We start from the raw sequence: 57,671 nt of genomic DNA, 5'->3' as shown, positions 1-57,671 counted from the left end.
TTTTTAAATTAACCCCTAATTCATTAGCAATCACAAAGGCGAGTGTCGTTTTACCTAATCCTGGTGGACCGTATAGCAAAACATGGTCGAGAGCTTCATCCCGCTTTTTGGCAGCCTCTATATATACGGCTAATTCTTTCTTTACTCTATTTTGCCCTAAATATTCTTTTAAGGTCTGCGGTCGTAATGAAAATTCTGTCTGTTCCTCTTCTATTCCCTGGCTTTTACCAGACACAATTGAATTTTCTTTATCCTCCACCAGTTTCACTTCCTTTAAATACTTTAACTTATTATAGCAAGAATTACTTCTTTAGTAGAAAAGCTAAGCCCTTTTTAATATATTGATCAGCCGTTGTTTCATTTTCAGCAATCAATTTAGGCGTGATCTTATCTACTTCTTTTTTCGTATAACCTAAAGCAAGTAGGGCTAGCAAAGCATCATTTAATTCCGGTGAAATATCTTGATCAGCCGTTTGATCAATTCGTTGAACATAGTCACCTAATTTCCCCTTCAAGTCTAAAACTATCTGGGAAGCTGTCTTTTTACCAACACCTGGAAATCTAGTTAAATATTTGACTTCGCCCTGCTCAATTGCTGCTGCTAATGAATCACTATCTTCAGCAGCCATAATTGCTAAGGCGGACTTTGGTCCAATACCACTAACACTCAGTAACTTTAAAAATAGGCCTCTATCTTCTTCAGATTGAAAGCCATATAAAGTAACACCAGTATCACGCACAACTTGCTCAACAAAAACACGAGTTTTTTGGCCTTCATGATAAGCAAATGGTGTTGGACTATAAATTTTATAACCAATATTATTAACATCTACCACTAAATAATCCGGTTTGATTGCCACAACTATCCCTAATAAATATTCATACATTATTAATTATCCTTTTTAAACATCTTACGCAACTCAGATTTGTGCCAACAAATAATCACCACATTGCCTTGCGCATCATGGTATGGATCCTTTGTTTTTCCAAGCGTAGTTAAAATTGCATTACATTCTGTAACCGTTAGTTTTTGGCGTCCGGTAATTTGCCGCTGGGCTTGCTTACCAGCAATTCTTGTAATTAATTTAGTTGTATCATTTTGATCAACATTTAAATACTCATCTAAAATTAAACGGACTTGACCTTCAACGTCTTCTTTGAGCCAAGTAGGATAGGAGCGCAATATAAAAGTGTTTTGGCCAAATTCTTCCAAATATAAACCAATTTCTTTAATTTGCTTTAGCTTACTCTTAATTTGAATAAAATCCAAACTACTAAATTCTAAAACTAAAGGACTTAATAATCCTTGCTGATTAACATTTTGATCAGTTAATTCCTGTTTTATTTTGGTAAACAAAATTAATCTTCTAGCTGCAACTTGATCAATCAAATATAAGTTATCATTGTTTTCTGCAATAATATAGGCATCAGTTTGACCAACAAATTTCAATTCTGGTAAGTTGTTTAAGAGGACTTCATCACCAATCGAAATAACAGTAGCTACTTTATTTTTACTTGGAAAAGGACTAAGTTGCTTTTGCCTTGCAACATTTTTTAGCCATGTTGTTGTAATAACATAATAATCATCTTCTCGTGGTACATTTAAGTCAACATATTGAATTGCTTCATCGTGCCTTACTTCAAGCGGTTGACTTTCATTAACTTCATCAATTGTAGCTGACTCACGCTTAGTTTCGACTACATTTTTATTCAAATTGAATTTTAATTGATCAACTAATGTATCTGCTTTTTTACTAATTAAATTTCCACTACCATTAGCTTGAACATCGCTTAACATTAATTTCTGACTAATTGTCTTAGTAATTAAACGGCATAATTGGGTTTCTTTAGACAGTCTAACCTCTCTTTTAGTCGGATGGACGTTGACATCAACCAATAAAGGATCAACTTTAATTTTTATAATTGCAAAAGGATAATGCTTATCAGTTAAATTATTACCATAACCAGCTAGAACAGCTTTAACTATTTGGAAATTATTAATATACCGGCCGTTTAATAAAATGGAAATAAAGTTACGAGTTGATCGCGTTATTTCTGGTTTTGAAATTAAACCTGTAATTTCAAAATCCTGGTCAGCCTCGTCTAATGAAATCATTTTTTCAGCTATGTTGCGACCATAGATATTAGCTGCTGTCTGCTTTAAATTTCCGTTGCCAACCGTTTTAAGTAAAATGCGACCCTCATTTTTTAAAGTAAAAGCAATATAAGGATACCCCAGGGCTAAGCGATTAATAATGTCAACAATTTTCATAATTTCCGTACGTGGACTCCGTAAATATTTTAGTCTAGCTGGAGTATTATAAAATAAATCTTTAACTGTAATCCTTGTACCCACTGCTGCCCCGGCTTTTTCTTGCAACTGTTTTACCCCAGCCGAAAATTCGGCTCGTTGCCCAACTTGACCAGCACTATCCGTTAATATTTCGACATGGCTAACAGCTGCAATTGAGGCTAGAGCCTCACCTCGAAATCCCAAAGTGCCAACATTAAATAAATCACGCTCATTTTTAATTTTACTAGTTGCATGCCTAGTAAAGGCTAGATCAAGTTGATCGCTTGGAATACCACTCCCATTATCTTGAACAGTGATTTTTTTAAGTCCTGCATCAACAAAGTCAATTTGAATTTGCTTGCTGCCAGCATCAATTGCGTTTTCCACTAATTCCTTCACTACACTTGCTGGACGTTCAATCACTTCACCAGCCGCAATTTGGTTAGCTAAATTAACCGGTAGCTCACTAATTTGCACCATTGTTAATCGTTATCCTTTAAATCTTTTTGCCAATTTGCAACTAATTGCATCACTTGTAGTGGTGTTTGTTCAGCTAGATACAAGTGAGAAATTTCAGCTAAAATAGCTTGCTCCCTAGTTGTCAAATCATTAGTCTCAGTTTGAGTAGCTTTGTTTTCGCTACTAGTAGCACTAGGTGCAGGTGTATTAAATAAATCAAGTTGGGTTGTGGTGTTCAAACCACTACCTTGATTTTCTAAATGCTTTAATAATTTTCTTGCCTGCCGCAAAACTTTAGGCGGTAATCCTGCCAATTGCGCCACATGGATACCATAGCTTTGGTCTGCCGGCCCAGGTAAAATTTTATGCAAAAAAATCAATTGACCCTTTTCTTGGGTTGCTCCGACATGAATATTCTTTAACCGCGCTAATATTTGTTCCATTGCTGTTAACTCATGAAAATGTGTAGCAAATAAAACTTTTGCTCCTACTTCATCATGTAAGTATTTGACAATCGCTCCAGCTAGTGCCATCCCATCATAGGTTGCAGTACCGCGACCAATTTCATCAAATAAAACAAGGCTGCGTTTAGTTGCATGCTGTAGCGCATCATTTGCTTCAGTCATCTCAACCATAAAAGTACTTTGACCCGAAATTAAATCATCAGCGGCCCCAATACGGGTAAAGATTTGATCAAATATTGGTAATTCAGCACTTTGCGCTGGTACAAAAGAACCAACTTGCGCCATAACTGCAATTAGCGCTAACTGTCTCATGTAAGTACTTTTACCAGACATGTTCGGACCTGTTATTAGTAAAATATCAGTCTCTTGGTCCAAATTAACGTCATTAGGTATATAAGAATTATCCTTAAGAACCTTTTCAACCACAGGATGCCTTCCTGCGACTATTTTTACATCTTGCTTTTTTGAATGAAAAATTGGGCGACAATAGTTATTTTCTTCAGCAATTTGAGCAAAAGAACAAAACACATCAAGCGCAGCTAATTGACTGGCCAACTTTTGTAAGGCACTAATATACTTTTTAATTTCTTCGCGTAACTTAACAAATAAGTTATACTCCAGCTCAGTTGATTTTGTCTGCGCTTCTAAAATCAAATTTTCATGTTCCTTAAGTTCCGGTGTAATATAACGTTCAGCATTAGTTAACGTCTGCTTACGTGTATACCGATCAAGTGGTACTTTTTTCTTGTTGGAATTAGTCACTTGAATATAATAGCCAAAAACTTTATTATAACCAACTTTTAAATTTTCAATTCCTGTCTTTTGCCGTTCATTCTGCTCCATTTCCGCCAGCCACTGTTTACCATTATTCATTGCATCACGATAACGGTCAAGCTGACTATCAACACCCGATTTAATTAATCCCCCTTCTGTAGTTAAAACTGGCGGTTGCTCAACAAGAGTGGAACTTATTAATTTAGCAGTTCCCTTCAAAGGATCAATTTTTTGAGCAAATTTTTGTAAAGTTTCATTGGCAGATGCTTGCAAAGCAGTCAAAATTGCTGGTACTGCTTCTAAAGAAGTGGCAAGCTGCAATAATTCACGCGCATTAACATTACCAAAGGCGATTCGACCACTTAATCGTTCTAAATCGTATACGCCCTTTAAACTATCACTTATATTAGCTCGAGTAAAATAGCCATCAATTAGTGCTTGAACCATTGCTTGACGCTGAGCCAACTGATCAGTTGCAATGAGTGGTCTTGACAGCCACTGTTTAAGTAAACGCCCCCCCATTGCTGTGTGAGTTTTATCAAGAACCCAAAAGAGAGAACCCATCTTTTTACCAGTTTTAGCGGAAGCCGTTATTTCCAAATTTTCACGTACTGTATGTGACATTTGTAAATATTGACTAACTTCATAGCTTTGTGCTGCTTGTAAGTGGGCTAAACTACGCTTTTGTGTCTGCAACAAATAACCTACCAATTGTTTAACTGCTACTTTTTCTGCCAAATTAGTTAAATTTTGTTGGGCAAAAGAAATTTCTGCATGTTCTTCACTTAGAGTAACTGGTTTAGACACAGTAATGTTAGCCTGATGAAAGAATTCATTTGCTTTTTCACTTAAATGTGAATTACAAACTACTTCCTTAGTTCGAAGCGACAAAAGTTCGTTGGCAACTGCCGAAAAAGTTAATAAGTGGGTGGCAAAAATTTCTCCAGTAGACAAATCGCTGTAGGCAAGTCCAAAGCAATTATTATTTGAAACAACTGCAGTTAAATAATTAGATTCTTTTGCATCACTAGGATTATCATTCATTAACGTGCCAGGCGTTACTAACTGCGTAATCCCCCTTTTGACCATACCTTTAGCTTCCTTAGGATCCTCTAGTTGTTCACACAAAGCAACTTTATAACCCTTTTCTACTAGCGTATCTACATATGAATTCACAGCCACATGCGGTACACCGGCCATCGGAATTGGATTATCCGTTTTATTCGAACGATGAGTTAAAGTTAATTCTAAAATTTGAGCTCCTTTAATTGCATCATCTTCAAATAATTCATAAAAATCACCGACGCGATAAAAAAGAAAAGCATCGGGATATTGCTTCTTAATTTTATAATATTGCTCCATCATTGGAGTTGTATTTGCGTTAGCCATTTAATCCTCTTCTTTATAGTTAATTAATCTTTATTATACGCTAAAATAATAAGCCAAAAGAAAAAAAGACTGCAATTAGGCAATCTTTTATGATTTATGTTCCAAAATTCAAAGCTTGAATCATAACTAGGAAATCTGTCCCTCAATACTGTTAATATCATCCTGGCCATCCATATGAACAATTGCTTGAATAGCAGCTGTTATTCCCTTCACATCATCAAGTAAACTAAGACTCGGTGTTTCAGGGTGACTAATCACTTGTTCAGGTAAATACGGAATATGCATGAAACCTGCTTTAAGATTAGGAAATTCTTTATCAATCATATATTGAACTTGATACATAATATGATTACAGACAAAGGTTCCAGCAGTTGTCGAAACATAGCTTGGCAACCCTGCTTCACGAATCTCTTTAACCATTGCCTTAACAGGTAATTGAGTAAAATAGGCATTTTGACCGTCTTTATGGATGGCAGTGGCAATTGGTTGATAGCCTTTATTATCAGCAATTCGCCCATCATCAAAATTAATTGCTACTCGCTCAGGAGTTAGAGCAAAACGACCACCAGCTTGACCAATATTTAAGACATAATCAGGCTCTTCTTTGACAATTGCCTCACGTACTACTTGAGCACAATCGCCAAAAACAGTTGGAATTTCTAACTTAATGATTTTAGCACCAGCAATCTCATCATCTAAAAGCTTGACTGCTTCAATTGCTGGATTAATTTTATCTTCACCAAACGGATCAAAACCGGTAACTAATATTTTCATTGTTTTTCTCTTTTCTAAAAATTAAAAAGCTAAGAAATACATTAAAACGATGTGGACAACTAACATACTAATGGCAATGGGAAACTGCTGTTTAATTACTCCTAATGGATCTTGCATCTCCATTAGAGCTACTGGCAAAGTATTAAAATTGGCAGCCATTGGCGTCATTAATGTACCACAATAGCCAGCGGTCATACCTAATGATGCAACAACAACTGGTGAACCGCCTTGTGCCACAACAAAGGGAATTCCAATACCAGCGGTAATTACTGCAAATGCAGCAAAAGCATTCCCCATAATCGCTGTAAAAACGGCCATTGCTATACAATACAAGCATACACCTAATAAGTGATTACCAACAGGAAATAAACCCGAAATTGCCTTAGCAGTAATTTTACCTACACCTGAAGCAGTAAACACTACACCCAAAGTAGCAAGTAATTGTGGTAACACCCCAGCTGAACCTACCGAACGAACCATTCTTTGTGTATCTTCATAAACTGTTTTTGGACTTGATTTAGTCAAAACCATTGCTACAATTAGTGAAATGATAGCAGCAATACCAATGCCAACCTGTCCACCTAATTTGGTAAATTGCGCAATCACTAATGCTAAAATTGCCAATAAAATACTAGGTAAGAAAATCCAATTACCAATACGCTTAACTGTTTGATTAGCAATTTTTTCATCAAGTTCCTTAATTTTACCAACTCGAACTTGTTTAAGAAGAGACAGTAGCGCAATAATTAATAAAATTCCACCATTTATTTCATTGGGTATCCATTGACCAGCTGCAAATAAAATTGCCAATAAAAGCCAAAAAAGACCCGTCCCCCAACGTGCAGGATTAGTTTTATCACGCCAAGATTCAACTGTAGCTGCCAAAAAGAACAAACCAATTAAAATATAAAAAGCTAACAAAAGATTATTAATTAGTATATTCATTTATTTCCCCTTTTTTATTTTTTTGTCAAAAGCATGATTGTAAAGTAAACATAAAATATAACAAATCACAGCAATCGGAATAGTAATTAATACCACAGCTGACGTGCTAATTGGATATCCTAATGATTTCATAGTACTAGAAATTAACAATACACTAGATGAAGCAACAAATAAGTTTTGTGCAAAGAAATTACCAAAATTATCACTAGCAGCAGCTCTTGCTTTAATTTGATCAACTTCTAATTCTGTCATTTCTCCATTAACTTTGCCTGCAGCTTGTGCCATTGGATTGATCAACGGAGCGATAAATTGTACCTGCCCTTGGACAGAAATCCCAAATAAACAAGCAAGTTCACGAATAGCTGTATAAATATCAAAAATTCTTCCTGGTGTTAGATTTTTCATTTTTTGAATCAGATTAACTGCGGCTGTCTTAAGACCATGGCGTTCTGATATACCAATTGTTGGTAAGGTTAAGAAAAATAATGAGACCATGCGGTTATCAATGAAACCTTTCCCCAGAATTTTCAAAAAAGAAACAAAGTCAATTCCTGATACCAATGCAGTAACTAATGCTGCAATTACAACTACGGCAACCGTATCTAGTCCTAAAGCAAAACCTATAACGATCACTAGGATGCCAAGTAAACTCAAATATTCCATTACTTTTCCTTTCAAATCAAAAAAATAATTATATTAGTATAAAATACTAATATAATTATTTTTTGTCAAATTGGTTTCGGTCAACTCAGTTTATTCTAACAATAACCAAATAACTGTTTTATTAATATGGTTAAAACTCCTTCGGATTAATCAGCTGACCTTTAGCAATAGCCCCATAAAACTTTCCTTTAATTTTAAAGGCATCCCCATAATTACAAATACTTGTACCGATTTGTTTACCATAACGATTATAAATTTTTAGGGTTTTCGTTCGCTAATCATAATAAACGCCAGTCACATTTTTAGCAGTAACACAATAAGGCTTAAACAGCATAAAAATTGCAACTGCTAACTTTGGTCCTAATTGCAAAACGCAAACTAGAAGCTAAGCCAAAACCATTTATCCATTTTCCTTTATCATTATAAATGTATGTCAATTTCACTTCCTTGAACCTACACAATCTGTTTTGATTACATTGAATCGCTTTACCTAGACAGTTGTACGGTCGAATTAGAGCATAGGCTAACTGATGTCAAAGGTAAAAAAATAATTAGCTAATAACAAAAAGGAACTGTTCCGACCAACAGTTCCTTTTTAAATATCGGTTATAAAATTACATCATGCCTGGTGCACCAGCAGCAGCCGCATTTGGATCAACTTCTGGCTTATCTTCAGGTATTTCTGCTACAACTGCTTCAGTTGTTAATAATAAAGCAGCAATTGAAGCAGCATTTTGCAAAGCAGTACGAGTCACCTTAGTTGGGTCAATGATTCCAGATTCAACCATATTCTCCCAGTTGCCATCGGCTGCATTGTAGCCAATTTCTAGTTCTTGACTCTCAAGTTTATTCAAAATAACTGAGCCATCTTCACCGGCATTTTCAGCAATTTGACGAACTGGAGCAGTCAAGGCCCGCAAAACAATGTTAATTCCAGTTTGTTCATCAACACTGTCACCCTTCAAATCCTTAATAGCACTCTTTACATCTACTAAAGCAGTACCACCACCGGCAACATAGCCTTCATCTACAGCTGCCCGAGTTGAATTTAACGCATCTTCAATCCGGTAGCGACGCTCTTTTAATTCAGTTTCAGTAGCAGCACCAACATGAATAACAGCTACACCACCAGTTAATTTAGCTAAACGTTCTTGCAACTTTTGTTTATCAAAGTCAGAAGTAGTTTCAGCGATTTGTTTTCTAATAGAATCTTCACGATCCTTAATAGCATCTTCTGAACCAGCACCATCAACAATAGTGGTTGAGTCCTTAGTAATTGTGATACGCCGTGCTTGGCCTAATTGATCAAGTGTAGTATCTTTTAATTCAAGACCAAGGTCTTCAGTAATCACTGTACCACCTGTTAAAGCCGCAATATCTTGTAATTGTTCTTTACGACGATCACCAAAGCCTGGTGCCTTAACAGCAACGACATTGAAAGTACCACGAATCTTATTCAAGACCAAAGTTGGTAAAGCTTCACCTGAAACATCATCAGCGATAATTAATAAAGACTTACCTTGTTGTACAATTTCTTGTAATAGTGGCAAAACATCTTGAATATTCGAAATCTTTTTGTCAGTAATTAAAATGTATGGGTTGTCTAAATCAGCTTCCATCTTATCATTGTCAGTAACCATGTATTGTGACAAGTAACCACGGTCAAATTGCATTCCTTCGACCACAGAAAGCTCAGTTTCAATACCACGTGAATCTTCAATGGTAATAACTCCGTCATTGCCTACTTTTTCCATTGCATCAGCAATTAAATCACCAACTTCTTTTGAAGCGGATGAAACAGCAGCAACTTGAGCAATTTGCTCTTTAGAAGAAACTGTATGACTAATTTTATGTAATTCATCAACAACAGCTTTCGTAGCCTTTTCAATTCCGCGACGAACTCCAACTGGATTAGCACCAGCAGTAACATTCTTCATCCCTTCGCGAATAATAGCTTGCGTTAAAACAACAGCAGTTGTGGTTCCATCACCAGCAATATCATTAGTCTTTTGAGCAGCTTCAGCAACAAGCTTAGCACCCATATTTTCATAATGATCTTTTAATTCAATTGCTTTAGCAATGGTCACACCATCATTAGTAATATCAGGATTACCATAAGATTGTTCTAAAACAACGTTTCTTCCTTTAGGACCAATTGTTGCCTTAACTGTATCAGCTAATTTATCGACACCCTTTAATAAAGAACGTCTTGCATCTTCAGAAAATTTAATATCTTTTGCCATTTTTCTTACTCCTTAATTACTTAACAACTGCCAAAATATCTTTTTCATGAAGGACTAAGTATTTTTCACCTTCGTAATTAACGTCAGTGCCTGAGTACTTATCGTAGAGCACAATATCACCCTCTGCAACAGTCATTGGAATTTTACTACCATTTTCGGCATAGCTGCCTGCACCTACAGCAACAACTTCACCTTCAGTTGGCTTTTGTTTAGCATTAGAAGCAAGGACGATTCCGCCTACAGTTTTTTCTTCTTCTTCTTTAACTTTTACGATCACGCGATCACCTATTGGTTGTAACACGTTTGTCCCTCCTAAATTCAATTTAATATCTTTAATTTTAGTCATTAGCACTCAAATTAGCTAAGTGCTAACTTATAATTATGATAATAACCCCTTTTTGTTTAAAATGCAAGAAAAAATTAGCACTTTTTCAATTAAAGTGCTAATTTGTTTTAATCACTAGGTCTACCTAATATTTATGTGGGCTACTTCTTATCACTTTCTAAAAAATAAATTAATGTTTGCAATTCAGTAGCTAAATCCACATTTTGTATTCGTATTCCGCTCGGAGCTGAGAGTCTGATCGGCGTAAAGTTCATAATTCCTTTAATACCTGCTTCAACCATTTCATCTGCTGTTTTTTGAGCTGTATTAGACGGAACTGTTAAAATCGCAATTGTTATCTGTTGATCACTCAGCTGCTTTTTAAGCTCACTCATATCATATACAGGAACGCCGCTTAAAATTTTGCCTGTTATTTTTTGATCTATATCAAAAGCACAAGAAATTCGAATATTATTACTTCGCTTAAAATTATAATTAAGCAAAGCATGTCCCAAATTACCAACTCCTACCAAAGCCACATTGGTTAAAGTATCTTGATTCAATATTTTTTTAAAAAAAGTCAGTAAGCTTTTTACATCATATCCATACCCACGCTTACCTAATGCCCCAAAGTACGAAAAATCGCGCCTAATTGATGCACTATCAACTTGAACAGCTTCAGATAATTCAGTTGAGGAAACTTTCTCTTTGCCAGCTTCATTCAAGATGATTAAGTATCGATAATAAAGCGGCAGTCTTTTTGCTGTCGCCGTGGGAATTTTTATTTTTTCCATTTATTACAAAGCCTCCAACTTAATTATGCTAGCAAATTTCATTTGTGAATTACTCATCAATTATTTATTATTTTACCTATAAACTAGTGTTAGTTGCAAATATTTTTCACAATCTTTTAGATTTTAACACAACAAACACTACTTATCTAATTATCTTCAATGCCTCAAAAATCAACTATTAATTTATCTCGCTATATTTTGAAATAGACCATAGTCACTTTTAACTCGCTTCATATGCTAAAATAGTTTTTAGGTGAAAAATATGATAATTGCACAAGGACACGATTTAGAAAAACAATTTGGAGCTACTACACTATTTAAAAATGTCAATTTTTCAATCAATTCAAATGCAAGAATTGGCTTAGTAGGCTCAAATGGGGTAGGTAAAACTACTCTTTTAAAAATTATGACAGGTGAAGAAGAAGCTACACACGGTGAGTTTATTGTTAATAAAGCAATTGAAGTGGGCTACATCGCTCAAGAAAAAGCTTTAAATGAAAATAAAACCATTTGGAACGAATTACTCGGTGTTTTCTCTTCTTTAATCGAAATGAATACACAAATGCAAGTAATGCAACAAAAAATAGCTGAACATCCTCAAGATAGTCAACTTTTAAAAAAATATGATCAATTACAATTTGATTTTGAGCAAAAAGGTGGCTACAGCTATCAAGCTGATATTAAAAGTATTTTACATGGCTTTAATTTCCCAGAAGAAACTTGGTCTAAAACTATCAGCAACCTATCTGGTGGAGAAAAGACCCGCTTAGCCTTAGTCAAACTACTTTTACATAAGCCCCCCCTACTTCTACTTGATGAGCCAACTAACTATTTAGATTTAAATACGTTAGACTGGCTAGAAGCATTCCTTAAAGGTTACAATGGAGCAATTTTAGTAGTTTCACATGATCAGTACTTCTTAGACCATTTGGCCAACCAAATCTTTGAATTACAATTTGGCCAATTAACAGCCTTCAAAGGTAATTACTCCGATTACGTAAAACAGCGTCAATTAAGGGATCGTCAGCAAGAAGAGGCCTACGAAAAGCAGCAAGAAAAAATTAAAAAAGATGAAGAATTTATCCAAAAAAATCTTGTTCGCGCCACAACTACTAAAAGAGCCCAGAGTAGGCGTAAGCAACTCGAAAAAATCGAACGCATTACTCCACCAAAGCATAAAAACAAGGTCAAAATTAATTTCAAAAGTGATCGTCCCTCTGGTAAAGAGGTGTTAATCTTACATGATTTATCAATTGGTTACCCTAATAAGGTCATGGTGAATAATATTAATCTGCAAGTTAATAAAGGGGATCGCGTTGCTGTTATTGGACCTAATGGCATAGGTAAATCTACTTTACTAAAAACTATTATGAAGAAATTGCGACCTAAGATGGGTTCCATTAAATACGGAGCATCGCTTGATATTGGTTATTATGATCAGGAATTACAATTGCTGGATTCTAGTAAAACTGTGCTGGATACTATTTGGGATCGCCACCAAACTATGCCTGAACGTGATATCCGTGCTGTTTTGGCTAGTTTCTTGTTTACAGCAAAAGATATTGATAAAACGGTCGGACAACTTTCTGGTGGACAAAAAGCAAGATTAACGCTAACAGTTTTGTCCTTAGAACATAGTAATTTCTTATTGATGGATGAGCCAACTAATCATTTAGATTTGGAAGCCAAAGAAGTGCTTGAACAGGCTTTACAAAAGTTCGATGGTACCTTACTATTTGTCTCACACGACCGCTACTTTATTAATCAATTAGCCAATAAGATTGTTGAAGTTAATCCTCAACAAGCAACAGTCTATGAAGGAGATTACACTTATTATTTAGATAAAAAAAATAAGCAACTTAACACCACCAAAATTGTGCCTAAGCTAGACAATGAAGACGCACAAAAAGCCACTAAATTATCTTACCAGGAACAAAAAGTAAAAGACTCACAAAAGCGTAAGCTACAGCGACAGGTTGAAGAAATTGAAGTTGAAATTGATAATTTAGAAAGACAACAGAAAATAATTCAGAGCGAAATGGCTGATCCGCTAATTGCAACTGACTTTAGCAAACTTGGACCTTTACAAGAAGACTTATCAGCAATTCAAACTGAACTAACTAAAACGAATGAGAAATGGGAAAAGATCATGATTGAGCTTGAAAATTTTTAATGTTAATAATATAACTTAATTTAATATCAACTTTAATGCTAGAAAGGAGCGTCAATGGAGTATCAAGTAACTAAAAATATAAGTTTGGCAGCATTAAAATCTTTATATGAAAGTGTCGGTTGGACTTCATACACCGTAGACATGCCCTCTTTAAAAATTGCTCTTGAAAATTCCCTAGATGTTATTGCAGCCTTTGATAATCAACAATTAGTTGGCTTAATTCGAGTTGTCGGTGATGGTATTTCGATTATTTATATTCAAGATTTATTAATTCAACCTAAATATCAGCATAAAGGAATCGGTTCTCATCTAGTAACACTAGTCTTAAAAAAATACAAAAATGTAAGACAAAAATTATTATTAACCCTTGATGAACCTAACACTCGTTCCTTTTATCAAAAATGTGGTTTTATGTCCTGCGATCAAGGATCATTAGTAGCCTTTTATCGTGAATATTAAAAAAGTTGACTTCTTTAATAAAGAGGTCAACTTTTTTAATTCAAAATCTAATCAGCATATGGTAATTCAAGTGAAGGATCAGCATTCAGCGATAAATCAGCAAACTTTCCTTCGTTATATAAGTTATAGGCAGCTGCACCAATCATGGCTGCATTATCACCACACAATTTTAATTCTGGAAGAATAACTTTCAAGTCGAAGTTTGAGGGAAGTTGCTTAATTTCTATCTTCATCCGATCACGTAAACCTCGATTAGCTGCAACTCCACCGCCCATAATGAAAGTTTTGGGATGATATTGCTTAATTGCGCGTATTGTTTTTTTGGCTAAGACATCAACTACTGCTGCTTGAAAACTAGCCGCTAAATCATACTTATTCAAGCTCTGATGAAGCTGATCTGCATGGTGACAGGTATTGATAAAGGCACTTTTCAGACCAGAAAAAGAAAAGTCGTAATTGTCATCTTCCATCATAGCTCGCGGAAAGTTAAATGTATCTTGTCCCCGATGCGCCCACTCATCAATCGTCTTACCGGCGGGATAATTAACACCTAGCACTCGACCAATTTTATCATATGCCTCGCCTACAGCATCATCACGCGTATCACCAACAATTTCAAAATGGGTTGCGTCTTTCAACAAAACAATTTCAGTATGTCCACCAGAAACTTGTAAAGCAAGTGCAGGATAATCAATTTTAGCGGTTAATTGCGCGGCCATGATATGACCCATAATATGATCAACGCCAATCAAAGGGATACCAGTTGCCATTGAAGCTGCCTTGGCAGCACTGACGCCAATTAAAAGTGCACCAACTAGGCCTGGTCCATAAGTTACAGCAATCGCATCAATATTCTTCCAAGTAACCTTTGCCTCTTCTAAGGCCTTTGTGGTGATTTGACTAATCACTTCAATATGGTGTCGACTAGCAACTTCAGGAACAACACCACCAAAGCGTTGATGACTTTTAATTTGAGTAGCCACCACCATACTTTCTACTTCACAACCATTTTTAACTACTGCAGTTGAAGTTTCATCACAGGAACTTTCATAAGCTAAAATACGGACTTCTTTTTTTCTATCCAAATTTAAATCCTTCCCTTTGTTAATGCCTTAATTCCAAAATCATACCCAGACCATCTTGCTGAACATCTTGATAATAATTCGCGTGTACAAATCTAACTCGAAAGCCTAAACTTTCATAAAGCAGACGTGCCCTTTCATTGTCTGCCCTAACTTCTAAACTAATCAAGTAACATTGCTGCTTTTTAGCAAATTTAGATAAAAGTTGGATTAGATATGTGCCCAAACCATGATTTTGCCATGCTGGATCGACTGCTAAATTAGTAATATGCGCTTCCTTATCTTGTAGCCTTATTCCAGCTAAAGCAATTAACGCTGTTTCCTTGTAAACCAGCAAATAGAGCGAGTCATTTTTACACAATTCAGCTTGAAAAATTGTGCTATTCCATGGTAAGTAGCCTTGATAAACCCTGCTTTCCAGCAAAAGTATCTTAGAAAGGTCACTTAGTTGAGCTGGGACTATTTTTAAACAATGGTTGTTCATTTTAAAGGTAAACGCCTTAAAAGCAAGTCCGTGCTCTGAATAGAATGCTTGGCTAAACTTCTTCCACATATTTACTATCTGGGCCGAAATCTTGCCCCGTCTTTTTGTGCCAGTCTACTTCTGCTTGCGTTCGGCGCAGATAATTAGGTAATAATTTATCTGGCTCGACTGTTTTTTCAGAATTTGCTAATCGCCCAATAAGACCTGCATGAATTTGATTTTGTTGCATTGAGCCGTAACTGTATGGTACATCAATGTTTTTAATTAATTCTGCTTGTTTTTCAAAACCTGTACCAATAAAAATAACCTGCTTAAGTTTATGATTGATAAAATAATTTTTAATTTTCGTTAGTAATATATCAATATGATAATGACCATCAGCAATTACATTGGTCAACTGCTTATTTACATTCACATAAGCACCAGCAAAGAAATTGTCATTGCGCGCATCAAGACCAGCAACAATAAGAGTTTGGGTTGCATTACAACTTGCCGCTAATGCCTTTAGAGTTGAAACTCCAACCACTTCTTTTTGTAAAATACTGGCGAACATTTTTACTGTAGTTACGCCAATACGTAATCCCGTATATGATCCTGGTCCAAGCGCTACTGCGAAACGATCAATATCTTTAAGTTCCAAGTGATTAGACTCTAAAATATCTTTAATCAATGGATCAAGATGTTCACTATGATTGCGCTCATCAATTTCATTTTTTTCAACTACAATTGTATCATCTTGATTTAAGGCCACACTTAAATTATTAGTTGCGGTTGACACACTTAAAATTTTCATTTTTAACTACTTTACCTTTTTCAAATTATCGCTTAATCTTGATGCGTGAAATTGCCATTAAAACAAAGTAAACCACTATCATTTGAACCCAGGGAACTATTATTTCCATTGGTGCTCGCTGAACTAATGCTGCCTTATAGTCTACATTATAGAGAAAATGAAGCCATAAGGTATTCATACCTACGTTTACAATAATTGAAACTAATAATACTGCAACCATAATTCGCCATATTTTTACTGGCTTTTGATAAAAGAATAAACCATAAATAAATGGACCTACCATTGCACTTAGTGTAAAGCCAATAAAAAAGCCCCCTTGATTGCCAAATAATGCTGAAGAAACCAAATCAGCAATTCCACCTCCAGCAGCACCCCAAACTGGACCAAACATATAACCTAATAAGACACTACCGATAAAACCTAGTCCAATATGAGCTAAGCTAGTTCCAATAGTAAAGCGCTCAAGAATAATTTTCATTGCAACTATAATGCCCAACAAAATCAAATCGCGCAATTCAACCTCTAGCATTTTTTTTATTGGCATTCACAGCACTTTCTTTCCATATTTAATTTATTTTTTTATAAAAAAGCATAAATTATATTATAACTTGCGCCATAATATTTCACAAACTGATTTGTCATTTCGATCTTGATCACTAATTGCATGATATGACTTAATCTCTTTTTCATGATCAACAGTAGTTATACATGAATATGGTAGATCACCATAACGGACTTCTAAATTAAACTTAATGTCAATTACTTTCGCTACATGCTGCTTTAAAAATTCCCGATCAAACATATCAATAAACCAATTAAAATAGTGCCCATTGGTCATATGATGATTAGTATCTAAATCATCATAGCACACCCGATACTGCCGCTTTTTGTCATACTTTGCTTGAACTCTTAATCGGGGAAAACGTGGCAATTTTTTCAAAAAAGGAATACCAATTTCAGCCATCATTTCTTGATCAGTCGAAACTAATTTACGCTTTTTTAAATCAAACAAAACCCATTCACTTTCTACATTAATTAGTTCATTTCCTTTTTGATCACTGAAAAGATAATTTCGATATTCTAAAAAGCGGTTATAGCCTACTGGTTCAGTCGAGAGAATAATTTCTTCGTTTGGTTTGGGTAAGCGATTAATTTCGATATGATATTGCGTTACCACCCAGCCAAGTCCCTTTTTAGCTAAGGCATTAGTACTTGCAATTCCACTACTTAACTGATGTTCGGAAACACTCATCATTAAATCAATCATTGCCGGTAATTTTAAATTTTCATTTTCATCACATTCATAAAATTCTACTTGATGTTTTTCACTATATTTCATTTGATCTACCTATAATTTTTCTTGATGGTAACGCTCATATAATTCGTTTTTAGATACATTATTTATGGCTGCAACTTGCTTAATAGCTGACTTTTTGCTTTCACCCAGACTAACTTGTCTATCTACTAATTCAATTAATTCAGGCCATGTTAATGATTGGGGTTGGTCAGAATTTGGCGATATCAAAATTACAAATTCTCCTCGAGGAGTATTTTGCTTAAAATAATTGGTCACTTCTTCAAGTGTGCCACGTATAAATTCTTCATGAATTTTAGTTAATTCACGTGCAACGACAATTTTACGCTCAGGTGAAATAACTGTCTTCATATTAGCTAGTGTTTTAGATAAACGATGCGGTGCTTCATAAAAAATTGAAGTTGCATGTGCGTCATTCATTTGGTTAAAAAATGGCTGTTGCTCACCTAATTTTCGTGGCAAAAAGCCATAATATGTAAATGGCTGTGCATCAAAGCCAGATGCAATTAAAGCTGTTGTAAAAGCTGATGCACCAGGTAAAGGGATTACTGCAATATCATTTTCAATGCAATGCTGCACCAAAATATAGCCTGGATCAGAAATAACTGGCATACCGGCATCGCTAATCTCAGCAATTACTGCTCCTTCTTTCATCATCTTAACTAATTCTGGTGCCCGTTCTTGTGAATTATATTTATGAAAAGCTAACATACGATTGTGAACACCAATTTTTTCTAATAAGATTCCACTAGTTCTTGTATCTTCGGCTGCAATATAATCTGCATTTTGTAAAATATTTTTTGCTCTAATTGTGATGTCTTCTAAATTTCCAATAGGAGTCGGTACCAAATAAAGTTTACCTTCATCTTTGTCATAACTACTTTGCCGTTGCATCTAATCTATCCTTTACCGTGATTTCTTTTTCTCACCAAAATTGTCGAGAATATCTAAACAAAACATGCAATCTGAACTAGGATCGCGATGCGATCCATAATACATATTACAAATGTGGTAGCCTGAGTTATAAATTTGCCGTAACGATTCTAAACCACTTTGATTTTTGATTGAACCATTATTGGCTGCATTTAATTTATCCATCTTTTCACGAAGTAATTGATTTTCTACTTTTAGCTCAGTATTTTCTTTAAGTGTATCTAAAATACTGTTTTCTAAACTCTCAATTGTCTTAGTCATCCTGACCATTGATTCATGAAGTTGTTGTAACTTTGAATAAGAATCCACCATCTACACACCTACCGTTTCCATTGCAAAGCCAGATAATCAAGAAGATTACGAAAATTAACATTACTACAACGCATTTGCTCTATTTTAAGGAGGTCTTTTAACATTTTGCCGCCTGACTGCAAATTGCCACTATCAATATCTTTTTGGGCTAAATCTTTTAATAAAAACAATAAATAATCTTGTTTTGCTCTACTTTTAACTGTATCAGCAAGTTGATGGGCGCTAACTAAAGCTAGTGGATTTTGCTCCACCATTTCTTCGTAAAAATATTTGCCCAACTTTGCTAAATTTGTTGTATCGTCAAGTTCTTCAAGCTCATTTTGACTAAAGCCTTGTTCTATTAGTTTTTCGTTCCTATCAGTATTTTGTGAATTAGGTACAAAATTGATTATTTGCGTTCGCGATTTAATTGTTGGCAAGATTTGATTCACATTATTTGCGATTAAAATTGTAACTACTGGTGCAATCGGTTCTTCCAATAAATTGAGCAACGCATTAGCAGCGGGAAGAGATAATTTTTCAGCCTGATTAATAAAAAAGAACCTTATAGGGCTCTGAACTGGGCTCTTAGCTAGTTCTTCTTTTAAAAAACGAATTTGATCAATACTTAAACTTTGCTTATTTTCAGGTTCAATAAGTAAAACATCAGGGTGATTACCTGAAATGATTTGCTGGCAATTCTTGCAAGTTCCATCCGGCTTTTCCATCCCAGTGCAATTGGATAAGCAAGCAAGCCAATAGGCTGTATTTACTGCTTCTTGTTCATTGATATCTATAAACAGGTAACTATGGCCTAATTTCCCTTGTTCAAAAGTATGCCTTAAGAAAGCAACTTGTTTTTGAGCGGGATTAGTAATATCAACTAGCATTTAAAATTTCTTAAATTCTTCTACTGACAGCACAAAACACGTTGCACCGCCCACAGTAATTCTAACTGGTTGCCGGCTCACATCAAAACCAGTCATCATCATATTAGGGTTCATATACTCTTCGCGTGCTTTTGATTCATCCTTAATGATGCGCAAAACTTTTTTAACACGTTGCTCATCAACTCCAATCATAAACGTAGTATTTCCTTCGCTTAAAAAACCCCCGGTAGTTGATAATTTAGTAACTGGAATACTTTCCTTAACAAAAGCATGTTGTAACTTATTAGCGTCTTCTTTTTGAACAATTGCAATTATTAGTTTCATTATATTTAATCCTTTAATAATTCTTTTGGTAAACTATTTATAATAATTTTAGCACAAGCCTGTACCACTTGATTAAGTGGCTTTTGCGCATCAACTATTTTAATCCGTACAGGATTTTCTTGAATAAGTTTTAGGTAACCATGGTAAACTTTTTGATGAAAAACTAATTCTTCTTGATCTAAGCGATCCACTTTTATTGAACGATTTTTTACAATTCTAGCTAAACCAACTTTAGGTTCAATGTCTAAAAAAATTGTTAAATCTGGTTCAATTTTACTAGTAGCAAAATCATTAATTTCTTTAATAGCAGAAATTCCTAGATTACGGCCAACCCCCTGATATGCAAGTGAGCTGTCCACAAAACGATCCGAAAATACAATTTTTCCTGCTTTAAGAGCTGGAATGATAGTTTCTGCCATATGCTGACTACGAGCTGCTGCATATAGCAACGCTTCTGTTTTGGCACTTATTTTTTCATTGTCGGGATCTAAAATGATCTGCCGAATTTTTTCTGCAATTTGTGAACCGCCTGGTTCACGTGTTACTAGATATTGTGTTTTGATGAGTGGCGCAATTTTAGCGACCACATGTTCTAAAACTGTACTTTTTCCGGCCCCATCTGGCCCTTCAAAACTGATAAAATAACTTTTCATAAAACTCTCCATGAGTCTATTCTACAAGAGTTTGTTCTATATGAACACCCTAACGTACTTTTAATTTAAACAAAAATAAAAAAGTCCTATAATCAAGGACTTTTTATTCTGAAATCGCATTGGTAAAGCCACTAAATCTTGTGTTTCGGTGCCGTGCCTCGTCATACAAAAAAGCATATTTAGCAAGTAAAATTTTCCCTGCAACTATATTATTTTCTGACATATCAAGCGTTGTTGCATCTAAACTTTTTTCTACTGCAATTTCGGCTTGTAATTTTTCAATAGTAGTTATTAATCGCTGATCGCCTAATTCTTTAACTTTATTTTGTGACATTAAATTGATGTTCTCCCTTGTACTGCCCGCTTTAAAGTAATTGAATTTGCATACTCAATATCACTACCTACAGCAAGACCTGCAGCCAAACGTGTCACTTTAATTCCAGCCGGCTTAATTAACTTTCCAATATACATCGCTGTTGCTTCACCTTCTGGCGTTGAGTTTAGTGCTAAAATCACTTCTTTAACCTGGTCTTGTTTTTGTAAGCGAACAATAAGCGATTTAATGTTGATTTCTTCTGGACCAATCCCATCTATTGGCGATAAAACACCATGTAAAACATGATATAAACCGCTATATTCGCCCATTTCTTCAAAAGCCATTACATCTTTAGATTGTTCAACCACCATAATCGTTGACTGCTCACGCTCAGAATTGCTACAAATTACACATGGGTCGTGCTCTGTGATATTGCCGCAAATCGAACAACGATGCAATTTTGCTTTAACTTCATTTAGTGCAATACTAAAATCATGAACATCATCATCAGGCATATCAAGTGTATAAAAAGCTAAGCGAATTGCTGTTTTTTCACCAATTCCGGGCAACTTCATATAAGAATCAATTAAATGTGCAATTGGTGTTGGATATTGCAATTAAATCATACCCTTCGTGTACTTACCTAAACTAGCTTGTGTAGCCTCATCAATTTTTGTTAATCCCTTATTAACTGCATCAATCACTAAGTCTTGTAACATATCTGGATCATCTGGATCAATGGCATCTTTGTTAATTTTAATCCCCTTTAAGTGGCGATCACCACTAAAGGTGGCCACAACTAAATCATCAACCGAGCTACCAGTAAATTCTTGCTCAGTGAGATTTTGTTGTTCTTGAGTCATTTGCTCTTGTAACTTTTTAGCTTGTTTCATCATTTGTTGCATATTCATGCCACCAATTCCACCAAAACTAGGTCTTTTACTCATCTTTTTCTCCTTTATTAATCTTTTATATTTACTGCTTCACCAAATAAGTCTTTGGCTTTGGCAACAACTTCAATATCAGTTTTATCCTTAAGTTCACTTAATTCTTTACTACTATTTTTGGGACTATCAGTCTGCTTTTTTTTATTTGCCAGCTCTTGCCGATGGCTTTGTAAAAATTCACTGCGAACAGTAAACCAATCCTTATCTGGGACTAAAACAATTTCATAATTATGTTGCGTCGACTTGGCAATTTGATTAGTTATTATTTGTAATAAATCTTCATCTGAACTTGCTTTTTCAAACCAAAGGGTATACTTGCATTTCATTACAACTTGGTCTGGACTCGCTGCTACTGGCTCTAAGACCTCAAGAACAGCTCTTTGTGAAACACCTAGAACCGACTGTAAATCAGCCCAAACATCTTTAATTGTCTGCAAATCATGTTTGGTCGCATTTTCCAAAACATGATAAACACGTTGCCGATTCTGTTGGTTAGTGTGCCCACTCTTTTTCGCTCTTTTTACGCTTTTAATTTCTTTGACTGGCTTGCTCTTTTTCGTCACATTATTATTTTCACTATTAATATGGTAGACTCGGCTGCTATTAGTGCTAGTTGTAGTCTCACTTAAGGAAGATACTTTTTGCTTTAAAACGACCATTTGCTCTTTTAAAGCATGAATTTCTTCGCTTAATTTTTTTTCAGAATTAGTGCTATTCGCTTCACCTAAGCTAGTTTGACTAGTACTTTCAACTATGAATACTTCAAGTGGGATTTGTTGCTGATTAGTATATCTCAAATTAGTCAAAGCATTATTGGCAAAAACTATCAGATCAAAATAGCTATCTACTGTAAATTCTTTAATTTGCTCAATGAAAGTTTCACTACAAAAATTACTATGATTATCAGTCCCTGTTTTGAGCACTAACAAACAGTTAGTTGCCAAATCAATTAACTCATCTAAAATATTTTTTGAGCTGGCACCCTGTTGTAACTGCTTATGGGCAAGTTCTATTGCCTTAACGGCATCCTTATTTAAAATTGCTAATAAAATTTGTTCAATCGTTTCTCTAGCAGCAAAACCTGTAATTTCTAAGGCAGTAGCATATTTTACTGTATCTTGTTCATAACTTAATAATTGATCTAAGATACTTAATGCATCCCGCATACCACCATCAGCAACTTGAGCAATCACCTTTAAGGCACGATCTTCATATTTGATATTTTCTTGCTCAAGAATATACTTCATCCGTTGCTTAAGATCATGATTAGTAATCCGTTTAAAATTATAACGCTGCGTTCTAGAAATAATGGTAGCAGGAACTTTTTGTAATTCGGTTGTTGCCAAAATAAAAACTACATGCTCAGGTGGCTCTTCCAATGTCTTCAATAGTGCATTAAATGCCCCCATTGATAGCATGTGAACCTCATCAATAATATATACCTTATACTTACCCTGCGTAGGCGCATATTTTACTTTATCACGAATCTCACGAATTTCGTCAACCCCATTATTTGAGGCAGCATCAATTTCCATGATATCAGCCATAGCACCCTTATCAGCAGCAATACAATTAGCACATTCATTGCAGGGCTCGCCATCTTGGAGATTAGTACAATTTAAAGCTTTGGCAAAAATTTTTGCACACGAAGTTTTCCCTGTTCCCCGCGGTCCAGCAAAAAGAAAAGCATGCGAAATGGTACCACGCTTAATCGCGTTTTTTAAAGTATTTGTAATATCTGCTTGACCAACTACACTGTCAAAAGTTCGTGGTCGCCATTTGCGGTATAAAGCTTGATAAACCATTGAAAATCTTCCCTAGTAAAAAACTCTTAACTCTTCGAAAGAGTTAAGAGTTTGTAAATGTCTAATAAAAGGCACATGTCCAAGCAACCTTAGTGCTGCTACCTTCCGGTCCTGACACGCTTTGGAGGTTGAACATTGCCCATAAAGTATAATAACTTATTTTACTAAATTTTTCCACTAATTTGCGGAATCTTTTCCGATTTCCTAATCATTTTTTAAAGCTTTTTTGGCTAATTTTTGTTTCCGGCGGATTGCCCGAAAAAAATCCTTTAACATTTGACTAGCTTCTTCGCGGTATAAGCCGCGAATAACCCGAGGATGATGATTAAATTTACTAATGCTAAACAAGTCAACCACACTGCCTGCCGCACCAGCTTTAGGATCCAAGGCGCCAAAGTAAACGCTTTTTATTCTGGAATTGATAATTGCCCCAGCACACATTGGGCATGGTTCTAGTGTGACAAACAAGCTACAATCGATTAATCGCCAAGTGTTTAGCTTAGTACATCCCTGCCTAATTGCCATCATTTCAGCATGTTGCGTAGCATCTTGATCAAGTTCGCGCCGATTATACCCACTACCAATAACTTGACCAGCTGGATCCACTAAAATTGCACCAATCGGAACTTCACCTTTTTCTTGCGCTTTATTTGCCTGCTCAAAGGCTAATTGCATGTACTTTTTCTTTTCTTCACTTGAAAAAGACATTAATTATTCACCGCCTGCAAAATGTAGTAACCTTTGTCTCGGTCCAAGATGGTGCAATTACCAAAAGTAGCCTTTAAAAGCTTGCGTGCACTAGGTTCACCTTGCTTTTTTTGGATGACAACAAGAATTTTGCCATTTTTAACCAGGTGATTTTTAGCGCCCGATAAGATACTGGTAACAACACTTTTACCAGCACGAATTGGCGGATTAGTCACAATTAGCCCAAATTTTTTGTTATTAGCTATTTTCTCATAAACATTAGACTGATAAATTGCCACATTGCTTATTTGATTCATGGCGGCATTTCTCTTTGCTAGCGCCAAACCGCGCTCATTGACATCAATCATCTCCACAGTTTGCTCTGGCCAAAATTTCGCGGCAAAAAGGCCCAACGGACCATAACCTGCTCCGACATCTAAAATTCCTTTAGCGGGAAAAGAAACTTGGGCCATCTGCTTAATTAAAGCACCTGAACCATAGTCGACCCGCATTTTTGAAAAAACACCTGCATCCGTGGTGAATTTTAGGTCTATTCCAGCAACATGATAGTCAACCATGTGCTCATCATGCCCCGAAGTCGGATTAGCCGCATAATACATTTGATTTTTTTGCTCAGTCATCACTTACTCATCTCTAACTTTAATCTCGTTAAAATTATTCTATCGTTGATTAGGCTTTTTGAAAAGTGAAATCATAATTGAGACTATTACCATAAAATTAATCTGCTCTGCTTTTAATATAAATTACAGCAGTTACTTATCAATAAAAAATAAAAGCACGCATCTGCAAATTGCAAATACGTGCTCATTTTAACTTGTCCAGTTGGACTGTAACTATTTCAAAGTTACAGAAGCGCCAACTTCTTCAAGTTTAGCCTTAATGTCGTTAGCTTCATCTTCAGAAACGCCTTCCTTAACGTTCTTAGGTGCGCCATCAACAAGATCTTTTGAGTCCTTAAGGCCAAGTCCAGTAATATCACGGACAACCTTAATAACCTTAACCTTTTCTTGGCCTGCACTAGTCAATTCTACATCATAGCTTGACTTAGCTTCAGCTTCACCAGCAGCACCAGCTACAGCAACTGGAGCAGCAGCTGAAACGCCAAATTCATCTTCAATAGCCTTTACAAGGTCATTTAATTCAAGAATTGAAGCACTCTTTAAGTCTTCAATAATCTTTTCAGTATCTAAAGCCATACTTATGTATCCTCCGAAATTTTAATATTTAGAAAAAAATTATTTTATTTATTCTGCAGATTCATCCTTTGAATCAGCAACAGCTTTAACAGCATATGCGAAATTGCGCACAGGTGCTTGTAATACAGAAACAAGCATTGAAAGCAAGCCTTCGCGACCTGGGATAGCAGCAAGAGCCTGGATTTCTTCTTTAGAAGTTATCTTACCTTCAAGCATACCACCCTTAATGTCAATAACATCAAAGTCCTTCTCATACTTAGCAACAATTCGAGCAGGCTCAGTAATATTATCTGCATTATCAGTGTAAACAACAGCTGTTGGTCCAACAAAAGTGTCTTCAAGACCTTCAATGCCCGCCTTAGCAGCCGCACGTCTTAAGTAAGTATTCTTAATAACCTTCATCTTAACATCATTAGCACGAAGTTCTTGACGCATGTTAGTAACTTCTTCAACAGTTAAGCCAAGGTAATTAATCACCAAAACAGCTTTGGCAGCTTTAAGTTCTTCAGCAAATGCATTAACAAACTTTTCTTTTTCAGCAATAGCAGCTTTACTCAAACGAATTCACCTCCATCAAATTCATTAATAAATTCCATAAGGCCTAAAAACTCCATGCCAAGCAAGACATGGAGTTTTAAAAATCTTCATCATCTTCTGGCCTCGGCGGGAAATTAAGGCACTAGACCACCCGCGTCTTAGGTAGAATTTACTTTCAATAGTATAGCAGGCTTACATTGCAAAAGCAAGCTATCAATTATTTTTATTCTCAATTAGTTCAAATAATTCACCAGAAACCTTATAAATTACCCAATTGGCAATATTAACTATATGGTCACTAATTCTTTCAAGTAAACGAATAATCACAAAGTAACTAGCTGAAGCAACGGCAACGTTGGGATCTTGTTCAACCCCATCAATAATCATTTTTCGGGCTTTCTTATAATCATCATAAACTTCTTTATGACCTTCAACCATTTCACGCGCAGTCTTTTCATCTTCTTGCACATAAGCTGTTAGAACCTTGATTAGCATTGAACGCACCTGATGAGTCATCCGTGAAATAATTTCTTCGACTTCTGAGATACGCGGATTACCTTTAACCCGTACAGTCTCTACCGCTATACTGTTAGCATTCTCACCAATTCTTTCAAGGTCTGTAGTTGCTTTAAGAATACTAATTACTACCCGAAAATCAGTTGCAACTGGTTGCTGCAAGGCCATTAAGTCTAAAGCTTTTTTTTCAATTCTAATTGCTTCTTTGGCCACTTCTTTATCTTCTTCAATCATTTCTTGGGCCATCATTTTATCATGGGCCACAAATGATCGGGTTCCTTTGTCAATTAAATCATTAACTAGTACACCCATTTCCATAAATCTGGTATTTAATTTTTTTAGTTCATCTAAAAATATTTCATGCATAAAAACTTACTCCTATATATTAACCGAACCGACCATTTAGATAATTACTTGTAATTTCTTTTTTAGGTGCCAAAAACATTGCTTCAGTTGAACCAGATTCAATTAATTCACCATTCATTAGAAACGCCACTTGATCTGAAACGCGACTAGCTTGTTGCAAGTTATGAGTCACCATAATAAAAGTATATTTTTTCTTTAGTCCCATTAAAGTTTCTTCAATTTCTGCACTTGAAATTGGATCTAATGCGGAAGTCGGTTCATCAAGCAAAACCACTTCTGGTCTAACTGCCAAAGCACGAGCAATACAAATTCTTTGTTGCTGCCCACCAGAAAATTCTTGAGCATTTCGCTGTAAATTATCTTTAGTTTCTTCCCAAATTGCAGCTTGCTTTAAACTTTCTTCAACTCGCTGCTCAATTACAGTTTTATCTTTAACTCCAGCTACTCTCAGACCATAAGCTACGTTATCAAAAACTGAAAACGGAAAAGGGGTTGGCTGTTGAAAAACCATCCCAACTTTTTTTCGCAAAGAAACTAAATCAAGATGAGTATGATAAATATCCTTATCTTCTAACAAAATTTTGCCACTAATTTTAATATTATCGATATCATCATTCATGCGATTTAAGCAACGTAAGAAAGTCGACTTACCACATCCAGATGGACCAATTAATGCTGTTAATTTTTGGGCTGGAAATTTTAAAGTTATACCATGTAAGGCTTCATATTTTCCATAGCTCAATTTAACATTTTGCGCTTCCATGACATTTTTCATACGCTTGCTCCTTTAGCCAAAACTACCTTGGATATATTTTTCTGTGATTGAACCCTGCGGATTAGTAAAAATATTAGAGGTGGTGTCATATTCAAGTGCATGGCCTAAATGAAAGAAAGCAGTATATTCACTGATCCTTGATGCCTGCTGCATATTGTGTGTAACCATAACCATCGTATATTTTTCTCGCAACTGCTTTAACGTATCCTCTAGTTTAGCTGTTGAAACTGGATCTAATGCACTTGCTGGTTCATCCAAAAGCAAAATTTCAGGCTTTAGGGCAATCGCCCGAGCAATACATAACCGCTGCTGTTGTCCACCAGAAAGGGCTAATGCGCTTTGGTCTAATTTATCCTTAACCTCATCCCACAGAGCAGCTGCCCGCAAACTTTCTTCAACTAATTGTTCCAAAGTAGCTTTATCATGCTGCCCGTTTGCTTTTAAAGCATAGATAATATTATCTTTAATTGATTTGGGAAAAGGATTAGGTTTTTGAAAAACCATTCCAATTGTCTTACGTAATTCATAAACATTAATCTTCTTTTGGTTCACATCAAGATCATGAAAAATTATACTACCATCAACTCTAGCAACCTGATCATTCATGCGATTAAGTGAACGTAAAAATGTCGATTTACCTGATCCTGAAGCACCAATAAGTGCTGTGATTGTATTTTTTTTAAAGCCCAAACTAACATCAAACAGTTTTTGAATTGTACCGCCATAAAATACACTCAAATCTTGTGTATAAATAGCACACTCGTCTTCATCAAAAGTTTTAATATAGTTAGGTTGATTTTGCCAATTTTCCATAGAAGTTCCTTATTTTATCTTAGCCCCAGTTAATCGTTTATACAGATAATTACCTAGTGCCCGAGCACCAAAATTAAATATAATTACCACAATTACTAATAGAGCGGAAGTAGCTGCTGAAACAACATTTACATCTGGAATAATTCCTTCTGTATTAACTTTCCAAATATGAACAGCCAGTGTTTCAGCGGGACGCATTACATTTAAAAAACTAGTAGGGCTGAACATATTCCAGTTTGAGTAGTCAACTGTCGAGCCACTTTGACCTGCTGTATAAATTAAAGCTGCTGCTTCACCAAAAACACGTCCTGCACTTAAAATTACCCCAGTGATTATTCCGGGTAAAGCGGCAGGAATTACAATTCCTCGAATAGTTTTCCAATTTGATAGTCCCAAAGCCCAACCTGCTTCACGTTGGGTCTGCGGTACACCTTTAATTGCTTCTTCAATATTACTTGTTAAAATTGGTAAATTGAAAAAGGTTAAGGCAAGCGCACCAGAAATAATAGAAAAACCTAACCCAAATTGCACTACAAATACTAAATAACCAAATAAGCCAACAACTATCGATGGTAAAGAACTCAAAATTTCAATTGTAGTTCTAATTAATTGCGTTAGCCAATTATTGGCTGCGTACTCGGCAAGGTAAATCGCTGCCCCCAGTGCAATTGGTAGCGAAATAATTAAAGTTAATAGTAGCAAATAAAGTGAATTAAACAGTTGATCTCTAATTCCTCCCCCAGCTTCAAAAGAAGAAGAACTGGAGGTTAAAAACTGCCAAGATAAGTGTGATATCCCTGAAAATATAATATTACCAATAATACCAATTAATAACAAAATTACGATGGCAACTAAAAAATAAATTACCCCGGTAGCAATTTGATTATTTCTTTTTGAATTCATAATAACACTAGCCCTTCTTTCCAATTAAGTGTACTAAGAAATTGAAAAATAAAGACATCACTAATAACAACAAAGCTAGTGACCATAATGCATTATTAGGTAAAGTTCCCATTACGGTGTTACCCATTTGACTGGTTAATTGACTAGTTAAAGTAGCTGCTGGGCTAACCAAATTAAACGGCATCAATACAGCATTCCCAATTGCCATTTGTACAGCTAGTGCTTCGCCAAAAGCCCGAGCCATTCCAAATATAATTGCCGTCATTATTCTACTTCTTGCCGCCCGTAAGACAACATGATAAATAGTTTGCCATTTAGTTGCTCCTAAAGCTGCTGATGATTTACGTAGCTCTTTGGGCACCGCTTTAAAAGCATCAACGGTAAGTGAAGTAATCGTTGGCAAAACCATAACAAATAAAACTAAAGTTGCAGTTAAAATGCCAAAACCAGTACCACCAAAAATTGTTCTAATCAACGGTACTACCACCGTTAACCCTAAAAAGCCATAAACAACAGATGGAATACCAACTAACAGTTCAATCACAGATTGCAATAAATTTGCTCGCCTATGAGAAACATATTCTGTCATAAATAGTGCTACAGCCACTGAAAACGGGGTGGCAATTAAAGCTGCTAAAAGTGTTACTGCAAAAGAAGTAACAATCATCGCGGCTGCCCCGACATGATCTTTTCCTGCACTAGGATTCCAATCAGATGAAAATAAAAATTTGAATATATTAACTTTATCATTGAAAAAAGTAGCTAAGCCATGACTACCAACAAAGCCAATAATAGCAATAATTAAAATTACAATTAAAATAATTGCTAAAAAGGTCAACCCTTTTCCCCAGCGTTCTTGTCGAGTTTCTTTTGATGGCTTAGTCAGTCGTGCTACATCAATATTTCTGGGATCGATTCCCTTAAATTTAACATGTGGAACCTTTTGCGCCGAGATTGCTTTTTCAACAACCTTTTGCAAATCCTGTTCTTTTTTTACCATAGTTAATTCCTTATCTTTGAAACTTTATTTTGACTGTCACGAACAACTTTCATTTCATTTATACTTAAATAACCAATTTTTGGTACTACTTCTTTTTGTACCTTTGGGCTCAATACGTAATCAATGAAGGCCGCTGTTGCCTTATTAGGCTTGCCCTTAGTATACATATGTTCATATGACCATAATGACCACTTATTGGAAGGAATATTCTTATTATCAGGCACAACATGATTAATACTTATCTTTTGAATGTTTTGATCATTAGCGTAAGGAAAGGAAATATAAGAAATTGTTCCTGGGGTAGAATTAACAATTTTTTTAACACTGCCATTGGAGTCTTGTTCTTGTGAATTGACTGCATCTTTACCATTAAGTATTAGATCCTCAAAAGTTGACCTTGTCCCACTACCACGCGAGCGGTTAATTACAATGATTGGTAAATTTTTTCCGCCAACCTCATGCCAATTTTTTATTTTACCAGTAAAGATATCAGCTAATTGTTTTTTTGACAAATTCTTAATGCCCACAGCTTTATTAGCAATTGGAACTATCCCCACTATTGCTACAGGATAATCCTTTAATTTTTGGGCATCGATTCCCTTTTGTGTCTCAGCAAAAACATCTGAAGTACCCACTTCAACTGCTCCTGCTTGAACCTGGCTCAAGCCAGTACCTGAACCGCCACCTTGTACAACAATATTACTATTAAGGTGAGCCAGATGATAATCATTACCTGCTTGCTCGATGAGCGGTTGCAGGGCACTAGAACCAACTATAGTGATTTTTTGACCGTTTTTGCTGCAACCAACTAAAAAAAGCGGCACTAACAAACAGCAGGCCAGCAGTTGGACAAAATTACTTTTTCGCATTATAAATTCCTCAATTAAATATTTTAATTTCAATTTTAGTTTATCAAAACTTGAACAATCAACCAATCATAATCACTTAAAATTAAGTAAAAAAAGACAACTTGCTAAGCGGCAAAGTTGTCTTTATTATTTATTCAAATTAATCCAAATTTAGTGGATCCAATTTAATTCCAGGACCAAAAGTTGCAGCAACTGCTACACTCTTAACATATTGACCTTTGGCAGCTGATGGACGCGCACGCAAAATAACGTCACGCAAAGCATCAAAGTTTTCAATCAATTGTTCATCAGTAAATGAAACTTTACCAATTGCAGCATGAATCGAAGCTTGACGGTCAACACGATATTCTACTTGACCAGCCTTAACATTCTTAACTGCTTTTTCAACATCCATTGTTACAGTTCCGGTCTTAGGGTTAGGCATTAATCCTTTAGGTCCTAAAACTCTACCTAAGCGACCTACTTTGGCCATCATAGTTGGGGTAGCAACAACAACATCAAAATCTAAGTAACCGTTTTGTACTTTTTCTACCAAGTCATCAGAGCCAACTTCATCAGCTCCAGCTGCTTTAGCTTGCTCAGCTTGAGCACCTTCAGCAAAAACAATCACTTTTTGCGTTTTACCGGTACCATTAGGCAAAACAATTGAACCACGAATCTGTTGATCTGCTTGTTTAGGATCGACACTTAAATTGTATGAAACTTCAACTGAAGCATCAAAGCCTGCATATGAAGTTTCTTTAACTAGCTTCATTGCTTCAGCGACCGAATACAATTTCTTTGAATCTACTTTTTTAGCAGCTTCTAAATATTTTTTACCATGCTTTGGCATGTGATTTCCTCCTTAATATGTGGTCAAGCAAGCCTAAGGCTCTCCCACCTAAATTGTTATAAATAACAGGATTAGTCTTCGACTTCGATACCCATACTTCTAGCAGTACCTTCAATCATCCGCATAGCAGCTTCGATATCAGCAGCATTAAGGTCCTTCATCTTAGTTTCAGCGATTTCCTTAACTTGATCTTTAGTAACCTTACCAACCTTCTTGGTGTTAGGTTCGCCAGATGCCTTATCAATTTTAGCTGCTTGCTTCAAAAGTACTGGAGCAGGTGGAGTCTTAGTCACGAATTCAAATGAACGATCTTCGTAAACTGTGATGACTACAGGGATAATCATGCCTTTTTGATCAGCAGTTCTAGCATTGAAGTCTTTGGTAAAGCCAACAATGTTAATTCCAGCTTGACCTAAAGCAGGACCAACTGGAGGAGCAGGTGTTGCAGCACCAGCTGGTATTTGTAATTTGACAACGTTAATAACTTTTTTTGCCACGGTCAAAACCTCCTTGATTCCGTGTGCGGTTAAAATGGAAGAGTATCTACTCTTCCTCCCACAATAATAAAACTACGTTAATAGCGTAACATCGTTTAAGTTAATTTGCAATAATTGAGATAATTTTAACTGATTTTCTTTACCTGATCATAATCTAATTCAGTTGTAGTTGCCCGGCCAAACATATCAACCGAAACAAAAAGTTTGTACTTATCCGGTTGAATTTCTGTAATTTTACCTTCAACTCCATTAAAAGCTCCATCAATAATGGTAACTGTTTCACCAACTTCAAAATCAATTTGCGGACGCTTGGCTGGTTCACCCTGTTGCCGCAACAGACGATTTACTTCTTCATCAAGTAATGGTGATGGCTTAGATCCCCCACCATGAGAACCAACAAAACCAGTGACATTAGGGGTATTTCGTACAACAAACCAACTTTCATCTGTCATAACCATTTCCACTAATACATAGCCTGGAAAGATTTTTTCTTCAACTTCTTTTTTCTTATCATTAACTTTTTCAATTTTCTCTTGTTCAGGAACCATTACCCGAAAAATATAATCCTGCATCCCCATGCTTTGTGCCCGTGAAAGCAAGTCAGATTTAACTTTGTCTTCATATCCAGAATACGTATGCAGAACGTACCATTGTTTTTTAGTTGTTTCAACCATTATTAAAATTCTCCTTTTATTTTTGGCAAAGAAAAAAACCTCTGCACTAGAGGTTTCTTTAATTATATGCATTATAACACGATTAGCAAATCTATGCCATTACATCACTATTTGTGTCAAACTGCTAAACAATAAGTCTAACAAACCTAAATAAGTGGCAAACAAAATTGAAGTAACAATCACAGTTCCCGTATCGTGACGATTCTGCTTGGCAGATGGCCAAGTAACCAGTTTCATTTCTTCAACAACACTTTTAAAAAACTTAATCACTACTTCTTACCTCGTTTCTTTATGTAAAATCATTTTACTGCAATGCTTACAAAATTTATTCAATTCAAGTCGCTGAGTGCGATTTTTACTTGCCGTGATTGAGTAATTACGCGAGCCACAACGGCTACAAGCTAAAGCTGCTTTTTTCACTGCCATAATCTCACTTCCAAACTATTGTATTTTAGCAAACATTTTTTTCTTAAGCAATTAATTTAATACTTCTACGCCATTTAGCTATTTTAACCTAAAACAGAGTCTAAGTACTAATTATTAGCAAATTAATTAAAAATCTACTTTTTAAGATTTTCAGTTAAGAATAATTTTATTTTGTCATCACCAACATTTAAAAAATAAAGCATGTCTTCCTCGGCCTTGATAGCATCTCTGCCATCTTTTTCCAGCAAATAATCCCAGAGAACATCTCTAACGGAAAGTTCCAAGTCGCTCCAATCAAATACTTCTTTCATTGGTTGGTTTAATAAAGTTGATTTGCTTAACTCCTCTGTCATCTTACATACCTTTCCACATATTTTCTAAGGATTCATTATACATCTTTTTATTTAGTAGTCACTATTACAATAAATGGTAACGCATCTTTTGCGCCAAACGAGACTTAGCTCTTATAAGAGATTTTTTTTCAATCTTTAAATTGGCCAATACTTCTTCTTGCGGCACAATTCCTAAAACAACTAACAAAGCTAGCCCTTCTAAATCTGATAAATGATCAATTATCTCGGCTAATTGATCATTTAAAGGAACTTCACTTGGACTAACTTGATTTACCTGTAAAGGACGCAGCCCACTGGCAACTGCCTTTTCAATCGAGATCGACTGGGTAAGAGCACGTCGACGATAGGCATTTTCATAACGAACTAATGTTTTAGCATGATTAGTCAATCTGGTCTTATAATAACTGGCAAATTTACCTTTGCCATCGACGTAGCTAATCGCTGATTGATAACAAATAAAAAGTGCATCTTGTTCCCAATCCTGTTTGTCATAGCAGCGCAAGTAATATTTGTTAATAATGCTATTAACAAGTGGTTGATACCGAATATACAATTTTTTCAGGGCATCTTCTTTGCCATTCTTAACTTGGTTAATTAAAGTAGCTTCTTCGGCTAGATTATCCGTAAACTTCTGCATTTTCTTATCTCCTTAATTTTTAATTTTTGAATGCAGAATACGTAGTTTTTAAAAAGATAAATAGCGAACTTTAGTTTATTGTTCTCATGATTTTTCAAAAGCTTTTTTACTAGCCACAACCATTTTCCCATGTGAAATATTAGTTGAGTTTTACTTTACAAAGTTCTAAAATTAATTACCCGTATTATCCTTGTATATTCTTTGACCTTTCAAATAAAAAACTCCTAGCTGTCAGTTTTTAATCTGCCAGTTAGGAGTTTTTTCATTACAACATTATTGTAAGGGATTCCGACTATTAAGCATTTGATAAAGCAAGACACCAGTAGCAACACTTGCGTTTAGTGATTGAACTTGCCCAACCATTGGCAAAGTTAACATTTGATCCATTTGTTCCTTAAGTAAGCGTGAAATGCCCTTACCTTCATTGCCAATAACTAAAACAGTTCTACCATTACTATTCCATTTACGATAATCTGTCCCCGTCATATCCGTACCAAATAACCAATAACCTCTTTTTTTAAGCATTTGACTAGTTTGAACTAAATTATTTACTCTAGCTACGGGTACGTGATCAATGGCCCCAGTTGAAGTTTTAGCAACTACAGATGTTAACCCAGTAGCATGACGTTTAGGAATGATAACTGCATCAACCCCCGTTGCATCAGCTGTCCGCAATATTGAGCCCAAATTATGGGGGTCTTCAATTGAGTCCAACATTAATAAAAATGGCTCACGTTCTTGACGTTCAAATTGATCCAATAATTCATCCAAAGCAGCATATTCAAAGCTAGCAATCGTCAAAACTAACCCCTGATGATTAGCTCCTGCTACTAAACGATCCAATTTACTTTTTGGAACAAGCTGCACAATTATTTTCTTTTTCTTAGCTAAAGTGTATACCTCATTAGTTAAACTTGCTTGTAGATTTTCTTGCAAGAAAATCTTATTAATTCGATCAGCATTTTGCGTCTTTAAAAAATCTAATCCTGCATGCTTGCCAAAAACAAAATCTTTTTCATTCGAATTCATAATTATCAATACCACCATTCTCTACGGTTTCTATACACCATTTTGTTAATTCATGAATACGTTCGTTTTTATCTAATAATTTCAAATAACCCCAAACTGCCTCAAAACCAGTAGAGAGCTGATACGTAGCTAAACTTGTGTTTTTAGCTTTAGTATGTGCTTTAGCATTGCGTCCTCTTTTAAAAGTAGCAATTTCAGCTTGAGTAAGCAAATTATCATTTTGTAATTTAGTAATTAAGGCTGCTTGTGCTTTAGCTGACACATAATAAGTTGCTTGGCGCTGTAAAACCTGTGGTTTAACAATTTGACATTTAATTAAATGTTCACGAATAGCAATTTCATAAACAGCATCCCCCAAATAAGCTAGAGTCTGGCCATTAAGCGTATCCGGATTTATTTTTTGCTCAATTAAATTTTTCTTAATCACGTCTCCACCTTGTTCCTTGCGGAGTATCTTCTACAGTTATCCCCATTGCTTTCAACTTATCCCGCAACTCATCACTTTTTGCCCATTCTTGATTTTTTCGTGCTTGTTCTCGTTGGGCAACTAACCGAACTATTTCATCATCATCCTGTTTTTGGACTGTGGTAAGCAATTTTTTAGTACTAATACCAAAAATTCCTAACCAATCAGTCAACAATTTTTGCGCATGCTTTAAGGCTTCTTTATCTACTTTTGCCAAACTAAGATTAGCATTAAGTATTGGCAACAAATCGTAAATTGCTGCTAAAGCATTTTGAACATTTAAATCATCATCCATTGCCTTAATAAAGTTACGCTCTGTCTGAGCAATAGCTGCTTGAACTGCAGGCGACTTGTCACTTATCGAACTGTCATTTAGCCGATATGCCAGATTTACTAACGTATTTTTAAATTTTTGCAAAATATTCTTTGCTTGTTCAAGATTTTCAGTTGAATAATTAATTGGTCGCCGATAGTGAACACTTGCCATAAAAAAGCGCAATACCTGGGGATCAGTTGTTTTCAACAAATCGTGTACGGTTACAAAATTATGTAACGACTTAGACATCTTAGCTTGATCAGCTCCAACTGTTACAAAACCATTATGCATCCAATAATGCACAAACTTTTGGCCAGTAGCAGCTTCACTTTGCGCAATTTCATTTTCATGATGAGGAAATTCTAAATCTTGACCACCACCATGAATATCAATGGTATTACCCAGATATTTAGTCGACATTACTGAACATTCAATATGCCAGCCTGGCCTCCCTAAACTCCAAGGTGATGACCAAGCAATTTCATCAGCTTGCTTTTGTTTCTTCCAAAGAGCAAAGTCAAGTGGATCTTCTTTGCGCTCTTGTTCGGCCACATTAACGTGTTCAGAAGCACCTGCTTCAAGTTCAGTAATATTTTGGCTGCTTAAAGCACCATAATTAGCAAACTTACGGGTACGGTAATAAACGTCACCAGCAGATTCATAAGCGTAGCCTTTAGTAATTAATTGCTGAATAAATTTAATAATTGCCGTAATTTCATTTGTTGCACGAGGATTTAGCGTTGCTGGCTGGACATTAAGTGCGGCCGTATCTGCACGATATGCTTCAATATAGTGCTGAGCTAAAGCCGATACTGGGATTTTTTGCGCCCGTGCCTCATTAATCATTTTATCGTCGACATCGGTAAAATTAGAAACATAATTAACTCGGTAACCTTTATATTCAAAATAGCGGCGAATTGTGTCGAATGCAATCACGCTGCGCGCGTTACCAATATGAATATAGTTGTACACTGTTGGTCCACAAACATACATCGAAATCTCACCAGGCTTAGTTGGGCGAAATTCTTCTTTAGTCTTAGTTAAAGTATTGTAAATTTTCACAGCGGCTAACTTGCCTTTCTAAAAAATTTTCTTTTAACAAAAACACAATTAATTAATTGATTTTTACTAAAAGAAATAGCGTATCCCGCTTTTAAGGCGTAATACGCTGTTCCTTGCTTAATTACAAACCGTTTTCACTCATTTGTTTCAAGGTTAAATCAAGGTGTTTTAATACCCGTTCTTTGCCCAAAAGCTCCATTGCTTCACCAATACCTGGTCCAACCATTGACCTAGTTGTAGCAATTCGAATAGGCATAAACAGTCTCCTACCTTTAATACCTGTTTGGGCACGCGTTGCTTGAACTGCCTGCATAATTTGAGTGGCCGTAAACCGCGATAATGATGTCAGTTGTCGCTTGAATTCTTCAATTACTGGTCTAGCTTCATCCTTACGGATTTCGTCAATTTCTTCATCACTCAAGTCTTTAGGGGCGGCAAAGAAAATCTTAGTTAAATCAACAATCTGTTTAGTATATGACATTTGCACAGAATAGATATTCACTAATTGACGCACCCATTCCATTTTTTCTGGACTAGGATCTAGTTCAATTAACCCTGCTTCTTGTAAATTGTTAAGAGCTAAGTCAAGTAAAACATCTCGATCGGCCTGTTTAATATATTGGTTATTAATCCATTCCAATTTCTTTTGATCAAAGGCAGCCGGTGATTTAGATAGCCGGGCGGGATCAAACTGCTTAATTAATTCCCGTTGTGAGTAAATTTCACTTTCACCAACTGGTGACCATCCCAAAAGCGTAATAAAATTAAACATGGCATCTGGTAAATAACCCAGGTCACGGTATTGTTCAATAAACTGAAGTACTGATTCGTCACGTTTAGACAGCTTTTTACCAGTTTCTGGATTATTAATCAACGTCATATGTCCAAACTGCGGTGGTTCCCAGCCTAATGCTTCATATACGACTAATTGTTTTGGAGTATTTGAAATATGGTCATCGCCGCGCAAAACATGCGTAATTTCCATTAAATGATCATCTATGGCGACTGCAAAGTTATACGTTGGCATGCCATCGCGCTTTTGAATAATAAAATCGCCACCGATAGTATCAGATTCAAAACTCAAATGGCCTTTAACGATATCATCCCAAGCATATGTTCTCATTTCTGGAATATGAATTCGGACTACTGGAATTAAACCCTTGGCCTTGGCTTCTTCTTGGCTAGCCGCAATTTCAGTTGCAGTCATTCCTTCATATTCATAAGTATAGTGCGGAGCAATTCCCATTGCCCGTTGCTCTTCACGTTGTTCTTCAAGTTCTTCTTGTGTCTTGTATGAATAGTACGCTTTACCTTCATCAAGTAGTTGTTGAATATACTGATTGTATATGTCTTTACGTTCAGACTGCCGATATGGCCCAAAATTACCGCCCTTATCAGGTCCTTCGTCCCAATCAATTCCTAACCAATGCAGGTTTTCCATTTGCGATTGGGAACCGCCTTTAACGTTACGTTTAGTGTCTGTATCTTCGATTCTTAAAACAAACGTTCCTTTGTTATGCCGTGCAAATAAATAATTAAATAGCGCGGTTCTTGCATTTCCTATATGTAAGTGTCCCGTTGGACTCGGGGCATACCTTACCCTTATTTTTTGTTTTGCCAAAATTTATGCCTCTTTCAAATAGTTAATTAAACAATTTTAGTTTACCCGTAATATGACAAAAGTTCAATCTTTCCTATTCTAATACCAACTTTAAAGCTTGTAAAATACTAGCTACAGGAATCACATCAATTCCTAATTCTTGCAAACTACTACGCATATTATGCTTAGGAATAAAAATTCTTTTAAAACCAGTTTTAGCTGCTTCTTTAATTCGCGCATCAATTTGATTAACACGCCGCACTTCACCCGTTAGACCTACTTCACCTACAAAGCAATCAGTTGGAGAAATTTCTTGATTTTTATAACTAGAAGCAATCGCCATAATAATTGCTAAATCGACAGCTGGTTCATTTAAACGAATCCCACCTGTTGCAGTTAAATAAACATCTTGATTTTGGAGCATTAAATTACCCCTTTTTTCTAAAACTGCTAACAATAATGCTGCCCGATTAAAATCTAATCCTGAAGTTGTCCTTTTTGCATAGCCAAAAGCAGTCGGAGTAACTAAAGCTTGAATTTCAGCTAGTAGCGGTCGCGTCCCTTCTAAAGAAACTACAATTGCCGATCCGGTCGATTGCGGCAACCGCTCATCTAAAAAGATTGCTGATGGATTGGTTACTTCTTTAAGACCTTTGTGAGCCATTTCAAACATGCCAATTTCATTAGCAGCTCCAAAGCGATTTTTAACTGAATGCAGGATTCGATAAGCGTGATGCTCATCGCCTTCAAAATATAACACGGTATCTACCATATGCTCCAGGATTTTGGGACCGGCAATTGCTCCTTCTTTAGTTACATGCCCAATCACAAAAACTGTAATTGCATCTATTTTTGCAATTTTCATCAGTTCACTAGTGACTTCTCGTACCTGTGAAGCCGAACCAGTCATTGAATCAAGACTAGGTTCATTCATTGTTTGAATTGAATCAATAACAACAAAGTCAGGCTGAATAGTATCAATTTGCTGGCGAATCTCTTCCATATCTGTTTCAGGATAAAGTAGCATATTATCAGCCTCTAGTCCCAAACGTTCTGCCCGCAACTTGATTTGGTTAGCAGATTCTTCTCCTGAAACATAAAGCACTTTATGCTGTTGCGCTAATTCACTCATAATCTGTAACATTAAGGTTGACTTACCAATACCTGGATCTCCCCCAATTAAAACTAGCGAGCCTGGGACAATACCACCACCTAAAACACGATTTAATTCAGCCATACTAGTCTGAATTCGTTCTTCTTTTTCTGCCTTAACCTGTGCCATCTTAACAGGTTCACTGCCACCAGTTTGTTTAATTAACCGACTGGGACTACCTTTACTAGAACGAGTTGGACTTGTTTCAGTTTCTTTTTCGAACTGATTCCAAGCACCACAATTAGGGCAGCGTCCCAAATAACTCGCTGAAATATAGCCACAAGAATGACATTTGTATTTGGTTTTTACTCTAGCCATTAATCCTCCTTTAAATTGGTCGATCCAAAGCCTGATTGTCTCTGGCGTTCAACTGGTAAATCATCATCAGTTTTATAATATTTAATAAAAATGCCCTGACCAATTCGTTGTCCTTTTTTAATTTTAATTGGTCTAACACCATAATTGAGTACCTGAATAAAAATTTCACCTTCATTTGTTTTATTATTATAATAATCTGCATCAATCACTCCAATACCATTAGGTAGACTTAAGCTGCGCTTAAAAGTATTCGATGAGCGGTTGGCCAAAATTAGTACTTCGTCTTTAGGCATATATGCCTTAATGCCAGTAGGGATAAGCAATGGCTTCAAAATACTATCAGCTAAAGCATAATCCGGTTCATACAATTGATGACCATTACGCAGCAAACGAAAAATTCGCACAAAATTAAGTCGCCAGATACTAGGAATCTCGATATCAACAGCTGCTTCTAAATCATAACCCGCGCTGGCAATGGTCTGGCGTCTAGGTAAAGTAATATTTTTATCTTGATATTTAGATACAATTTCAAAGCCCCGTAGTTTCGTCATTTTGTCTCCTCTAAATTAATAAGCTCTATTTTACAATAGATTAGCTATTTTACTTAAAATATTCTACTATTATATATGTAAAAGCTCTTAAAAATGCTTGTTCAATTAAGTTATTTATAAACTTTGCAGGTATTAGCAACTTTTGTAAAACAGAGAATGGTCAAATTATTAATACTGAAAGGAATACGATGTTCAATTTAAATAATTCCCACCAATTTTGTAAAGTTTATGATGATGACGATATTCTTGTCTGTCACTGGGTCATGGATAAAGTATCTCGGTCAGATAGAGACGTTTGGATTATGGAGCACTTCTTTTTTAATCCAGTAGCAGAACAAGCTTTTTTTATTAATGAAATGCATAATATTTTTGAAATTGCTACCACAACTGCCACAGCTGTTTGGCCACTTGACCCACAAGTAATTGCTTATTTTAAGCAGCACCCTAAATTTGCCAAAATTTGGTACCATAAGCCTGATAGTATATAATCAAGCTAGCTTTCTATAATAGACTACTTAAGCTGATTAAGCTAAAATAAAAGTAATATTTTAAGGAGGAATAATATTTATGACAAAAGAAATTACCAATGATAATATTGCCAACTATACATCTGATTTAGCTAAGCATGCCGGTATCAACATTGCTAGCCGAGCTGCCCAACAAAATGGTATCTATAAGGCTAGTCAAAATTTACAATCTAAAATCGACTTAGACCCAACTTTTTCAATTGAAATTGACACGGGAAAACCATCTGACCAAAAGCAATCAGGTCGCTGCTGGATGTTCTCAGCTTTAAATACGATGCGTCATCCCCTACAAAAGGAATACAAAGTTAAAGACTTCGAATTATCCCAAAACTATACTAACTTTTGGGACAAATTTGAAAAATCAAACTGGTTCTTTGAAAATGTGATTGCCAGTGCTAAGCAACCATTGGGTGATCGCAAAGTTAGCTTTTTATTTGCTACCCCACAACAAGATGGTGGTCAATGGGATATGCTATGCGGTTTAATTGAAAAATATGGTATCGTACCAAAATCAGTTTATCCAGAAACAGCCAATGCTACCAATTCAAGTGCTTTAAATGACACCTTGAATACGCTCTTACGCAAAGATGGACTAGTTTTGCGCACTATGATTAATGAAGGTAAGTCAGAAGATGAAGTTGAGGCACGTAAGAATGAATTCTTAAACGATGTCTTCCGTGTTCTGGTAGTTTCATTAGGAATGCCACCAAAGAAATTTGACTTTGAATACAAAGATGATGAAGGTAATTACCACCGCGAAGCTGGAATTACTCCAAAAGAGTTCTTCGCTAAGTATGTTGGTATGAATCTTGAGGATCATGTCTCAATTATCAATTCGCCAACTGCTGACAAACCATATCATAAAGTCTTCTCAGTTGAGTACTTAGGTAACGTGGTTGGTGGTCGTCAAGTACGTCACTTAAACTTAGAAATTGCTGAAATGAAAGATTTAATCATTAAGCAATTGCAGGCTGGCGAAGTTGTTTGGTTTGGTTCCAATGTTGGTAAGGATTCAGAAAGACAACTTGGCTTACTCGATACTAATATTTACAAGCGCGATGAATTATTTGACATTGATTTATCCATGTCAAAAGCTGATAAACTTGATTCTGGTGAAAGCATGATGGATCACGCAATGGTTATTACGGGCGTTGATCTTGTTGAAGGTAAGCCAACTAAATGGAAGATTGAAAACTCTTGGGGTGAAAAACCCGGCTTTAAAGGTTACTTTGTGATGAGCGATGCTTGGTTTGATGCTTTTGTTTACCAAGCTGTTATTAATAAGAAATTCTTATCAGATGACTTGAAAGCTGAATTTGCCGATGGTGCTAAAGACCCTATTCAACTCCTACCATGGGATCCAATGGGTGCTTTAGCTTTTAAATAAAAACTTTAAAGTAATTTAAAATATAAAAAGACTAACTTCTGCAAATATTTGAAGTTAGTCTTTTTATATTACCTATAATTCTAATTAGATAGGTAACTAATTATAAACGGTAAGTACTTGCCGCCTAGTCAAATTCACAATTGACAATATTTGTATATAGTTTAACAATATAAGTAAGCGCTATCTTAGAATATTATAATTATGACCTAGTTATTAAAAATCAAAGGAAGCTATAATGTACCATACAGTTTACCAGCAACAAAATTATCTTAATCGAGCTTTTTTAAAAAATTATTTTCTATCTGGAATTGTCTCTTTGATACTTGCTTTATCATCACTGTCTTTTTTAAAGGCAAGTGATTATTCAGCTTTAAGCCTAATTAACTTTATTTTCTTACGATATAATATTTTTTTTGGTTTAATTCCGACATTTATCCTTGTGCTCTTATCCACTTTAAAAATACGCCTAGGCGATACTTTACGATGTCAGACTAGAAATATTTTATTAGCACAAATAGTCTATCGTATTATCTTCAATTCGATAATCATTACAGCAACTTGGTTTTTAGCAATTATGATCGTTATTTTCTTAAGTGGCTATTTCCCTATTTTTCTAAAAATTTGGGCTGAATTGTTACTTCGAATAGTTTATTTTGAAATTGTAATACTAGTCTTTGGCTTTATCAGCGCAATCTTTTTTTATTTAACTGAAAATAAAATTTTGACATTTTTACTAGTATTTGCCATCAACTGCCTAAGTTTTATTTTAAATATAAATCATCAGGCATCATTATTCTATGATTTTTTAGCACTCGACTTTGGTTCAATCATCTTTTCTAGAAGCTTAATTTTATTAGGTTTACTATTTTTAACCGATGCTATTTTAAATCTGATTATCGTAAAGAAGGATTTTTTATGAAGCAATTATTTTGGGATCAATTACTATACTTGTGGCAAATAATTAAACAAAGATTATTATTCTGGTTAATTTTAATCAGTTTAGCAATTGTTTTGTCCAATATTCCTTTTAGTACCAATCCTCATTATTCTGTTTTTACATCCTTTTTTGCTGGAGTAGATTTTATAACAATACATTTACCGATTAACTGGTTTATTTATTTTATAATTCCTATGTTAATTATGCTAAACAGTTTTCGCCAGCTATGGCATGCAAGAGTAATTCAATTAAGAGGTTTGCAATATTCCGCTAGAACTTACGCCAAGATCAATATCGAGCTCTTGGGATTAATTTCTCTCGTTTATGTCTTAATAACTGAAAGCATTCAAACTTTATGCACGCTTTTATTACAGTTACCAATGCTTCGAATTAATTATTTATCTGGAGTAGAAACTCTAGGATTAAATTGCCTAGTTAATTGGCTAGGAATTTTATGGTTGTTGCTACTTCAAGCAATTATTAATCATTTTAATGCACCACTTGGCATAATTATTACTATTACTTTATTAATTGCTACAGTTTACACCTTATGGAAAAATAACCCTTTAAATAGCTTAATGCTATTAAGAATTAATCAAAACAACATCATTTCACTAGTTATCACTACAATCATTACAGCATTCATTTATTTATTGGTTGAGCGCCATACTAATTTTGAATAAAGGAGAAATCAAATGAGTTTTATTGAATTGAAACAAGTAGGGAAAGTCGTTAAAAAAAGAGCACTTTTACATGATATTAATGCCTGCATTGAACAAAATAGTATTACTACATTAGACAAAATAGTATTACTACATTAGAAGGAATCAATGGTTCAGGTAAAACACTAATTTTAAAAGCTATTTTAGGGCTAATTAAAGTTACTGGTAGTATCACGGTTAATGGTAAATTGGTTAAACCAGAAGAGCCCTATCCTGTCAAAGCAGGTATCTTAATTGAAAATCCAAGTTTGATTGAAGAATTCACTGCTTATCAAAACTTACTCCTTTTAGCTAAATTAGATTCAAATATTCAAATCGAAGAAATCAACTATCTGCTTGACTATTTTGATTTATCAAGGTTTCCTAAGCAAAAAGTTAAAAAATTTTCTTTAGGAATGAAACAAAAATTAGGAATTGCTCAGGCCCTTTTAGGAAAATACCCCTTAATTGTATTAGATGAGCCAACTAATGCCTTGGATCAAGAAAGCATTGCTAAATTAGTTAAGCTGATTCATAAATACCAACATGATGGACTAACGTTTCTCATTGCTACTCATGACTCTAACTTTGTTGAACAAGTAGCAACTAAAGAATTATCTGTGCAAGAAGGGACCATTAATTATGAAAAATAAAAAAATACTATGGTCAATATTTTTGGCAATTTTTACCTTAATAATCGCCGGCTATTTACGCTATCAGCAAGTAAATAGTAATCTTACGCAATCTGGGGTAACAGAAGAAAAATTTTTTCAACAAAAAAAGGTAGTTCATGCCTATCATGTTAACTTCATTATTCACCAAGTAAAATTAATTAAGTCTAAAAATGAAGTAAGCGCGCGAGTTCAACTCTCACTTCATCAAACCGGTACTCCGAATTATGGTATGAAAAAGAATTATGCTAATTACATTGAAAATTTTTATTTAAATAATCCATATGGCCTTAGTAACCCAGTTGATACGTGCTACGACAGAAATAACCATCTTGTAGGACCATATCCAGCAATTGTTCATGCTAAGCAGCCAGTTACACTACATTTTTCAATTCCACGTAATTCCTATGATAAACGCACTAAAAAGCTGCGAATTAGCTTTTTAGTGCCTACAAAAAAGCATTATGTCAAATATTCGTTACTTTTAGAATAAAAAGGAGAAAAAATGAACGTTTTATGGTCACGCTTAGCTAAACGCTGGCTAATCTTAGCTATTATCATTGCTTTAATAATTAGTTTTTTACAATTTGTCACCTTAACAAAAATTCCAATCGAAGATTCACCTTATACACGCTGGCTTTCAATTGATTCTTTTAATTTTGCTCCAATTGTCTTCTTTATCTTATTACCAATTTTTAGTAGCCTACCAGCCAGCATTATGCTTAAAGAAGACTATGATAGCGGCTTACTATATAAATGGAAACTACAAAAATCGATTAAACAGGTTCTATTCGACTATATAAAAATTGCCTTTATTACTGGTTTCATTGTAACTGCACTCGCTTTATCTGCTAATTTATTTAGTTGGTTTATGATTTTGCCAAATATCAAGCCTGATAATCTATTAAATAAAAATATTTTAGTAATCAACTTTAATACATTATTTGTTTCCCTCTACTATACTCATCTATACTCATCCATTTATACATGCAATTCTTTCAATCATTTTTGCAGCTTTTTGGAGTGGCTTATTTGCGGTTTTTGTCACAGTCACATCCCTGTGGGTTAAAAATAAATTTGCAGCTGCTTGTTCTGGTTTAGTATTACAAATAGTCTTATTACTCTTTAATAATCTTTTCAAATTACCTAACCTAGTTAGCTATGCCCCAGCGGACTTTTTACATGAAACCGCCCCTACAACCAATATTAGTTTACCAGTAACCATGATAGTCACTTTGCTACTAATGATTTATTGTGGTGTAATGTTTTATATTGATCAAAAAAAATTAATTAACCTTTAAACTAGTAATTTTACTACATTTATTTTAAACTTTCTGTTTAAGTACTGCTAATGGAAAATTCTATTAACAGTTTTTTTGTGGCCAAAATCAACTTAATTGAAACTAAAAAGACCTGATGCCGATTAAATATCGGATCAGATCCTAATTCTTTATCAACAATGACCTACTTGCGTCGTAATTTTACCAAATATGCAATAGTCGGTCTGGTTGCAATTTACTTAAGTTGAATTGATGAACATGCTGTGGCTTACTTGACGGGAAAGGTGCAACGAAGTCAGCTAAATTTACTAAACCAGTTGAATAAGTCCAAACACCTTTGACCTTTTTAATTGGATCTAGCAGTTCATTTCTAATTGGATAAGCAGAAATTAAAAAGTGCTTATGATGAAACTTAAATACAAAATAGGGTAAACGAAATTGATTAATAATTTCATCTTTTGTTTTACCAATTGTTACCACGTTACGATATGTACCATACTTTGCAGTAAATTTATCATTAAATGAAAAATAAAAATTAGAAATATGTACATGGGGAAAGTCTGCTTCAGCCATCTGATCAGGAATGGCAACTACATGGGCAAAATGATCCAAATTACTTTCCCTTTGTGACAAAACTTTAGCCATTTGATTAGGATTGATTACATGCGCCCATTCTGGTAAGTCAAAATTATCTTGATAAGATAAATACATTTCCCGCACAACCTCAGGCTTAACCCAATCATATTGCCGACGAATTTCATTACGATTAAGTAAATTTTGCAAATTCTTGTGATACATTAAATCAACCACAAATAATTCATAGCGATAGCGTTCAAGCCACGGCTGATAATGCTCAATAGTTTCAACAGAAATATGAGTACTATCAACAATAACGGTTTCGCCACGCTTCATTTTTTCTTCTACGAGGTAATCTACCACTTTTTCCGTTTGTTCATTTGCTGAGCGCGGAATAACTTGACGCAGGCAATCGGTATCTTCTTCATAATAATAGGTTAAATTAGCCAACAACAAGCGAATTTGGTCGCGGCTGATCGCATATGGCTGTAAATGATGGCGTGAAATGAAAGAAGATTTACCGGAGCCAGGTGCGCCTCGTAATAAAAATATTTTACGCATACCTTATACTCCAAACTAAGAATGTAAATTTATTTAGTATCGTAGTAAATTTTAACATAAATTTGGCTAATTCTTAATTATAAGTAAAAAGCAATTAAAAATTTAGTTTAAAATTTGTTTATCACAAATATGTAAGTAATCATCAAAGGTATAAATAATGGGTTCTGCATTAGCTACTTCAAGTTTTACGATCTCATTATCATCTATTTGTTCGATTTTTTTAATTAATGCTCGTAAACTAGAGCCATGAGCTACTACTAGTTGATCTTCACCTTTAAGCATTTTACTTACAATTGCCGTTTGATAGTACGGCAATAGACGTTGTTGCGTTTGGTAGAGGCTTTCGGCTTGCGGTAAACGTCTTATATCACAATTAATATAGCGCCGATCATAAAGTGTTTTTCCAGCAGGTGGAATTGAATAAAAACCTCGACGCCACTTCAAAACCTGCTTATCACCATAAATTTGTCGTGACAGGTCTTTGTTAACTCCACGTAAAATGCCATAATGTCGTTCATTTAGGTGCCATGTCTTAGTTAGCGGTAAATATAAAATATTGGCCGCTTCTGCGACAATATTGGCTGTTTCAATAGCTCGAACTAAAATAGAAGTATGAATATGAGTAGGATTGAAATCAGCAATTTCCTTAAGTAACTGACCTGCTGCTTTGGCCTGCTCTCTTCCTTTCGTAGTTAAGGCGACATCGTTCCATCCAGTATAAGTATTGGTAAAATTAGCAATGCTTTCTCCGTGACGCAATAGTACCAATTTCACCATTTTACTTCACCCAATGCATAATTAACAAAATAATGCCACTAATTGTAAAAATAAACCCTAAAATCATAAAAGCATTATAACCTTTATTTTGCTTGTAGCGTTTTCTATTAAAAGCATAGGCCATATCATATAAGCCAACGATTAAAACAATAATTGCTGTAAAAAGATTAACTTGAAAATTCATTTTTTCTCCTATATCTTAATAATCATGATTAGTCTCGATCAGCCGATGATTCTTCCCCCGTTCACATTCAACTTGAAAGTTAATATGGTTGATACCCAAAGTTATCATCTTTTGACTAATTACCTGTGTCAATTGTTCAAATTCTTCCACTGTCAATTCGGGAGCTACATTAACATGAGCATCTAACATAATATAGCGCTCACTATAACGCCAAACATGAACATGATGCATATTTTTAATTTCAGGAAAAGACAATACAATTTTATTTATTTCAGCTAAGTCAATATCTGGGTTAGATTCCATCAAAATATTAGCTGCCTGCTTGGTTAAGCTATAAGCCTCGTGTAAAACAAAGAGTGACACTAAGATAGTCATTACCGGATCAAGCCAACTGACATGCCAAAAATAAATACATATTGCACCAATTACCACTGCTACGCTTGAGAGCGCATCGCTTAGCATATGAATAAAAGTTGAACGAGCATTTAAATTATTTTGTTCAGCTTGATGCATGACTAACATTGAAATCACATTCGCCACTAGCCCAATTATCGCTATTACTAACATAATTGGCCCACTAATTTCATTAGGCTGCCAAAAACGCTCAATTGCTTCAATAAATAAGACAATACTGATAATAATTAAAATAATTCCGTTAGTGAATGCAGCTAAAGTTTCTGCACGCTCATAACCAAATGTCTTATACTGATTACTATGGCGTTTACTAATTAAATGAGCTATAAATGAAATGCTAATTGCACCAACATCACTTAAGTTGTGAACTGCATCCGACAATAACGATAGCGAGCCAGAGATTATACCGCCTAAAAATTCACTAGCCGTTATAATTACATTCAAAACAGTTACATAAATATATCTCTTAGTTCTATGATCATTCATTAACTTCACCTCTCAATAGCAAAAAGCCCTACTTTTAGTAGGGCTCTAAATATTTTCAGCATCAATATTGTAATCAATAATTTCAAACTTGCCATTATCAGCTAAAAGTGCCCGACTTATACTGCCATTGTTAGGAAAAATAATATCATGCTGACCATCACTTTGCTGCCAATACTTAATTGCTAAAGTTTTAATAAAATCACCATGGGAAACAATTAATACCCGTTGCTCATTTTTAGTCAATTCCTGTAAAACAGAAATTGCCCGTTCCATTCGTTTATCTAATTCCTGGCTATTTTCTGCTAAATTCCGTGGATCAGCTTTTTTCGTTGCTTGCCGGAATCTAGCAATTCCAACTTGATTAATAATACTCGTAATATCTTTTTCTGCTTTCAAACCAGCAGCTAATGCAACTTGTTGCCAAGTATTGTCAATATCGTCGCCTTCAAATGAGCCAAAGAAAACCTCACGAAATTCTGGTAATTTCTTTATTTTACCTATTTCAGAAACTTGATTAGCATCTCTTATTAAATGAACTGTGTCAATTGCTCGCTTAAGATCAGAAGAATACATATTGTCAAAATGAACTTGACTTAATGCATTAGCCGTTTTTTTCAAGTCGTCGATTCCCTTTATTGTTAAGGGCGAATCACTCCAGCCCTGAACTTTATTCAACTGGTTAAACATGGTCTCGCCATGACGCACTAAATAAATTTCCGTTGCCAACTTATATTCTCCTTTCAGCTATAGCATAACGTGGATTAAACTATAACATATATGCCTTATAAAATAAATAGCCTACCTGCAGTAAGATTAGTGTTATAAATAATACTCTTAATTGCAAGGACTACAGTAAATTTTTATCGGTAAATATATAGTGATCAAACTTAGATATCAAATTGAATGATTATCAACTCTATCGTTAATAAAATTTTTGTCATAATTTCTCTTACAAAATCCAAACAAATTATAGCATCATAGGTATTTTCCCTTCTTAATCACCATATCGATTATAATATACTTAATAAAGCAATTATAAGAAGGTAAGTTTAAGTGACAAAATTTGAAACGTTAATATTTATTCCAGAAGGTAGTTTACTTAATGAAAAAGTAGCTGAAAGAAATGCTCTAAGTCAAACGCTAAAATCGATGCAGCAATTTGGTCCAAGTGAACGTTTAAAATATACCAAATTACAAGAAAAAACCAAACTGCTAGGATTAAACAAGCGAATTTCATTAATCTTAAATACATTTAATCTTCAGCCAGAAATTTTTTCTATAAATTTACAAAAACAGCATCAATTAGTCAAAGGAACTATTTCGTTTTTAGATGCAGTTGTTGACCAAATTAATTTAATCATGTTGGCTAAAGAGTCAAAACAGATTATCATTCCTCGCTTAGAGCAAAGCGCACTGCTAACTTATTTTTCTGCCACCTATTTTGCTGATGATTTTACCCAAGAATTGCCTGCTAAATCAGTTTTAGCGCAAGTTGTCCGCCAAGAGCAATTAGACCCTGATACATGTTTAGTCATTGGAACGGATTTAGCTGATGAAATTCAAGGAGCCGTAAACACAAATTTGCAATCACTATGGCTTGCACCCAAAAAAAGCAAATTACCAATTAGTCCGCACCCAACATTACATTTAAATAAGTTAAGTGACTTATTATTTTATCTTGATCTCAGCTAGTTTATAATATTAATAGAAAGAAGAGGTATTACCATGAAAAAAGTTGCCGTTGTATTTGCCGATGGTTGTGAAGAAGTTGAGGGTCTGAGTGTTGTTGATGTCTTAAGGCGCTTGAACATTAAAACTGAAATGGTTGGCTTAACTAGCCAACAGATTATGGGAGATCACCAAATTTTACTTACATGTGATAAAGTATTAGATGATAGTTTATTAGATTATGACTTAGTTGCTTTTCCAGGCGGAAAGATTGGTGCCGAAAATTTACGCGATCATAAAGGGTTAGAGAAGTTAATGGTAACGCGCTATGAAGCAGGCAAATGGAATGCAGCAATGTGTGCCGCTCCAATCGCCTTCGCTCATTATGGACTCTTAAATGGAGCTGACTATACTTGTTACCCTGGCTTTGACGAACAGACTAAACAAGTTGCGCCAACTGGCAAATTTAAAGAAACAATTACAGTAACTGACCACAAAAATAAGATTATTACTAGTCGTGGTCCAGCTACTGCTTGGGCATATGCTTATGCAATTGCTGAGGCTTTAGGGGTTGAAACTAAACAGCTACAGCAAGGCATGCTTTACAATTATCTAGCTGATAATATCCAGACCAGCTTGTAATAAAAAAACCGTTCCAATTCAAAAGAGTTGGAACGGTTTTTACTTGATACTTAATAATGAAACTGGTAAATTTTTTATTACTAAGCTTTGCTATTTTGATATGTATACTCAACAATAACAGTTAAAACTAAAATAATCACTATACTACCAAGCAAAACAATGATTCCCGCACTAAAATTTAATTGCGGATTTTGGTATAACATTCCTAGTTTCCCCGAAACAGTATCAACCGCATTTAGATACGTCACCGGTAACCAAGCACTAACTTTTCTTAACATTGGCACAGCTATTACCGCCACATTCACTCCTAATACTAACAAGAGTGCAAGCAGCAATGTGGGCAGTTGCGCACGAAAAATTTTGGCCAAAAATCTTACCAAAACTATTAAGAATAACAAGCCTAAAAGTTGTAAAGCAATAATTGGTAAAATTAAATTGCCACTAGCCACAAAGTTAGTCATCATTCGACCGTTAACAAATTTATAGGTCAAATACGGAAAGGCTAAATTACCAGCACCAGCAAAAATCGCGGCGGCAATTATCATTAACAAATTTATTAGCAAAAAACTTCCCCCTAGTAAAATTAAACCTGCACTAATTTCTGTTAAGGTCTGACGCCATTTACTAATAGGATTAAGCCGAGTCAGATCAAGTTTTTGGTGATAAGGTTCTGTTAATAATAAAGTTAAGATAAACAAAGCCACCAAAGTAAATAGATACGGTAGATACTGCTCGTTAAGGTGCAACCAAAATTGGATTCCCGTTACTGGCATATCTTGACTTTCATAAGCAAGTGGTTTGTCTTTAAGATATGTAAAAAATTTTAGTTTGTTATTAGTCTCTGTCACTTGTGCTGGATCAATCTGGTCAGCGATATTTTCTAAATGTTTTTTTTCATGCTGCTTTTTTTGCCACATAAGCGTATAAGCTAACTGCCACTTAGCAGCTTGAGCAGCTTTTTGTATTTGATAATCTTGGTTGGCAATTTTTTGGTTACTGTTAATATCTTGTTCAGTTTCTTGATAAAGGTCACTATTTTTCTTTTGCTGCTTCAGATTTTGTTTTAACTTAGCAATCTCTGTTTGATAGTAAGTACCTTCTTTTTGGGCTCCTGCCTGCAAGGTAAATTGGGGCGCGGTACGTAGATTCAAAAATAAAGTAAAGCCCAAAATTAGAATCAGGATAGAAAGACAAATTGGCGTCAACTTATTTTTAACTACTTTTTTTAATTGAAATAGGAGATAAGCCATTACAGTACCTCCACTTCTTTAAAATGATGAGTTCTAGTCCGTTCTAATAAGCAAATCAAACTAAACAAAACAAGTGAACCAATTAGTAGGGTACCTACCCCACTAGCAAAATTAATGTGGTAATTATTGATGTTATAAGCAACTACTCCTGAAACCACATTGATTGCATTAAGATAAGTGTTAGGTAGCCACTGGGCAATCTGAGCCAATGGTTCAATTACCGTGGTTGCTAATCCAATGCCTACTACTAAAAGTACCGCTAATAACAGGGTCGGCAACTGATTATGCAATAGTTTTGCCAGTAACTGAATAAACAGTACTAAAAATATAAATTCCAAAAATTGTAAGATTAAAATTTGGGGGATTAAAGTAGCTAACGGAGCTACAGCAACTGTTTGCCGTCCATTGACTAGATGATGAATAATAGCTGGGTATTGTAAATTACCCGTGCCAAAGATTAAAGATGCTCCGGTAAAAACTAATAAACTTAACAATAAATATAATAAACAACTAATGGCTAATCCTACCAAACTATTAGATAGTTGCTTACGCATTACATTTATTGGTAAAACAGTGGTGATATCTAAGCCATTTTTATAAGCGTCAGTATATAGATACGTTAAAATAAAAATTATCACTAAAGTAAATAAAATTGGCCAGTAGGTTCCGTTTAAGTCTGACCAAAACTGAAGACCAGTAACGGCTGCATCACTTTCATAAGGCAGCGGATGCTTAACTAAATATTGATAGCGCTTTTTAATGCCACTAACAAAGTCAAGGTTTCGCTCACTTAATCCAGTAGTTTTCATTTTATTACTCTCTTTGATTTTTTCCTTATAAACTGGTCCCCACTGCCCCTTATTAATATGTTTAATCAACGCTTGATTTGCTTGTAATTGTTTTTTTGTTTGCTTCAGTGCGATTTTAGTTTGACGGTAACCTTCACCAGTCGGCGAATACTTTTTTAATGCTTGCTTATCTTGGGCAATATTATTTTTTTGGATTACAATATTGCCTTGTATCTGACCCTTGATTGATTCTCCGCTGTCAATTTGATTAGCATTAAGAAATAAAACACCAAAAGAAATAATTATTAAAATGCACGAAGCAATTATGGTTAAGTTATGCTTGGTAATTTTTTTAAATTGAAAACCAAAGTACGACATCATTCCTACACCTCACGCATCATTTGTTGTTCTAAAACTAAACGATGAGCGTTGATCATCCTTAGTTCACTGCTATAATGTGAGGTCATGATAATACATTTGTTTTTATGCGAAACTTCTTGCGCTAAGCGGTCATAAAGTTGCTTGCGACTTACCTCATCCAAACCATTGGTTATTTCATCCATTAAATAATATTCGGCATCACTTACAAAATACATGGCTACCAGCAATTTCTGTCTCATTCCTAGTGAATACTTTTTAATGGGTACTTTGGCGTAATCTTGCACCCCTAAGAAGGCTAACTCGTCTGCTAAATTCACCTGTGAATGCCACATGTTTTTGATAAATTTTAAATAGTCTAAGCTATTAAGATTGGGATTGAGCCAGTCATTACTTTCGAAGAAAAAAACTTTGTCCTTATTTTGGGTATACGGTTTACCTTCTAAGCGAATTCTTCCAGCGGCAATCGGGATCAAATTAGTAATTGCCCGCAAAAAACTAGTTTTGCCTAAACCATTTTCGGCAGCAATCTGATAAAACTGACCAGGCATAAACTGATAACTAAAATCATGTAGGATTGGTTGACGGGTTTTAATTGTGAGATGATTAACTTCAAGCATAACAGTCTCCTTGATAAAATGTGATATTAATAGAAATGATGTGATTAAACAATCATATCACTTAATATTAATTATTTATAAAATAACATATTTTAAGGTTCATATATTCAACAAAATTTATACTTATTGTTTTTACACATAGTAGATAACTAACTGATTATTTTTACTTTTAATAACATTTTTATTTTAGAAAAAAATAATTGACTTTTATTGGCATACTGATATTCTTTAACCGTTAAATTGCTTATCATATTAGAAGGTGACTCTACCAATACACCTTATTCTTAATAACTAAAAATAGTCCCCCAAGCTGGGAGACTACTATAATTAATATTGACCAATCATTAAACTTGGTATAAATTGATAATTTCCATGATTAAGCCAACGTTGTAGTTCAAGTAAAGAATTCTCTCCTATTTCCTTATTACGTTTAGGTAACCGCTTGATTTCTTGTTCAACCTTTATTAATTCTTTTAAAGCTGCTTTCTTCCCTTGACTATCTTTAATCCTCATTACCTCAAATTCAGCTTTAACCAGAGGCTTTAAATTGCGCTTAAGTGCCTTAACATTATAAATACCAGTCAGCAAGCTAACCCAACCTTGATATTTCCCACTCTGGTCAATAATATGCACCATTATATGCTTATTTAAAGAATTAACTTCAGTTACTTTGAATAATATTTTATTGACTACCAGTTGCTCAACATAAGTTTTACTATATTTTTCTACTTGCTCGGCTTGTCTATACATTGGGTTCATCAGCGAATTTGAAGATAACCTAAATACATAACCAGCTCGACTTAACTGTTTAGTTGCAATTTGATCAATTTGCATTATATTCTCTTGATTATTTTTAGTAGAGGCATTGACGAATGCAGTTGCAATTGTTCCAGTTGCTAGTGTAAATAATGATACAGCAGTTGAAATCACCATTAATTTAGAACTTTTTTTCATTGTGTCTTTCCTCCATAACATTAAACTTGTTAATTTATTTTTAATATAAACTGAAAGTTAATAATAGTCAATTGACATTTGTTAATTTTTTTATTTTTTAAATTTCTATCTGAAATACTTTGATAGAGTAGGCTTTTGCAATTTTAAATTTATAAATAAAAGTAAATTATGTTGCTATTTAATACTAATATTTATATTTTAATCTAAATTAATAAAAACACGTTTTACAAATTTTAATATTCTTAATTTTCCTTGTAATTAAAAATATTTTTTTAAAAATTGTTAGTAATAAATACGTTTTAAATATAAAATAATAAAAATTATATAACGATAGTTTTGAATTTAAATAGTAATTTAAAATAGCTTAGTTTGACATAAAATCGAATTTATTAATAATAAAAAAAGAAGCCCTACCTCTTTTGAGATAGGAGCTTCTTTTACTACTCAAGTTTGTTCAAGAATTTCTTGATTTTACTTGAAGTTAGAACGCTTAATGAATTTATTTTGACCAACTGCATAATATTCATTACCTCGAATACTTATTGCATTGCCATAAGTTTGAACTGCACTATTCTTCTTTAATGCTTTTCGACTTATTCTTTGCCCATATTGGTTATATACGTATGACTTATGCTTTAGCTTACGGTCAGTTCCTGTAATATTATCACTTACTACATATTGACCTTCAGCTATTGCTACGTATTTCTGTCCACTAATCGTTCTACTTTCACCAGTAGTAATTCTGGATCCTGCCTTTAGAATAAGCTTATTCAAACGGTTACCATTTTCATCATAAATGTATGCATTATGGTGCACTTCTGCATTTGAAGCTACTCCATCAGCAAGGATGTTATTTGCTTCTATAGTTATAAATGCAAAATTGGTTGCCTTGACATAGCGGTTTTGTCCAATGATGTAGTATGCAATACCCTTTATCTTCACTGGATCACCATATGTGCCAATTTCTGAATTCTTCTTAAGTAATGTTATGCCTACACGTTTGCCATAAAGATTATATACAAATGCATTCCGTTTCAAGCGACGCTTGTTACTAATAACATTATTAACAGCTACGTATAAGCCATTATCTGTTATGTAGAATTCACGACCGTTAATCTTTTCTGTTCCGTAAGTTGAAATTATCGAACCACTCTTAGCTACCAATAAATTAGCTCGCTTGCCTTGTTTATTATAGAAGTAAGCATTGTGGTTAAGCCGCTTTTCAATAGCCTTTGGTTTATTATTCCCTTGACTAGGAATATTCTTATTAATTTCAGCTATAGCATTGTTAAGAATTTGCTTTAATTCTTCAGGAGTTTTAGCTTTACTGATTGCATCCTTAGCTTTAGCAGCCGCATCATCAATTGCTTTGTTAGCTTCTGCTTTTTGCTTATCAGTTAGGTTTGGATCCTTATTAATTTTATCTTTAGCTGCAGATACTGCATCATCGATTGCTTTGTCTGCAGCTTTCTTTTGGTCTTCTAGAGTTTTATCAGGATTTGAATTAGTGTTACCTGGGTTAGTGTTGCCACCATTACCACCAGAGTTATTATTTCCACTATTACCATTGCCACCAGAAGTGTTATTACTTGGTACTTGCTTATCAATATTTGCAGTACCCTTGTCTTTTGCCTTGTTAACTTCGTCTGGAGTCTTAGCCTTGTCGATTTCATCCTTGGCATTCG

Annotated in this window: 66 protein-coding genes, 1 other RNA gene, 2 pseudogenes and 1 other annotated feature (1 of these 70 running past the window's edge); of the genes and pseudogenes, 11 read left to right on the top strand and 58 right to left on the bottom strand. The window is 34.9% G+C overall.

Annotated features, from left to right (window positions below):
* From ruvB to BM203_RS07030, 10 genes are all read right to left on the bottom strand, one after another.
* A protein-coding gene (gene ruvB / locus BM203_RS07075) for a Holliday junction branch migration DNA helicase RuvB (protein WP_090093874.1) crosses the window boundary here: on the bottom strand, positions 1 to 259 show its 5' end (the start). It extends 755 nt beyond the left edge of the window; the window shows 259 of its 1,014 coding nt (coding positions 1-259); its start codon is at positions 257 to 259; its stop codon lies off the left edge, out of view.
* Between the two features lie 43 nt (positions 260 to 302).
* Positions 303 to 887: a Holliday junction branch migration protein RuvA gene (gene ruvA / locus BM203_RS07070; RefSeq protein ID WP_090093872.1), complete on the bottom strand. Its 585-nt coding sequence runs from the start codon at positions 885 to 887 to the stop codon at positions 303 to 305.
* Between the two features lie 2 nt (positions 888 to 889).
* Complete coding sequence (mutL, locus tag BM203_RS07065) at positions 890 to 2,773, bottom strand: DNA mismatch repair endonuclease MutL (protein ID WP_090093870.1); 1,884 nt, start codon at positions 2,771 to 2,773, stop codon at positions 890 to 892.
* Positions 2,774 to 2,775: 2 nt separating this feature from the next.
* On the bottom strand, positions 2,776 to 5,355 hold the full coding sequence (mutS, locus tag BM203_RS07060) for a DNA mismatch repair protein MutS (protein WP_090093889.1): 2,580 nt from the start codon (positions 5,353 to 5,355) through the stop codon (positions 2,776 to 2,778).
* A gap of 150 nt (positions 5,356 to 5,505) precedes the next feature.
* Positions 5,506 to 6,153, bottom strand: a complete 648-nt coding sequence (pcp, locus tag BM203_RS07055; RefSeq protein ID WP_090093868.1) for a pyroglutamyl-peptidase I — start codon at positions 6,151 to 6,153, stop codon at positions 5,506 to 5,508.
* A gap of 21 nt (positions 6,154 to 6,174) precedes the next feature.
* A complete protein-coding gene (locus tag BM203_RS07050) occupies positions 6,175 to 7,098 on the bottom strand; it encodes a DUF979 domain-containing protein (RefSeq protein WP_090093866.1) in 924 nt (307 codons plus the stop codon).
* Positions 7,099 to 7,761 carry a DUF969 domain-containing protein gene (locus BM203_RS07045; protein WP_090093864.1) on the bottom strand — a complete coding sequence of 221 codons (663 nt, stop codon included), beginning with the start codon at positions 7,759 to 7,761 and terminating at the stop codon, positions 7,099 to 7,101.
* A 614-nt stretch (positions 7,762 to 8,375) separates the two neighbouring features.
* Positions 8,376 to 10,004 (bottom strand): chaperonin GroEL, encoded by a 1,629-nt coding sequence (gene groL, locus BM203_RS07040; protein ID WP_090093862.1) that lies wholly within the window; start codon positions 10,002 to 10,004, stop codon positions 8,376 to 8,378.
* Between the two features lie 16 nt (positions 10,005 to 10,020).
* Entirely contained in the window at positions 10,021 to 10,305 is a 285-nt protein-coding gene (gene groES, locus BM203_RS07035; RefSeq protein ID WP_090093860.1) for a co-chaperone GroES, read from the bottom strand.
* A 185-nt stretch (positions 10,306 to 10,490) separates the two neighbouring features.
* Positions 10,491 to 11,123: a redox-sensing transcriptional repressor Rex gene (locus tag BM203_RS07030; protein WP_090093857.1), complete on the bottom strand. Its 633-nt coding sequence runs from the start codon at positions 11,121 to 11,123 to the stop codon at positions 10,491 to 10,493.
* 262 nt (positions 11,124 to 11,385) lie between these two features.
* On the opposite strand from BM203_RS07030, the gene BM203_RS07025 reads away from it, so the two are divergent.
* Together BM203_RS07025 and BM203_RS07020 are read left to right on the top strand one after the other, a co-directional pair.
* Positions 11,386 to 13,296, top strand: coding sequence for an ABC-F family ATP-binding cassette domain-containing protein (locus BM203_RS07025; protein ID WP_090093855.1), 1,911 nt, complete (start codon positions 11,386 to 11,388; stop codon positions 13,294 to 13,296).
* A gap of 54 nt (positions 13,297 to 13,350) precedes the next feature.
* Positions 13,351 to 13,755: a GNAT family N-acetyltransferase gene (locus tag BM203_RS07020; protein ID WP_090093853.1), complete on the top strand. Its 405-nt coding sequence runs from the start codon at positions 13,351 to 13,353 to the stop codon at positions 13,753 to 13,755.
* Between the two features lie 47 nt (positions 13,756 to 13,802).
* Here the strand turns inward: BM203_RS07020 and tsaD are convergent, their stop codons facing one another.
* The 38 genes from tsaD to BM203_RS06830 all read right to left on the bottom strand — a co-directional run bounded on the left by tsaD (position 13,803) and on the right by BM203_RS06830 (position 41,185).
* Positions 13,803 to 14,840 (bottom strand): tRNA (adenosine(37)-N6)-threonylcarbamoyltransferase complex transferase subunit TsaD, encoded by a 1,038-nt coding sequence (gene tsaD, locus BM203_RS07015; protein WP_090093851.1) that lies wholly within the window; start codon positions 14,838 to 14,840, stop codon positions 13,803 to 13,805.
* A 19-nt stretch (positions 14,841 to 14,859) separates the two neighbouring features.
* The gene (rimI, locus tag BM203_RS07010) at positions 14,860 to 15,390 is read right to left on the bottom strand and encodes a ribosomal protein S18-alanine N-acetyltransferase (RefSeq protein WP_090093849.1); all 531 of its coding nucleotides are present in this window, start codon (positions 15,388 to 15,390) and stop codon (positions 14,860 to 14,862) included.
* Positions 15,374 to 16,114: a tRNA (adenosine(37)-N6)-threonylcarbamoyltransferase complex dimerization subunit type 1 TsaB gene (gene tsaB / locus BM203_RS07005; protein WP_090093847.1), complete on the bottom strand. Its 741-nt coding sequence runs from the start codon at positions 16,112 to 16,114 to the stop codon at positions 15,374 to 15,376. Before tsaB ends, rimI begins: the two co-directional genes overlap by 17 nt.
* 25 nt (positions 16,115 to 16,139) lie before the next feature.
* Complete coding sequence (locus BM203_RS07000) at positions 16,140 to 16,658, bottom strand: folate family ECF transporter S component (protein ID WP_090093845.1); 519 nt, start codon at positions 16,656 to 16,658, stop codon at positions 16,140 to 16,142.
* A gap of 57 nt (positions 16,659 to 16,715) precedes the next feature.
* Entirely contained in the window at positions 16,716 to 17,453 is a 738-nt protein-coding gene (locus BM203_RS06995; protein ID WP_090093844.1) for an acyl-[acyl-carrier-protein] thioesterase, read from the bottom strand.
* Positions 17,454 to 17,462: 9 nt separating this feature from the next.
* Positions 17,463 to 18,323 carry a 16S rRNA (cytidine(1402)-2'-O)-methyltransferase gene (gene rsmI, locus BM203_RS06990; protein ID WP_090093843.1) on the bottom strand — a complete coding sequence of 287 codons (861 nt, stop codon included), beginning with the start codon at positions 18,321 to 18,323 and terminating at the stop codon, positions 17,463 to 17,465.
* A gap of 12 nt (positions 18,324 to 18,335) precedes the next feature.
* Positions 18,336 to 18,671 carry a DNA replication initiation control protein YabA gene (yabA, locus tag BM203_RS06985; protein ID WP_090093887.1) on the bottom strand — a complete coding sequence of 112 codons (336 nt, stop codon included), beginning with the start codon at positions 18,669 to 18,671 and terminating at the stop codon, positions 18,336 to 18,338.
* An 11-nt stretch (positions 18,672 to 18,682) separates the two neighbouring features.
* The gene (locus BM203_RS06980; RefSeq protein ID WP_090093841.1) at positions 18,683 to 19,543 is read right to left on the bottom strand and encodes a DNA polymerase III subunit delta; all 861 of its coding nucleotides are present in this window, start codon (positions 19,541 to 19,543) and stop codon (positions 18,683 to 18,685) included.
* The gene (locus BM203_RS06975) at positions 19,544 to 19,867 is read right to left on the bottom strand and encodes a cyclic-di-AMP receptor (protein WP_090093839.1); all 324 of its coding nucleotides are present in this window, start codon (positions 19,865 to 19,867) and stop codon (positions 19,544 to 19,546) included.
* Between the two features lie 5 nt (positions 19,868 to 19,872).
* Positions 19,873 to 20,520 (bottom strand): dTMP kinase, encoded by a 648-nt coding sequence (gene tmk, locus BM203_RS06970; RefSeq protein ID WP_090093837.1) that lies wholly within the window; start codon positions 20,518 to 20,520, stop codon positions 19,873 to 19,875.
* A gap of 103 nt (positions 20,521 to 20,623) precedes the next feature.
* A complete protein-coding gene (locus tag BM203_RS06965; RefSeq protein ID WP_090093835.1) occupies positions 20,624 to 20,854 on the bottom strand; it encodes a YaaL family protein in 231 nt (76 codons plus the stop codon).
* Positions 20,854 to 21,453, bottom strand: coding sequence for a recombination mediator RecR (gene recR / locus BM203_RS06960; protein ID WP_090093833.1), 600 nt, complete (start codon positions 21,451 to 21,453; stop codon positions 20,854 to 20,856). The genes BM203_RS06965 and recR overlap by 1 nt, the downstream gene beginning before the upstream one ends.
* Entirely contained in the window at positions 21,454 to 21,783 is a 330-nt protein-coding gene (locus BM203_RS06955) for a YbaB/EbfC family nucleoid-associated protein (protein WP_090093831.1), read from the bottom strand.
* A gap of 14 nt (positions 21,784 to 21,797) precedes the next feature.
* Positions 21,798 to 23,588, bottom strand: a complete 1,791-nt coding sequence (gene dnaX, locus BM203_RS06950; RefSeq protein ID WP_090093829.1) for a DNA polymerase III subunit gamma/tau — start codon at positions 23,586 to 23,588, stop codon at positions 21,798 to 21,800.
* 52 nt (positions 23,589 to 23,640) lie between these two features.
* An RNA gene (ffs, locus tag BM203_RS06945) (signal recognition particle sRNA small type) lies at positions 23,641 to 23,740 on the bottom strand.
* A 52-nt stretch (positions 23,741 to 23,792) separates the two neighbouring features.
* Positions 23,793 to 24,296 carry a tRNA adenosine(34) deaminase TadA gene (tadA, locus tag BM203_RS06940; RefSeq protein ID WP_090093827.1) on the bottom strand — a complete coding sequence of 168 codons (504 nt, stop codon included), beginning with the start codon at positions 24,294 to 24,296 and terminating at the stop codon, positions 23,793 to 23,795.
* Positions 24,296 to 24,916: a class I SAM-dependent methyltransferase gene (locus BM203_RS06935; RefSeq protein WP_090093825.1), complete on the bottom strand. Its 621-nt coding sequence runs from the start codon at positions 24,914 to 24,916 to the stop codon at positions 24,296 to 24,298. The genes tadA and BM203_RS06935 overlap by 1 nt, the downstream gene beginning before the upstream one ends.
* Positions 24,917 to 25,129: 213 nt before the next feature.
* A complete protein-coding gene (rplL, locus tag BM203_RS06930; RefSeq protein WP_090093824.1) occupies positions 25,130 to 25,492 on the bottom strand; it encodes a 50S ribosomal protein L7/L12 in 363 nt (120 codons plus the stop codon).
* Positions 25,493 to 25,540: 48 nt separating this feature from the next.
* Positions 25,541 to 26,050, bottom strand: a complete 510-nt coding sequence (gene rplJ, locus BM203_RS06925; protein ID WP_090093822.1) for a 50S ribosomal protein L10 — start codon at positions 26,048 to 26,050, stop codon at positions 25,541 to 25,543.
* Between the two features lie 34 nt (positions 26,051 to 26,084).
* Positions 26,085 to 26,210 (bottom strand) — a sequence feature (ribosomal protein L10 leader region).
* A 32-nt stretch (positions 26,211 to 26,242) separates the two neighbouring features.
* Complete coding sequence (gene phoU, locus BM203_RS06920) at positions 26,243 to 26,911, bottom strand: phosphate signaling complex protein PhoU (protein ID WP_090093820.1); 669 nt, start codon at positions 26,909 to 26,911, stop codon at positions 26,243 to 26,245.
* Positions 26,912 to 26,930: 19 nt separating this feature from the next.
* Positions 26,931 to 27,686: a phosphate ABC transporter ATP-binding protein PstB gene (pstB, locus tag BM203_RS06915; RefSeq protein ID WP_090093818.1), complete on the bottom strand. Its 756-nt coding sequence runs from the start codon at positions 27,684 to 27,686 to the stop codon at positions 26,931 to 26,933.
* Between the two features lie 12 nt (positions 27,687 to 27,698).
* Positions 27,699 to 28,499 carry a phosphate ABC transporter ATP-binding protein PstB gene (pstB, locus tag BM203_RS06910; RefSeq protein ID WP_090093816.1) on the bottom strand — a complete coding sequence of 267 codons (801 nt, stop codon included), beginning with the start codon at positions 28,497 to 28,499 and terminating at the stop codon, positions 27,699 to 27,701.
* A gap of 9 nt (positions 28,500 to 28,508) precedes the next feature.
* A complete protein-coding gene (pstA, locus tag BM203_RS06905) occupies positions 28,509 to 29,402 on the bottom strand; it encodes a phosphate ABC transporter permease PstA (protein WP_090093814.1) in 894 nt (297 codons plus the stop codon).
* 7 nt (positions 29,403 to 29,409) lie between these two features.
* Positions 29,410 to 30,402 (bottom strand): phosphate ABC transporter permease subunit PstC, encoded by a 993-nt coding sequence (gene pstC, locus BM203_RS06900; protein WP_090093812.1) that lies wholly within the window; start codon positions 30,400 to 30,402, stop codon positions 29,410 to 29,412.
* A gap of 2 nt (positions 30,403 to 30,404) precedes the next feature.
* Positions 30,405 to 31,271 carry a phosphate ABC transporter substrate-binding protein gene (locus BM203_RS06895; RefSeq protein ID WP_090093810.1) on the bottom strand — a complete coding sequence of 289 codons (867 nt, stop codon included), beginning with the start codon at positions 31,269 to 31,271 and terminating at the stop codon, positions 30,405 to 30,407.
* 139 nt (positions 31,272 to 31,410) lie between these two features.
* Positions 31,411 to 32,103 (bottom strand): 50S ribosomal protein L1, encoded by a 693-nt coding sequence (gene rplA, locus BM203_RS06890; protein WP_090093808.1) that lies wholly within the window; start codon positions 32,101 to 32,103, stop codon positions 31,411 to 31,413.
* 71 nt (positions 32,104 to 32,174) lie between these two features.
* Positions 32,175 to 32,600, bottom strand: coding sequence for a 50S ribosomal protein L11 (rplK, locus tag BM203_RS06885; RefSeq protein WP_090093806.1), 426 nt, complete (start codon positions 32,598 to 32,600; stop codon positions 32,175 to 32,177).
* A gap of 125 nt (positions 32,601 to 32,725) precedes the next feature.
* Positions 32,726 to 33,274 (bottom strand): transcription termination/antitermination protein NusG, encoded by a 549-nt coding sequence (nusG, locus tag BM203_RS06880; RefSeq protein WP_090093805.1) that lies wholly within the window; start codon positions 33,272 to 33,274, stop codon positions 32,726 to 32,728.
* Positions 33,275 to 33,373: 99 nt separating this feature from the next.
* Positions 33,374 to 33,544, bottom strand: coding sequence for a preprotein translocase subunit SecE (secE, locus tag BM203_RS06875; RefSeq protein WP_090093804.1), 171 nt, complete (start codon positions 33,542 to 33,544; stop codon positions 33,374 to 33,376).
* 6 nt (positions 33,545 to 33,550) lie between these two features.
* Positions 33,551 to 33,700, bottom strand: a complete 150-nt coding sequence (gene rpmG / locus BM203_RS06870) for a 50S ribosomal protein L33 (protein WP_090093803.1) — start codon at positions 33,698 to 33,700, stop codon at positions 33,551 to 33,553.
* A 134-nt stretch (positions 33,701 to 33,834) separates the two neighbouring features.
* The gene (locus BM203_RS06865) at positions 33,835 to 34,053 is read right to left on the bottom strand and encodes a P8 family protein (RefSeq protein WP_090093802.1); all 219 of its coding nucleotides are present in this window, start codon (positions 34,051 to 34,053) and stop codon (positions 33,835 to 33,837) included.
* A gap of 64 nt (positions 34,054 to 34,117) precedes the next feature.
* The gene (locus BM203_RS06860) at positions 34,118 to 34,690 is read right to left on the bottom strand and encodes a sigma factor (RefSeq protein WP_090093801.1); all 573 of its coding nucleotides are present in this window, start codon (positions 34,688 to 34,690) and stop codon (positions 34,118 to 34,120) included.
* 273 nt (positions 34,691 to 34,963) lie between these two features.
* A complete protein-coding gene (rlmB, locus tag BM203_RS06855) occupies positions 34,964 to 35,719 on the bottom strand; it encodes a 23S rRNA (guanosine(2251)-2'-O)-methyltransferase RlmB (RefSeq protein WP_090093800.1) in 756 nt (251 codons plus the stop codon).
* The gene (locus BM203_RS06850; protein WP_090093799.1) at positions 35,706 to 36,146 is read right to left on the bottom strand and encodes a Mini-ribonuclease 3; all 441 of its coding nucleotides are present in this window, start codon (positions 36,144 to 36,146) and stop codon (positions 35,706 to 35,708) included. Before BM203_RS06850 ends, rlmB begins: the two co-directional genes overlap by 14 nt.
* Positions 36,139 to 37,563, bottom strand: a complete 1,425-nt coding sequence (cysS, locus tag BM203_RS06845; protein WP_090093798.1) for a cysteine--tRNA ligase — start codon at positions 37,561 to 37,563, stop codon at positions 36,139 to 36,141. The genes BM203_RS06850 and cysS overlap by 8 nt, the downstream gene beginning before the upstream one ends.
* Before the next feature lie 121 nt (positions 37,564 to 37,684).
* On the bottom strand, positions 37,685 to 39,184 hold the full coding sequence (gene gltX / locus BM203_RS06840) for a glutamate--tRNA ligase (RefSeq protein ID WP_090093797.1): 1,500 nt from the start codon (positions 39,182 to 39,184) through the stop codon (positions 37,685 to 37,687).
* Between the two features lie 73 nt (positions 39,185 to 39,257).
* Entirely contained in the window at positions 39,258 to 40,634 is a 1,377-nt protein-coding gene (gene radA / locus BM203_RS06835) for a DNA repair protein RadA (protein ID WP_090093795.1), read from the bottom strand.
* Positions 40,634 to 41,185 carry a dCTP deaminase/dUTPase family protein gene (locus tag BM203_RS06830; protein ID WP_090093793.1) on the bottom strand — a complete coding sequence of 184 codons (552 nt, stop codon included), beginning with the start codon at positions 41,183 to 41,185 and terminating at the stop codon, positions 40,634 to 40,636. Before BM203_RS06830 ends, radA begins: the two co-directional genes overlap by 1 nt.
* 188 nt (positions 41,186 to 41,373) lie before the next feature.
* On the opposite strand from BM203_RS06830, the gene BM203_RS06825 reads away from it, so the two are divergent.
* From BM203_RS06825 to BM203_RS06795, 7 genes and pseudogenes are all read left to right on the top strand, one after another.
* On the top strand, positions 41,374 to 41,673 hold the full coding sequence (locus BM203_RS06825) for a hypothetical protein (RefSeq protein WP_090093791.1): 300 nt from the start codon (positions 41,374 to 41,376) through the stop codon (positions 41,671 to 41,673).
* Positions 41,674 to 41,752: 79 nt separating this feature from the next.
* On the top strand, positions 41,753 to 43,099 hold the full coding sequence (pepC, locus tag BM203_RS06820) for an aminopeptidase C (RefSeq protein WP_090093788.1): 1,347 nt from the start codon (positions 41,753 to 41,755) through the stop codon (positions 43,097 to 43,099).
* Positions 43,100 to 43,334: 235 nt separating this feature from the next.
* On the top strand, positions 43,335 to 44,018 hold the full coding sequence (locus tag BM203_RS06815; RefSeq protein WP_090093786.1) for a hypothetical protein: 684 nt from the start codon (positions 43,335 to 43,337) through the stop codon (positions 44,016 to 44,018).
* The gene (locus BM203_RS06810) at positions 44,015 to 44,719 is read left to right on the top strand and encodes a hypothetical protein (RefSeq protein WP_090093784.1); all 705 of its coding nucleotides are present in this window, start codon (positions 44,015 to 44,017) and stop codon (positions 44,717 to 44,719) included. Before BM203_RS06815 ends, BM203_RS06810 begins: the two co-directional genes overlap by 4 nt.
* A 12-nt stretch (positions 44,720 to 44,731) precedes the next feature.
* Positions 44,732 to 45,390, top strand: a pseudogene (locus BM203_RS06805) (ATP-binding cassette domain-containing protein).
* Positions 45,380 to 45,901 (top strand): hypothetical protein, encoded by a 522-nt coding sequence (locus tag BM203_RS06800; RefSeq protein ID WP_090093782.1) that lies wholly within the window; start codon positions 45,380 to 45,382, stop codon positions 45,899 to 45,901. The pseudogene BM203_RS06805 and the gene BM203_RS06800 overlap by 11 nt, the downstream one beginning before the upstream one ends.
* Positions 45,902 to 45,913: 12 nt before the next feature.
* A pseudogene (locus BM203_RS06795) lies at positions 45,914 to 46,709 on the top strand (hypothetical protein).
* Between the two features lie 180 nt (positions 46,710 to 46,889).
* On the opposite strand, the gene BM203_RS06790 reads toward BM203_RS06795, so the two are convergent.
* The 5 genes from BM203_RS06790 to BM203_RS06770 form a co-directional block, all read right to left on the bottom strand.
* Positions 46,890 to 47,825, bottom strand: a complete 936-nt coding sequence (locus BM203_RS06790; protein WP_090093780.1) for an AAA family ATPase — start codon at positions 47,823 to 47,825, stop codon at positions 46,890 to 46,892.
* Between the two features lie 102 nt (positions 47,826 to 47,927).
* Positions 47,928 to 48,602: a 2,3-bisphosphoglycerate-dependent phosphoglycerate mutase gene (locus tag BM203_RS06785; protein WP_090093778.1), complete on the bottom strand. Its 675-nt coding sequence runs from the start codon at positions 48,600 to 48,602 to the stop codon at positions 47,928 to 47,930.
* 1 nt (position 48,603) lies between these two features.
* Complete coding sequence (locus BM203_RS06780) at positions 48,604 to 48,786, bottom strand: hypothetical protein (protein WP_090093776.1); 183 nt, start codon at positions 48,784 to 48,786, stop codon at positions 48,604 to 48,606.
* A gap of 15 nt (positions 48,787 to 48,801) precedes the next feature.
* On the bottom strand, positions 48,802 to 49,686 hold the full coding sequence (locus BM203_RS06775; protein ID WP_090093774.1) for a cation diffusion facilitator family transporter: 885 nt from the start codon (positions 49,684 to 49,686) through the stop codon (positions 48,802 to 48,804).
* A 45-nt stretch (positions 49,687 to 49,731) separates the two neighbouring features.
* The gene (locus BM203_RS06770) at positions 49,732 to 50,412 is read right to left on the bottom strand and encodes a histidine phosphatase family protein (protein WP_090093772.1); all 681 of its coding nucleotides are present in this window, start codon (positions 50,410 to 50,412) and stop codon (positions 49,732 to 49,734) included.
* Between the two features lie 327 nt (positions 50,413 to 50,739).
* On the opposite strand from BM203_RS06770, the gene BM203_RS06765 reads away from it, so the two are divergent.
* Positions 50,740 to 51,378 carry an HAD hydrolase-like protein gene (locus tag BM203_RS06765; protein WP_090093770.1) on the top strand — a complete coding sequence of 213 codons (639 nt, stop codon included), beginning with the start codon at positions 50,740 to 50,742 and terminating at the stop codon, positions 51,376 to 51,378.
* Between the two features lie 33 nt (positions 51,379 to 51,411).
* Positions 51,412 to 51,996, top strand: a complete 585-nt coding sequence (locus tag BM203_RS06760; protein ID WP_090093768.1) for a DJ-1 family glyoxalase III — start codon at positions 51,412 to 51,414, stop codon at positions 51,994 to 51,996.
* Positions 51,997 to 52,076: 80 nt separating this feature from the next.
* Here the strand turns inward: BM203_RS06760 and BM203_RS06755 are convergent, their stop codons facing one another.
* The 5 genes from BM203_RS06755 to BM203_RS06735 all read right to left on the bottom strand — a co-directional run.
* A complete protein-coding gene (locus BM203_RS06755) occupies positions 52,077 to 53,246 on the bottom strand; it encodes a hypothetical protein (protein WP_090093766.1) in 1,170 nt (389 codons plus the stop codon).
* Entirely contained in the window at positions 53,246 to 54,415 is a 1,170-nt protein-coding gene (locus BM203_RS06750; protein ID WP_090093764.1) for a hypothetical protein, read from the bottom strand. Before BM203_RS06750 ends, BM203_RS06755 begins: the two co-directional genes overlap by 1 nt.
* A gap of 2 nt (positions 54,416 to 54,417) precedes the next feature.
* Positions 54,418 to 55,032 carry an ABC transporter ATP-binding protein gene (locus BM203_RS06745; protein WP_090093761.1) on the bottom strand — a complete coding sequence of 205 codons (615 nt, stop codon included), beginning with the start codon at positions 55,030 to 55,032 and terminating at the stop codon, positions 54,418 to 54,420.
* A gap of 327 nt (positions 55,033 to 55,359) precedes the next feature.
* A complete protein-coding gene (locus BM203_RS06740) occupies positions 55,360 to 55,986 on the bottom strand; it encodes a hypothetical protein (RefSeq protein ID WP_090093759.1) in 627 nt (208 codons plus the stop codon).
* Positions 55,987 to 56,457: 471 nt separating this feature from the next.
* Positions 56,458 to 57,671, bottom strand: a 1,214-nt coding sequence (locus BM203_RS06735) for an SLAP domain-containing protein (RefSeq protein ID WP_143453050.1), incomplete at its 5' end; no start/stop codon positions are given.

Source organism: Lactobacillus bombicola, assembly GCF_900112665.1.
Classification (GTDB): Bacteria; Bacillota; Bacilli; order Lactobacillales; family Lactobacillaceae; genus Lactobacillus; species Lactobacillus bombicola.
This window is presented reverse-complemented; position numbering and strand designations above follow the sequence as displayed.

Excerpts from the sequence above, each read along its gene's own strand:
- BM203_RS07020 (WP_090093853.1), top strand. The coding sequence starts at position 13,351 with ATGGAGTATCAAGTAACTAAAAATATAAGTTTGGCAGCATTAAAATCT.
- nusG (WP_090093805.1), bottom strand. The coding sequence starts at position 33,274 with ATGGTTGAAACAACTAAAAAACAATGGTACGTTCTGCATACGTATTCT.
- BM203_RS06895 (WP_090093810.1), bottom strand. The coding sequence starts at position 31,271 with ATGCGAAAAAGTAATTTTGTCCAACTGCTGGCCTGCTGTTTGTTAGTG.
- pstC (WP_090093812.1), bottom strand. The coding sequence starts at position 30,402 with ATGGTAAAAAAAGAACAGGATTTGCAAAAGGTTGTTGAAAAAGCAATC.
- pcp (WP_090093868.1), bottom strand. The coding sequence starts at position 6,153 with ATGAAAATATTAGTTACCGGTTTTGATCCGTTTGGTGAAGATAAAATT.
- BM203_RS06760 (WP_090093768.1), top strand. The coding sequence starts at position 51,412 with ATGAAAAAAGTTGCCGTTGTATTTGCCGATGGTTGTGAAGAAGTTGAG.
- rimI (WP_090093849.1), bottom strand. The coding sequence starts at position 15,390 with ATGTGGAAGAAGTTTAGCCAAGCATTCTATTCAGAGCACGGACTTGCT.
- BM203_RS06775 (WP_090093774.1), bottom strand. The coding sequence starts at position 49,686 with ATGAATGATCATAGAACTAAGAGATATATTTATGTAACTGTTTTGAAT.
- BM203_RS06980 (WP_090093841.1), bottom strand. The coding sequence starts at position 19,543 with ATGCTAGTTGATATTACTAATCCCGCTCAAAAACAAGTTGCTTTCTTA.
- BM203_RS06740 (WP_090093759.1), bottom strand. The coding sequence starts at position 55,986 with ATGAAAAAAAGTTCTAAATTAATGGTGATTTCAACTGCTGTATCATTA.
- rplL (WP_090093824.1), bottom strand. The coding sequence starts at position 25,492 with ATGGCTTTAGATACTGAAAAGATTATTGAAGACTTAAAGAGTGCTTCA.
- BM203_RS06975 (WP_090093839.1), bottom strand. The coding sequence starts at position 19,867 with ATGAAACTAATAATTGCAATTGTTCAAAAAGAAGACGCTAATAAGTTA.
- dnaX (WP_090093829.1), bottom strand. The coding sequence starts at position 23,588 with ATGGTTTATCAAGCTTTATACCGCAAATGGCGACCACGAACTTTTGAC.
- BM203_RS06745 (WP_090093761.1), bottom strand. The coding sequence starts at position 55,032 with ATGCTTGAAGTTAATCATCTCACAATTAAAACCCGTCAACCAATCCTA.
- BM203_RS06815 (WP_090093786.1), top strand. The coding sequence starts at position 43,335 with ATGTACCATACAGTTTACCAGCAACAAAATTATCTTAATCGAGCTTTT.
- tadA (WP_090093827.1), bottom strand. The coding sequence starts at position 24,296 with ATGTCTTTTTCAAGTGAAGAAAAGAAAAAGTACATGCAATTAGCCTTT.
- rpmG (WP_090093803.1), bottom strand. The coding sequence starts at position 33,700 with ATGGCAGTGAAAAAAGCAGCTTTAGCTTGTAGCCGTTGTGGCTCGCGT.
- BM203_RS06955 (WP_090093831.1), bottom strand. The coding sequence starts at position 21,783 with ATGAGTAAAAGACCTAGTTTTGGTGGAATTGGTGGCATGAATATGCAA.
- ruvA (WP_090093872.1), bottom strand. The coding sequence starts at position 887 with ATGTATGAATATTTATTAGGGATAGTTGTGGCAATCAAACCGGATTAT.
- BM203_RS07000 (WP_090093845.1), bottom strand. The coding sequence starts at position 16,658 with ATGCCAATAAAAAAAATGCTAGAGGTTGAATTGCGCGATTTGATTTTG.
- BM203_RS06860 (WP_090093801.1), bottom strand. The coding sequence starts at position 34,690 with ATGCAGAAGTTTACGGATAATCTAGCCGAAGAAGCTACTTTAATTAAC.
- tsaB (WP_090093847.1), bottom strand. The coding sequence starts at position 16,114 with ATGAAAATTTTAAGTGTGTCAACCGCAACTAATAATTTAAGTGTGGCC.
- BM203_RS07045 (WP_090093864.1), bottom strand. The coding sequence starts at position 7,761 with ATGGAATATTTGAGTTTACTTGGCATCCTAGTGATCGTTATAGGTTTT.
- pepC (WP_090093788.1), top strand. The coding sequence starts at position 41,753 with ATGACAAAAGAAATTACCAATGATAATATTGCCAACTATACATCTGAT.
- groL (WP_090093862.1), bottom strand. The coding sequence starts at position 10,004 with ATGGCAAAAGATATTAAATTTTCTGAAGATGCAAGACGTTCTTTATTA.
- BM203_RS06750 (WP_090093764.1), bottom strand. The coding sequence starts at position 54,415 with ATGATGTCGTACTTTGGTTTTCAATTTAAAAAAATTACCAAGCATAAC.
- BM203_RS06825 (WP_090093791.1), top strand. The coding sequence starts at position 41,374 with ATGTTCAATTTAAATAATTCCCACCAATTTTGTAAAGTTTATGATGAT.
- BM203_RS07025 (WP_090093855.1), top strand. The coding sequence starts at position 11,386 with ATGATAATTGCACAAGGACACGATTTAGAAAAACAATTTGGAGCTACT.
- BM203_RS06755 (WP_090093766.1), bottom strand. The coding sequence starts at position 53,246 with ATGGCTTATCTCCTATTTCAATTAAAAAAAGTAGTTAAAAATAAGTTG.
- mutL (WP_090093870.1), bottom strand. The coding sequence starts at position 2,773 with ATGGTGCAAATTAGTGAGCTACCGGTTAATTTAGCTAACCAAATTGCG.
- BM203_RS07050 (WP_090093866.1), bottom strand. The coding sequence starts at position 7,098 with ATGAATATACTAATTAATAATCTTTTGTTAGCTTTTTATATTTTAATT.
- phoU (WP_090093820.1), bottom strand. The coding sequence starts at position 26,911 with ATGCATGAAATATTTTTAGATGAACTAAAAAAATTAAATACCAGATTT.
- rsmI (WP_090093843.1), bottom strand. The coding sequence starts at position 18,323 with ATGCAACGGCAAAGTAGTTATGACAAAGATGAAGGTAAACTTTATTTG.
- mutS (WP_090093889.1), bottom strand. The coding sequence starts at position 5,355 with ATGATGGAGCAATATTATAAAATTAAGAAGCAATATCCCGATGCTTTT.
- BM203_RS06785 (WP_090093778.1), bottom strand. The coding sequence starts at position 48,602 with ATGGTGAAATTGGTACTATTGCGTCACGGAGAAAGCATTGCTAATTTT.
- BM203_RS06965 (WP_090093835.1), bottom strand. The coding sequence starts at position 20,854 with ATGTCACAAAATAAAGTTAAAGAATTAGGCGATCAGCGATTAATAACT.
- BM203_RS06865 (WP_090093802.1), bottom strand. The coding sequence starts at position 34,053 with ATGACAGAGGAGTTAAGCAAATCAACTTTATTAAACCAACCAATGAAA.
- radA (WP_090093795.1), bottom strand. The coding sequence starts at position 40,634 with ATGGCTAGAGTAAAAACCAAATACAAATGTCATTCTTGTGGCTATATT.
- BM203_RS06830 (WP_090093793.1), bottom strand. The coding sequence starts at position 41,185 with ATGACGAAACTACGGGGCTTTGAAATTGTATCTAAATATCAAGATAAA.
- tmk (WP_090093837.1), bottom strand. The coding sequence starts at position 20,520 with ATGAAAAGTTATTTTATCAGTTTTGAAGGGCCAGATGGGGCCGGAAAA.
- pstA (WP_090093814.1), bottom strand. The coding sequence starts at position 29,402 with ATGAATTCAAAAAGAAATAATCAAATTGCTACCGGGGTAATTTATTTT.
- BM203_RS06780 (WP_090093776.1), bottom strand. The coding sequence starts at position 48,786 with ATGAATTTTCAAGTTAATCTTTTTACAGCAATTATTGTTTTAATCGTT.
- rlmB (WP_090093800.1), bottom strand. The coding sequence starts at position 35,719 with ATGAATTCGAATGAAAAAGATTTTGTTTTTGGCAAGCATGCAGGATTA.
- rplA (WP_090093808.1), bottom strand. The coding sequence starts at position 32,103 with ATGCCAAAGCATGGTAAAAAATATTTAGAAGCTGCTAAAAAAGTAGAT.
- BM203_RS06935 (WP_090093825.1), bottom strand. The coding sequence starts at position 24,916 with ATGACTGAGCAAAAAAATCAAATGTATTATGCGGCTAATCCGACTTCG.
- BM203_RS06810 (WP_090093784.1), top strand. The coding sequence starts at position 44,015 with ATGAAGCAATTATTTTGGGATCAATTACTATACTTGTGGCAAATAATT.
- BM203_RS07030 (WP_090093857.1), bottom strand. The coding sequence starts at position 11,123 with ATGGAAAAAATAAAAATTCCCACGGCGACAGCAAAAAGACTGCCGCTT.
- pstB (WP_090093816.1), bottom strand. The coding sequence starts at position 28,499 with ATGGAAAATTGGCAAAATCAACCTAACTATATTAAAACTTTTGATGAA.
- BM203_RS06995 (WP_090093844.1), bottom strand. The coding sequence starts at position 17,453 with ATGAAATATAGTGAAAAACATCAAGTAGAATTTTATGAATGTGATGAA.
- BM203_RS06800 (WP_090093782.1), top strand. The coding sequence starts at position 45,380 with ATGAAAAATAAAAAAATACTATGGTCAATATTTTTGGCAATTTTTACC.
- BM203_RS06790 (WP_090093780.1), bottom strand. The coding sequence starts at position 47,825 with ATGCGTAAAATATTTTTATTACGAGGCGCACCTGGCTCCGGTAAATCT.
- pstB (WP_090093818.1), bottom strand. The coding sequence starts at position 27,686 with ATGAAAAATGTCATGGAAGCGCAAAATGTTAAATTGAGCTATGGAAAA.